This window comes from Candidatus Manganitrophus noduliformans, assembly GCF_012184425.1.
GTDB classification, from domain to species: Bacteria; Nitrospirota; Nitrospiria; order SBBL01; family Manganitrophaceae; genus Manganitrophus; species Manganitrophus noduliformans.
In genome coordinates, this window is sequence record NZ_VTOW01000007.1 from 56,054 (window position 1) to 106,188 (window position 50,135).

44 protein-coding genes (1 of these 44 cut by a window edge) are annotated in these 50,135 nt (G+C 54.2%); 4 read left to right on the forward strand and 40 right to left on the reverse strand.

The window, feature by feature from the left end:
* From MNODULE_RS22340 to MNODULE_RS22420, 17 genes are all read right to left on the reverse strand, one after another.
* Nucleotides 1–127, reverse strand: the beginning of a protein-coding gene (locus MNODULE_RS22340; protein ID WP_168063416.1) for a hypothetical protein. It extends 185 nt beyond the left edge of the window; only the first 127 of its 312 coding nucleotides appear in the window; its start codon is at nucleotides 125–127; its stop codon lies off the left edge, out of view.
* Nucleotides 124–2,607, reverse strand: a complete 2,484-nt coding sequence (locus tag MNODULE_RS22345) for a TraC family protein (RefSeq protein ID WP_168063417.1) — start codon at nucleotides 2,605–2,607, stop codon at nucleotides 124–126. Before MNODULE_RS22345 ends, MNODULE_RS22340 begins: the two co-directional genes overlap by 4 nt.
* 18 nt (nucleotides 2,608–2,625) lie before the next feature.
* Entirely contained in the window at nucleotides 2,626–3,003 is a 378-nt protein-coding gene (locus tag MNODULE_RS22350; RefSeq protein WP_168063418.1) for a TraV family lipoprotein, read from the reverse strand.
* On the reverse strand, nucleotides 3,000–3,206 hold the full coding sequence (locus MNODULE_RS22355) for a hypothetical protein (protein WP_168063419.1): 207 nt from the start codon (nucleotides 3,204–3,206) through the stop codon (nucleotides 3,000–3,002). Before MNODULE_RS22355 ends, MNODULE_RS22350 begins: the two co-directional genes overlap by 4 nt.
* Nucleotides 3,203–4,363, reverse strand: coding sequence for a TrbI/VirB10 family protein (locus tag MNODULE_RS22360; protein ID WP_168063420.1), 1,161 nt, complete (start codon nucleotides 4,361–4,363; stop codon nucleotides 3,203–3,205). Before MNODULE_RS22360 ends, MNODULE_RS22355 begins: the two co-directional genes overlap by 4 nt.
* A 4-nt stretch (nucleotides 4,364–4,367) precedes the next feature.
* Nucleotides 4,368–5,129 (reverse strand): TraK domain-containing protein, encoded by a 762-nt coding sequence (locus tag MNODULE_RS22365; protein ID WP_168063421.1) that lies wholly within the window; start codon nucleotides 5,127–5,129, stop codon nucleotides 4,368–4,370.
* 1 nt (nucleotide 5,130) lies between these two features.
* A complete protein-coding gene (locus MNODULE_RS22370) occupies nucleotides 5,131–5,682 on the reverse strand; it encodes a TraE/TraK family type IV conjugative transfer system protein (RefSeq protein WP_168063422.1) in 552 nt (183 codons plus the stop codon).
* Nucleotides 5,683–5,723: 41 nt separating this feature from the next.
* Entirely contained in the window at nucleotides 5,724–6,002 is a 279-nt protein-coding gene (traL, locus tag MNODULE_RS22375; RefSeq protein ID WP_168063423.1) for a type IV conjugative transfer system protein TraL, read from the reverse strand.
* Between the two features lie 11 nt (nucleotides 6,003–6,013).
* Nucleotides 6,014–7,090, reverse strand: coding sequence for a TrbC family F-type conjugative pilus assembly protein (locus tag MNODULE_RS25320; RefSeq protein WP_168063424.1), 1,077 nt, complete (start codon nucleotides 7,088–7,090; stop codon nucleotides 6,014–6,016).
* On the reverse strand, nucleotides 7,080–8,156 hold the full coding sequence (locus MNODULE_RS22385; RefSeq protein WP_168063425.1) for a TraU family protein: 1,077 nt from the start codon (nucleotides 8,154–8,156) through the stop codon (nucleotides 7,080–7,082). The genes MNODULE_RS25320 and MNODULE_RS22385 overlap by 11 nt, the downstream gene beginning before the upstream one ends.
* A complete protein-coding gene (locus MNODULE_RS22390; protein ID WP_168063426.1) occupies nucleotides 8,119–8,796 on the reverse strand; it encodes a hypothetical protein in 678 nt (225 codons plus the stop codon). Before MNODULE_RS22390 ends, MNODULE_RS22385 begins: the two co-directional genes overlap by 38 nt.
* The gene (gene traN / locus MNODULE_RS22395; protein WP_168063427.1) at nucleotides 8,768–10,312 is read right to left on the reverse strand and encodes a conjugal transfer protein TraN; all 1,545 of its coding nucleotides are present in this window, start codon (nucleotides 10,310–10,312) and stop codon (nucleotides 8,768–8,770) included. The genes MNODULE_RS22390 and traN overlap by 29 nt, the downstream gene beginning before the upstream one ends.
* Before the next feature lie 184 nt (nucleotides 10,313–10,496).
* On the reverse strand, nucleotides 10,497–12,287 hold the full coding sequence (locus tag MNODULE_RS22400; RefSeq protein WP_168063428.1) for a hypothetical protein: 1,791 nt from the start codon (nucleotides 12,285–12,287) through the stop codon (nucleotides 10,497–10,499).
* Nucleotides 12,288–12,395: 108 nt separating this feature from the next.
* Nucleotides 12,396–13,844, reverse strand: coding sequence for a conjugal transfer protein TraH (locus tag MNODULE_RS22405; protein ID WP_168063429.1), 1,449 nt, complete (start codon nucleotides 13,842–13,844; stop codon nucleotides 12,396–12,398).
* On the reverse strand, nucleotides 13,825–14,649 hold the full coding sequence (gene traF / locus MNODULE_RS22410; protein WP_168063430.1) for a conjugal transfer protein TraF: 825 nt from the start codon (nucleotides 14,647–14,649) through the stop codon (nucleotides 13,825–13,827). The genes MNODULE_RS22405 and traF overlap by 20 nt, the downstream gene beginning before the upstream one ends.
* Nucleotides 14,650–14,710: 61 nt before the next feature.
* Nucleotides 14,711–15,031, reverse strand: a complete 321-nt coding sequence (locus tag MNODULE_RS22415; RefSeq protein ID WP_168063431.1) for a hypothetical protein — start codon at nucleotides 15,029–15,031, stop codon at nucleotides 14,711–14,713.
* A gap of 77 nt (nucleotides 15,032–15,108) precedes the next feature.
* A complete protein-coding gene (locus MNODULE_RS22420) occupies nucleotides 15,109–15,858 on the reverse strand; it encodes a DsbC family protein (RefSeq protein ID WP_168063432.1) in 750 nt (249 codons plus the stop codon).
* 452 nt (nucleotides 15,859–16,310) lie between these two features.
* On the opposite strand from MNODULE_RS22420, the gene MNODULE_RS22425 reads away from it, so the two are divergent.
* From MNODULE_RS22425 to MNODULE_RS22435, 3 genes are read left to right on the forward strand one after another with little or no spacing between them, the layout of a single operon-like run.
* On the forward strand, nucleotides 16,311–18,095 hold the full coding sequence (locus MNODULE_RS22425) for a type IV secretory system conjugative DNA transfer family protein (RefSeq protein WP_168063433.1): 1,785 nt from the start codon (nucleotides 16,311–16,313) through the stop codon (nucleotides 18,093–18,095).
* Nucleotides 18,096–18,130: 35 nt separating this feature from the next.
* Nucleotides 18,131–19,891: a CHC2 zinc finger domain-containing protein gene (locus MNODULE_RS22430; protein ID WP_168063434.1), complete on the forward strand. Its 1,761-nt coding sequence runs from the start codon at nucleotides 18,131–18,133 to the stop codon at nucleotides 19,889–19,891.
* Nucleotides 19,854–20,690 (forward strand): replication-relaxation family protein, encoded by an 837-nt coding sequence (locus tag MNODULE_RS22435; protein ID WP_168063435.1) that lies wholly within the window; start codon nucleotides 19,854–19,856, stop codon nucleotides 20,688–20,690. The genes MNODULE_RS22430 and MNODULE_RS22435 overlap by 38 nt, the downstream gene beginning before the upstream one ends.
* Before the next feature lie 918 nt (nucleotides 20,691–21,608).
* Here MNODULE_RS22435 and MNODULE_RS22440 read toward each other — a convergent pair.
* On the reverse strand, nucleotides 21,609–22,358 hold the full coding sequence (locus tag MNODULE_RS22440) for a hypothetical protein (RefSeq protein WP_168063436.1): 750 nt from the start codon (nucleotides 22,356–22,358) through the stop codon (nucleotides 21,609–21,611).
* 239 nt (nucleotides 22,359–22,597) lie between these two features.
* Between MNODULE_RS22440 and MNODULE_RS22445 the strand changes: the two genes are divergently transcribed.
* Nucleotides 22,598–23,185 carry a DUF3800 domain-containing protein gene (locus tag MNODULE_RS22445; protein WP_168063437.1) on the forward strand — a complete coding sequence of 196 codons (588 nt, stop codon included), beginning with the start codon at nucleotides 22,598–22,600 and terminating at the stop codon, nucleotides 23,183–23,185.
* A gap of 1,172 nt (nucleotides 23,186–24,357) precedes the next feature.
* On the opposite strand, the gene MNODULE_RS22450 is transcribed toward MNODULE_RS22445, so the two are convergent.
* From MNODULE_RS22450 to MNODULE_RS22565, 22 genes are all read right to left on the reverse strand, one after another.
* A complete protein-coding gene (locus MNODULE_RS22450; RefSeq protein WP_168063438.1) occupies nucleotides 24,358–28,170 on the reverse strand; it encodes a hypothetical protein in 3,813 nt (1,270 codons plus the stop codon).
* A 518-nt stretch (nucleotides 28,171–28,688) separates the two neighbouring features.
* Nucleotides 28,689–29,000: a type II toxin-antitoxin system RelE/ParE family toxin gene (locus MNODULE_RS25560; RefSeq protein ID WP_168063440.1), complete on the reverse strand. Its 312-nt coding sequence runs from the start codon at nucleotides 28,998–29,000 to the stop codon at nucleotides 28,689–28,691.
* Nucleotides 28,978–29,265, reverse strand: a complete 288-nt coding sequence (locus MNODULE_RS22465; RefSeq protein ID WP_168063441.1) for a type II toxin-antitoxin system Phd/YefM family antitoxin — start codon at nucleotides 29,263–29,265, stop codon at nucleotides 28,978–28,980. Before MNODULE_RS22465 ends, MNODULE_RS25560 begins: the two co-directional genes overlap by 23 nt.
* A gap of 97 nt (nucleotides 29,266–29,362) precedes the next feature.
* A complete protein-coding gene (locus MNODULE_RS22470; RefSeq protein ID WP_168063442.1) occupies nucleotides 29,363–30,157 on the reverse strand; it encodes a PRTRC system ThiF family protein in 795 nt (264 codons plus the stop codon).
* The gene (locus MNODULE_RS22475; protein WP_168063443.1) at nucleotides 30,154–30,789 is read right to left on the reverse strand and encodes a PRTRC system protein A; all 636 of its coding nucleotides are present in this window, start codon (nucleotides 30,787–30,789) and stop codon (nucleotides 30,154–30,156) included. Before MNODULE_RS22475 ends, MNODULE_RS22470 begins: the two co-directional genes overlap by 4 nt.
* Nucleotides 30,786–31,508, reverse strand: coding sequence for a PRTRC system protein B (locus tag MNODULE_RS22480; protein WP_168063444.1), 723 nt, complete (start codon nucleotides 31,506–31,508; stop codon nucleotides 30,786–30,788). The genes MNODULE_RS22475 and MNODULE_RS22480 overlap by 4 nt, the downstream gene beginning before the upstream one ends.
* Nucleotides 31,505–32,323 carry a hypothetical protein gene (locus MNODULE_RS22485; RefSeq protein WP_168063445.1) on the reverse strand — a complete coding sequence of 273 codons (819 nt, stop codon included), beginning with the start codon at nucleotides 32,321–32,323 and terminating at the stop codon, nucleotides 31,505–31,507. The genes MNODULE_RS22480 and MNODULE_RS22485 overlap by 4 nt, the downstream gene beginning before the upstream one ends.
* 158 nt (nucleotides 32,324–32,481) lie before the next feature.
* Complete coding sequence (locus tag MNODULE_RS22490; protein WP_168063446.1) at nucleotides 32,482–32,880, reverse strand: PRTRC system protein C; 399 nt, start codon at nucleotides 32,878–32,880, stop codon at nucleotides 32,482–32,484.
* Between the two features lie 34 nt (nucleotides 32,881–32,914).
* Nucleotides 32,915–33,409 carry a hypothetical protein gene (locus tag MNODULE_RS22495; RefSeq protein ID WP_168063447.1) on the reverse strand — a complete coding sequence of 165 codons (495 nt, stop codon included), beginning with the start codon at nucleotides 33,407–33,409 and terminating at the stop codon, nucleotides 32,915–32,917.
* Nucleotides 33,410–33,452: 43 nt separating this feature from the next.
* A complete protein-coding gene (locus MNODULE_RS22500) occupies nucleotides 33,453–35,219 on the reverse strand; it encodes a ParB/RepB/Spo0J family partition protein (protein ID WP_168063448.1) in 1,767 nt (588 codons plus the stop codon).
* A gap of 232 nt (nucleotides 35,220–35,451) precedes the next feature.
* Nucleotides 35,452–36,624 (reverse strand): hypothetical protein, encoded by a 1,173-nt coding sequence (locus tag MNODULE_RS22505; RefSeq protein ID WP_168063449.1) that lies wholly within the window; start codon nucleotides 36,622–36,624, stop codon nucleotides 35,452–35,454.
* A 165-nt stretch (nucleotides 36,625–36,789) separates the two neighbouring features.
* Nucleotides 36,790–38,454: an HSP90 family protein gene (locus MNODULE_RS22510; RefSeq protein ID WP_168063450.1), complete on the reverse strand. Its 1,665-nt coding sequence runs from the start codon at nucleotides 38,452–38,454 to the stop codon at nucleotides 36,790–36,792.
* A 102-nt stretch (nucleotides 38,455–38,556) separates the two neighbouring features.
* Nucleotides 38,557–41,160 carry a hypothetical protein gene (locus MNODULE_RS22515; protein ID WP_168063451.1) on the reverse strand — a complete coding sequence of 868 codons (2,604 nt, stop codon included), beginning with the start codon at nucleotides 41,158–41,160 and terminating at the stop codon, nucleotides 38,557–38,559.
* 278 nt (nucleotides 41,161–41,438) lie between these two features.
* Entirely contained in the window at nucleotides 41,439–42,245 is an 807-nt protein-coding gene (locus tag MNODULE_RS22520; protein ID WP_168063452.1) for a Fic family protein, read from the reverse strand.
* A gap of 370 nt (nucleotides 42,246–42,615) precedes the next feature.
* Nucleotides 42,616–42,870 carry a hypothetical protein gene (locus tag MNODULE_RS22525; protein WP_168063453.1) on the reverse strand — a complete coding sequence of 85 codons (255 nt, stop codon included), beginning with the start codon at nucleotides 42,868–42,870 and terminating at the stop codon, nucleotides 42,616–42,618.
* Nucleotides 42,867–43,754, reverse strand: coding sequence for a DUF3150 domain-containing protein (locus tag MNODULE_RS22530; RefSeq protein ID WP_168063454.1), 888 nt, complete (start codon nucleotides 43,752–43,754; stop codon nucleotides 42,867–42,869). Before MNODULE_RS22530 ends, MNODULE_RS22525 begins: the two co-directional genes overlap by 4 nt.
* Before the next feature lie 39 nt (nucleotides 43,755–43,793).
* Nucleotides 43,794–43,982 (reverse strand): DUF2997 domain-containing protein, encoded by a 189-nt coding sequence (locus MNODULE_RS22535; RefSeq protein ID WP_168063455.1) that lies wholly within the window; start codon nucleotides 43,980–43,982, stop codon nucleotides 43,794–43,796.
* A gap of 2 nt (nucleotides 43,983–43,984) precedes the next feature.
* Entirely contained in the window at nucleotides 43,985–44,416 is a 432-nt protein-coding gene (locus MNODULE_RS22540) for a DUF1257 domain-containing protein (RefSeq protein WP_168063456.1), read from the reverse strand.
* Nucleotides 44,417–44,966: 550 nt separating this feature from the next.
* Nucleotides 44,967–46,655 (reverse strand): group II intron reverse transcriptase/maturase, encoded by a 1,689-nt coding sequence (gene ltrA / locus MNODULE_RS22550; protein WP_168063457.1) that lies wholly within the window; start codon nucleotides 46,653–46,655, stop codon nucleotides 44,967–44,969.
* Nucleotides 46,656–47,252: 597 nt separating this feature from the next.
* Entirely contained in the window at nucleotides 47,253–48,293 is a 1,041-nt protein-coding gene (locus MNODULE_RS22555) for an AAA family ATPase (RefSeq protein WP_168063458.1), read from the reverse strand.
* Between the two features lie 79 nt (nucleotides 48,294–48,372).
* The gene (locus MNODULE_RS22560) at nucleotides 48,373–48,795 is read right to left on the reverse strand and encodes a hypothetical protein (protein WP_168063459.1); all 423 of its coding nucleotides are present in this window, start codon (nucleotides 48,793–48,795) and stop codon (nucleotides 48,373–48,375) included.
* Between the two features lie 84 nt (nucleotides 48,796–48,879).
* The gene (locus MNODULE_RS22565) at nucleotides 48,880–49,305 is read right to left on the reverse strand and encodes a JAB domain-containing protein (protein ID WP_168063460.1); all 426 of its coding nucleotides are present in this window, start codon (nucleotides 49,303–49,305) and stop codon (nucleotides 48,880–48,882) included.
* Nucleotides 49,306–50,135: the final 830 nt, after the last annotated feature.

Here is a 50,135-nt window from a genome sequence, read left to right on the forward strand (position 1 = left end):
GATGATCGATCAGCGCCACGGTATCGACGACGCGGATCTTTATTAATGCGTGCTTCGTCACCCAGAGCGTCGCGATGTTCGAGAAGATGATCAGAACGACAATGAGGCTCCAGCCGTACCATTTCATTTGAGCGCCTCCTCGATTTCACGCACGGCTTCCGTGAAAGTTCGGCCCGCGGCGACAAGCTGTTTGATCTTGTGGCGCACCTCATCGTCGGTGAAGAACATCGCTTTCAAGAAGGAATCGAGAACCACCCTCCCTTTGGTCCGGATCCCCTCCGCGCAGATCAGAACCTCGCTGAACTCCCCTCGCACGAGTTTCACGCTGTCCATGAGGGATTCCTCATAAGGGGTGAAGGAGAACTGATTGCTCTTCTTTAAGGCTTGGCGCGAAGTGGCCTGCTGCAGGGTAAAGAGCTGCCAGGCGCTATTCTGGACCACCACGCGCCCCGCGCGGGAGAGACCATCGGCTCCTTGGAAGTCTTCATATCCCTGGGTGCCGAGCATGATCGCCGCCCCGTGTTTTCCGAACCGGCGGTAGGCCTGCTCGATGAAGAGGTCGATCCGGGGGGTGCCGAGGAATTTGTGGGCCTCATCGATGATCACGATGTCGCCGGCATATTTGTGCGACTCGACGCGATAGATCTCCCGAGAGATGTGAAACGTCATCAGCATCAGCGCCGGATCCCGAAGCTCCGGGATGTTCTCCAGCGTATCGTTCTCCATCACGACGAGCGGCGACGTGAAGCGTATCTTCGACTCCCGATTGAAGAAAGCGCCGTACTGACCCTTGGAGCGATAGGGCTTCAGCGTGGTGATGAAATCGCGGACCCGGTTGTCATGGCTGACCTTCTCGAGCATCTCGCAGGTGCTGTCGATGTCGCTCTCCTGCGCGTATTTCTGAAAGCTCTCCTGGATGGCGTCCGCCAGATGCGACGAAATCAGCTTCTCCAGCTGCTCGTTTAACACCCGCTCTTTCGGGGAGCCCATCAGAAAATAGAAATCGCAGAGGAATTTCAGATACTCGTTGAGCATCGCGGCATCAAGGATGGTGGTGAATGGGTTCATGCTCTTGGCGCGATCCAGGCGCTGCTCGAAGAACTCGCCGTCAAAGATGTGGGCGAGGCGCTCGTAGGAGCGTCCGATATCGACGATCCAGCAGCGATAATTCGCGAGGAGGTACTTGGCCGAGGTGAGCTGCAGCAACACGCTCTTTCCGGAGCGTGTGGTGCCGACGACGTAAGCGTTGAATCCCCCGCGGGGGCTTGAAAACAGATCCCATCCCATCAATCCGCCCCGGGGGGAGGTCAGTAGGACCTGGGGCTTTGTACCGCTCCAGTCGGCTGAGATCGGCGCTAATGTCGCGACGTTTTCCTCGAAAACGACACGACCTCGATTGAGAAATCCCGCCGTCGTGGCATCGTATCCGAACGGGAGATTCGAAAGCAGAACCGGCAGGTGAATGTAGAGGTCCTCTTCCAGTCGGAATCCCAGCCCCCTGAAATAGCTTGTGAACGATCCGGCGGCGGTGTTCAAGTGATTGGGATCTTTTGCGAAGATCATCAAGGAGAGGTTCACGCGGTAGCATCTTCCCCCCTTCTCGATCCTCTCTTTGGCGGGCTGCAGGTCCATATGTTTGAATTTCAGCCGGGGAAAGAGGGCGTACGGATATTTTTGGGAGAGCACCATCGACGCATTCGAGTCGATCCGCCGCATCTCGTTATCGGTGAGCTTGATGGCGTTCAGCACGATCAGAAAGGGGTGGTCGTGATTCTGGTCGGTGAATATATTCCCCGTATAATCGAGAACCTGGCCGAGCGACCACGCTTCCGGGTACTCCTTGACGTTGAGCGACTTGACGCAGATATCATCGACGCTGACATATTCCCTGTCGCGAACCACTTCCGTGTCGTTCGCGATGCACATGTCGGAGATGCGGGCGCCGTCCCACTTCGGCTTATGACGCATGTCGTGCCTCCCGTTCAGGAGGGGATAGACAAAACCGATCAAGCCGTTCGGATCAAGCGGCGCCGGATTGAGAAACGCGCCCTTCAACGCTCCGGTGAACTTATCCTTCAGATCGCAGGCCTCCTTATAGCGCGTCTCATCGGAGAGCGGAGTATGGCCGTTCGCGTGCTTCTTCCCGAAGATCGCTCTCAGAAATTGATCAAACAGGGTGTGTTCTTTCTCTTTGCCGCCGATCTTCACCGTGATGACCAGACGGAACGTTCGAAGCGGCGCGGTAAAGTGCTTGGAGATCTTCGACCAGGACGCTCTTTCCAGAAAGGATTTGTAATTCTCAACGACCTCCCCGCAGAGGCCGTCACGGCGTGTCTTCAGTTGCAACCAGCGGTCGATGATCGGAGTAGAGTCGGGCGAGGAGAAAAGAATGAACTGAACCGCGGCCCCTCCGGGGATACAGGCCAGCGTGGAGAGCAGTCCCTTGTAGACTTTGTCGTCAACCACCGGAAGCGGAGTGCATTCGACGGCGAATCCGAGCCCGCCGTCTGAGAGAATATACATCCCATGCCCCGTGTAATCTTGATACGGCAGAAAATCCGCGAGGTCCTTTCGGGCGAGTAAATGTTTATACTGTGTCGCGTTCATCGCACGCTTCCTATCGGTTCACTTCCCTAGCCGGGCCGGCTTCGCGCTCTCCAGTGGCTTGAGCTCTTTGATCTCGGGCCGGCGCTTCGAGAGCACCTGGTTATCCAATATCCAACGGCCCTCATCCTCTGTGATGAATTTGTACTTATCGCCGTTAAAGCCCCCGCCGCGATCGACATAAGGGAGAATATGAATGCGCAACACGGTCGGGGGCACCCGCAGCGGTGTCGGCGGCGCCTGCAGCAGCTTCGCCATCGCTTCCTCGCGCTCGCTGTCATATACACTTTTTGCAGCTGGTTTTTGGTCGGTCTCATGATCGAGCGTTTTTATTTTCGGCTTCGCGCTCGCGCAAGAAGCCAGTAAAAAGACGCTGACGACGATCGCTGTCATTTTCATTTTGCCTCTTTCTCCTTCGAGAGATGTTTCGGATGCCGCGCCGGACGCTCATCCAGGGTATATTCATAGACTTCCGACATCGAGGCGCAAACGCCTTCGTCGACCCCTTTCCGACAGTTCGCCTCCTCTTCGTACGGCAGCAGCACCTTGCTGCAGCCGCCGAAGAGAAAGCAGATCGATAAGACGAGCGCGGTTGTCTTCATTGGAGCACCTCCTGTTCGAAATCAAGTCCGCTGATAAACACCACATCGACCTCACGGCCCGCCGCGACTTCAATGACGGGAAAAGTGTCGTTGACGAGCTTCATGTAGAAGTCGGCGAGCTTCTCCGCGGCGCTGGCCGAGCCCGCGAAGAGGCCGGCCTGAAGCGCCTTGCCCGAATCGATGGTCGAGACGGTGCCGGTCGGCTGAATCGAGACGATCGTGGCTTGCTGTTCATAAATCCCCGCCAGTCCGTCGAGGAAGCCGGCCACCAAGGTCCGGGCCAGGAGCGCCCCCTGCTTGCTGTAGACCCGGCCTAAAAGACCGTCTTTTCCGTCCTCGCCCGCGACATAGCCATCGACCTCCTTTTCGATTCGCCTTCCGCTCGGCGTGAGGCAGGAGAGGACCTTGGTTTGGAAATACACCCTCTCCCCGGAGAGATCCGCTCTTGCAAAGCCTCCGACGAAGCACTCGCGCAGATCGGCGCTCCCCCTGTTCGGAAGGACCGTTTTCCCCGTCAACTTCAGCAGCGCGGGTCGCGGGTCTCCTTTTGCGTTCTGCTTGGTCGGCGCATCCACCCCTGAGATCAGAAGCGCTTTTGTGAAGGACCAGGCGGGAATGCCGACGCTCGCGGGCTTTTCCGGCTTTTTGTCATCCGTTTTCTTCTCTTCGAATTTCGGCCGCTCCGAAGCGATCAGTCCCGTGAGGAGCCGCTTGCTCGGTTTGCTGGGCGCCTGGATCCCCGCCGTGCGGGCCGGTGATGGAGGCGGCACCATCGGAGCACCCGTCACCGGCGGTCGCGGCGCCAACTGGTCCAGGGCCGGTAGAGGACCGGCCGCGGCGTCTTCCGGTTCAGGCGATTTAAAAGAGAACCGAGGCCCGCCTGAAGAGCGCGATACTTTCTCATTCGAGATCTCCTTCTGGAGATTCTTTACCGTCTGCTCCAGATCGGTGATCCGATCGCCCACCGTCTTGTTGAAGCTCTCCTCCGAGAGTTTTCTCTCATCGACCACTCTTACCGGCGGCCCGGCGGAGCGGCCCGGCTCCGCGGTTCCGGTAAAGATCATCGGAAGCAGAAAGAGGATTGCGACCAGAACGATCAGAACCATCCCCAAAACGATATATTTTCGGTTTTTTTCTTTTTGGGAGTTTTCGATCATCGCGCTACTCTTTTCTCGTGACCACGATCATCCGAGAGGATTCGTTCTCGGAGAGCCGAGGTTTCACGATGGTGATGGCGAGCGGATTTTTAAGATACGGCACGAAGAGCGCGTCACTGATCTCCTCGATCGCCCGATTTGTCTTGATGAGATAGACCGAGACGATAAATTCAGCGCCTTTATATTGTGTGGTGAGCAGCAGGTCGAGCTCCTCGAAGCGCATCGCCACCTCCTCGACCTTCACCGGCTGATATCCGTCCGGTGGCTCCTCACGATAGGCGGCCCGAATCAGCCGCTCCAGGGTTTCCTCATACTCATTTCCTTTTTCAAATTGCCGCGCTTTCTCCTGATCGACAAGCGGAACCCGCAGCACCACCGTGGTGGTCTGCATCTCCTCTTTTGGAAGCAGAATGAGGGAGAACACTCTTCCCCCGCACTCCAGATAAAGATCCCGGGGCATGCTCGAATACGACAGGCTCATCTCGCCATCCGGACGGGTGATCTCCGAGGGGAGAAATTTGATATAGGCGTTCTTCCCTTCAAGGGTGACCTCCATCTCCTTCTCGGCCGAGTATTTCTTGCTGGTAAAAGGCTCAGGGCAGACCACGCGAATGAGTCCTCTTAGGGCGACCCCGACGTAGTGATAGCCGTCTCCTTCCACCGTCTGGATGCTCTCTTCGGCCGAGGCCGCCCCGACCGCGATGAGAAAGCATGCGACCGCGGTCGCGATCGGAATTCCCAAGGAGCGAAGGATCGTTTGATTCATCTTAGTCCGCCTCGATTTTGGTTACGAGAAATCGTCCGTTTCGGACGATGAAATAAAATGCGATCCGCTTGGTTTCCTCCGGCGGCTTATAAATATTCCCGATGATCCGGCGCAATGCGCCTTCAACCACAATCGTGCCTTTTTGTTCGGAAATCATGTATTTCATCGGGTAGAAGATCTGATAGGTGTCGGTCTCCTCGATCACCTTCGCCTGCCGGTTGAGCTCTTCGCGGATGATCTTCACCAATCCGGGGTCGGTCGTAAGATACGGGAGAATCATGTCGAAGGACTGTCGTGCGTTCGCGGGACTGACCGATAAGAGCCGATCGGCCAAAAACGCGGATGTCTGCTCAAGATACGATCGGGAGACACGGTCCCCCGCGACCTGATATTCCCGCTCGAAGCTGGGCGGGGTCACCGTGACCGCTTTGTTCGTATACAGCCGGTAGAAGGCGAAGCTCATCACCGTCAAGGCAAGCGCCATCGCCAGGCTCATGACGCTGAGAATATAGTTCTCCTTCCCTAGTTTCGTCCATTCGTTATACCAAGACATTTTCCGCCCCTTCGATTGATGAACCGGCTCGTTTGTCCCGATCACCGGATGAACTGCACAATCCAAAACTCCGGAATCCGGGCCGGAATCCCATACAGCCCGTATGAGTAGAGCAGGTGCCAGACGAACCCCGGCTGCTTGTTTTCTTTGGCTCGGGTATAGGCTTTCAGGAAGAGAAAGCCGATGCCCGCTCCGATGATCGGGTGCTCCGTGAGAATGCCGACCAAGGGCCCCCCGGCGAGGAATAGCAGCTCATCCAGCTCCCACCAGAGTATCTGCGGCATCGCGTCCAGATATTTCGGGATATAATGCGGATCCATCGGGAATCTCCTTATTCTGCGATTCGCTCGCTCTGCAACGCCGTCGCGATCCGTCGCAGAGCGCCGCTTCCTGATTTCTCCTGAATCTGTCCGATCAAAAACTCAAAAGAAGCATCCCCATCGATGTGGTAATACGTCCCTACCTCCGCGTTTTCGATCAGGCCCTCTCCCCCGGAATCCTCCGAGACCCGAATGGATGGAACATAAACAAGGGCGGGAACCTGGTGGATGTTGTAGCGCCGGAACAGATTCGGATCGATCTCAAGGCGCACTGAAAACCGCTCGCACGCCGTTTTATGTGCGAGGCAGTCCGGATTTTTTAGCAGAATGCCCATGGCGAATTCCTGCAGCGGCTTGCTTCGCTTCATTCCTCCGACATAACCTCGCAACACCATCACGATATTCGGGTCATGCAGCCGAGCCAGCGCCGCGGCGTAGGTGCGAAGGGTTTCTTGCGGCAGACTCGATGAGATAAAAAGATAGATCCGCTCGGAGGAAGGGAGGATTCCGGCCGGGGGGCGCGCCGGGATCTCCCGGTTGAGGCTGTCGGAGGCGTCGGGGTGGAATCTCCGGCCGATCGCCTCCTGACCTCTTTTGATTCGGTCCTGCGTCTCGTCGGAGCGGAAGGAATCGACACTCCTCCCGGCGCGCTCCTCCATCTCCCGCGTCGTGAGATTCTCCGGCACGGTCAGGCGATTCGCGCCGATCTTCGCCTCGTTCATAGATTGCCTCAGTGATTCCGGATCGCTCGATCCGACATATTGCGCTCTCCAGAACTTTCCATTCACATAGATCCGGATCACCGCGACGGATGGATCGAGTCGCGCGGTCAATTTTCCCGCCGCCAGGTCGCATTCGAAAGAGGCCGACCGAAGATAAATCGACTCTCCTTCGATCGCTTCGATTTGGTCGCATCCGCTCTGCGGCTCGAATTCGATCGCGCGAGCCTCCCCCCCCGCCTCGGATCGCCAGCCGAAGATGAACACCGCCAGAAGCAGAAGAGAGAGGATCATGATCAGAAGACCGCGGCGGCTGAGGATCGAATGAGGGGTGCCTCGGCCCGCTTGCTCGAATATTCTAGAGCGCACAGCATTTTCTCCGATTGAAAATGACCCAAAGAAAATTGTCGTTCACGTTTCCTCCCGCCCGAAAGGGCGGGTTTTTCATGCTCCCCCAGATCAGGCTGCTTCGTCCGATCGGCTGGCAGGTGGAATCGCGCACCGGCTTCGCCATCTGAATCCGGTAATTGTGCTTCACCCAGATCGGTGTGGGGACACAGGCGCACAGATTGATTCCGGCATCACAAACCAGCAATTCCCGAGACAGTTTATAGATCATCCTGGCGGCGATCGCCGCGTTGGCCTGAATATAGGCATCCTCATTGACGTGTCCCGTGAGCGGATAGGCGGAACCCCACGACCCCATGCACCAGAACAGCGCGGAGAGAGGCAGCCCGCTGTTGGCCGCGACACTGTCCGCGATGCAAGAGAGCTGCGAGACGGGGTTGGCGAAGAGCAGCGCCTCCGGATTGATCATGAAGGCGAGCATGTCGTTGTTCCAAAGGGGGTCGATTTCCGTGATGTAGGCCAGATCGAATCCGGAGTGCTCCACACAGACGTAGTCGACGAGCAGCTCCAGGATGGCCCAGACCGGAAAGATATAGTAATGCGCCTGGGCGAAAGTGCTCACGCCGGCATGCTGCTGACTTCCGACCCGGCTGTTGGCCCCTCCGAAGAAGCCGTTCGAGGGATTCGCGAAGGAGGCCCCCAGCGCCGGAAAGTAGTAGGGATCCTTCACCGTTTCCACCAAGCGGCGGGGCTCCCAAAAGCTGATCGGGATTCCGGGCCGAAAGAAGACCGGCGGCGGGGCCGGACAGATGCAGGGGACGAATTCGGCGTCGGGTGGATCGGGCATATCGCCGGGGATGGCGGTAATCCCGCCGATCTTGATCGGAAAGATGCAATTCCAGCAGACCTCTTTGACCGGATTCATCGGTGTTCCGCTCGGAGCGGCCATGGCCGTATGCCCGGCGAGACACAGAGCCAGGGCGGCGGCAAAGAGGAGGATGTGATACCGCCGCGTTTTCATGAGATCGACGCTCCGGAAGCCGAAGCGCCTATCGTGGCTGTTTTTTTCCAGGCGGCTCAATTTCATGCACCTCGATCATTGATCCTTTTTGAATCGCCACGGCCGGAACAGCGGTCAGATTCATGCGCGAGAGGAGGCTGCCGTTCGCGTAGAAGACGGGCCGTTTAAATTTCTCCATCAGCTCGAAGTAATTCCCATCGGTGAGCAGCAGCATCGCGCGGGGCTCCTTCGCGTAAGAAGAAGCGCCATACCAATTGACCTGGTCCGGATCCGATCCGTCGATGAAAACCAAGATATTGGGAAGGGATACATATTGAAGCGGGTTGAACGTGAACCCGCTTGGATAAAGGACCCCTCCCCTCCCGTCCGGAATCTCCTGTGTCAGGGTATAGGTCATATCGACCGGATAGCTGCGAGCGACTCGGGCGCGCGGCACGGAGATCAGACCGCTCGGCCGATACGACTGAATCATTTTCTCCATCTTTTTCTTCTCAAGGAGCTTCTCCCAGTTCACCCGCTTCGCGGCTTCTTCGATTTCAATCAGCGCGTCCGGCTCCGCGATCGGATAGGTGGCGCCGACCGTGCCGAGGCGGACTCCCCTCCCGGAGGGTTTGATTTCCGGCGCCGCGAAGGTGTCGGAAACCGCGCCCGCGGATAGGAAGATCATTACGATGACCCTAAGGCTGCAGGTTGCGATAAAACGCATCGATTTTGTTTCCTATCTCTTGTTGGACCGCGATGTCGCCGCGGGGAACCACCCCATCCAAAGGAAGCGCGACCTGACTGAAATCGATGTATTGGAGCTCTTCCGGTGTAAGACCGATACAGTTGGGGGCCGCGGTGCTCCCCCATTGACCGTCGGGGGCGAAATTCGTCAGTTGTCCCCTTCCCTGCTCTTGGATCACCCGGGCCAGCTTCGAGTTAAAACAGCAGTAGACGTTGGCGCGCTGCACGCAGCCGACCAGCGGCCAGCGGGTTTTGCAGTAATCGCCGATGAAATGACAGCTCTCCGCATCGCGCAGTGTATTCGTCCGCCACTCGTTCTCGGTGCAATACTCCCGGAAGATCAGAAAATCTTCCCGCGCGTTGTCGCAGCAATCAAAGAACGATGTTCCCGCCCCCGCGGGCCGGCACTCCCCTGGCGTTCCGTTAAAGATGTAGAGAGGACCGAGACACATTCCGCTGCTTGGATCGACTTGCCCGTCGTTCTGGTAGGCGGTCATGTCCGGGGTCACGGTTTGGGGGGGATTCGCGGTCAGATCGATGCACCGGTTCGACGAGCACTGATAGGCGCCATTGTTGTTCATGCAGCTGTATTCTCCTCCGAGGGGACAGGTGGAGTCCCCCTCATAACATTCGTTTCGATTGCTGTCATAGGTTCCGACTGCGCACTGAGGCGGGGCTTGACAGACCCCGGCGGCGCTATCGAGGAGATACCCGCTCGGGCAGCCATCATAGGGCCGCTCCCATTGGGCTGAATAGCAGCGATCGTCCTGAAGATTGAAGCAGAATCCCTCCCCGAACCACTCGCTGCCGGGCTGGAGCCGAACCGCTGCCGGCGCAATTGCGTATGTAAGACGAACGTGTTCTTTGAGGTAACCTGCGGCGGCCTGTCGATTCGCTTGGGGTCCGGACTGGCTCGCACTCCACCAATTTCCTCCGGAAAAGTCCGAGGAGGAGCTCCAAGCACCTCCGGTCGTCAGGCTCCAATAGGTGGTCCTCGCCACGGTGCTGCTGGCAATCGCCAATCCGTTTTCCTCAAAGGATCGGATCATTTGAGGACCGCCCGGATTGGTCACCGTGAGGTCGTATAGACCGTCATCGGTCAAATCGATTTGTAATCGGAACGCCCAGAGGCCGGATTGTCCCACCAGTTCCATAAAGAGCCACGGCCTCCATACCTGCTGAATCGGCGCCTCGCATCGATCCGAATTTCCATTGATGCCGCCGCCGGGGGGGCAGATCGGCTGTCGATAGGTCGCAGTGCAGCCGACGGCGCCGACGGGACAGAGCGGACCCTCCGGTGTGTTCATGCACTGACCGCTCTCCGCACTTCCGGTGGTCGCGCCGTCCCCGTTGAGGTCCTGGCCGCAGACTAAGTTTTGAGCGGCAGCGGATGAGAGGGATGAAGCAAGAAACAAGAAAATCGACAGGATCGCCTCGGCCATCATCCCCGCCGATTTAGGTTGTACGCTCTCTTCGGAGTGCGGCGTCATCGTCATCGGGAATGCCCCCAGTGGCGATCCATTCTCTCTTTTAAAATGTTCTTCAGAACCACCGCGTCTCCGTATGCTTGAACAGAGTCTCTCTCCAGCGCTGTTTTGAGCGTGAGTTTCAGCCAGCTCGAAATCGTCGGATCTCTCATAATGTCTCTGATCTTTTTGTCGAATCCGTTCACATTGAACCCTACCGTCTCACGCCGCTGCTGCAGATCAAATCCTCACCCGCCCGTTCCAAGGCACTCATCAGAGCCGCCGCCTCCGCGAATTCATCGATGCACTGGCAGTCTTTGAGGAGCTCTTCCCCGGGCCCGGCCGGACACGAACCGCCGCCGCAGCTTCTGTAGAAAAACTCATAGCTCTGGGTCGAGGTCCGGAACTGGCCGGTGTGCCCCGCCGCGCCCGCGTCTGTATCCTGAATCGGACGCCTGGTTTTACACGCCATCTCGCATCCCGCAAACGTGGCTCGCGCCGGCGTTCCAATCGAGCCGCCGATGCTGACCCAGCTTCCATTCTCATCCTGCCTGAAATCCTGAAAGCGGACGGAGGCGCTCTGATCGGTCACGCTCTGCGTCACGGAGGACATTCTCCGGCGCGCGTCATCGAAATTGAAACCATCGCCGATCCGACATTGATAGGAGCGCGTTTTCTCCCACCAGGCGCGGCAGATGTGGTAACTCGACGCCGATCCGTTTAACGTCACGCAGGATTCGATCGGAGAGAGCCCTGTCGGATTGAAAATGCGAAAAGTCGCGACGCCATCGACGATTTCCTCCCGAAGGGAGCATTCGGGGTCTGAATCGAGCGCGCTGCAGCTGTCGGTGGTCGCCTCTGAGAGGACGTCCGACCGTCGTGTACAGAGCCGGTAGTAGTCGTAGCTGTCATAGGTACACCGATCGAGCCCATCGCGTTGGCTTCGATTTCGGAAAGACTCCGCCGAGGTGCCCAGGAATACCGCGCCTTCCGGAACGGAAGCATGCGGGGCGGCGGCCGGCGGGTTGCAATAATCCGAGACGCGGGAGCATCGGCAGTCGTTGTTGCCGCGAAACGTTCCGCTGAGGACCTTTAAGATCACCGTCTGCTCATTCGACTGCAGCGCCCCGGCCGGGGGAGGAAACTGACAGAGAGTGTTGACCGAAGCGACGTTCACCGACCGCTCCAGGCGACACCGGCGTATTTCCGCGGTCTGATCCCGCGCGGCCGGGGAAGTCGTCAGCAGCGGATAGGCGCTCCCCGGATCGGCCGACTGCGCGGCGAGTTCCGCATCGAGCGCGCCGGCGATCGCGACCGGGTCATTGAATAGGAGCTCGCGCGCGACGGTCGCCGGCGCCGGCGTGCAGGACCCGGCGTTTTGACCGAAATAGGTGATTGCGCTCCCATCAATGCGGACATCGCTGATAGCGTAGTTCGGATTGCTTTTCTGAAGAGCGCCGACAACACCCCCGCCCAACGTGGTGAGAATCGATCCGAGATTCGAAAAGGCAAGGTTGTTTCCACAGCTGGCATTGATACAGAAGCAGCCGCCCAGCGCGGTCGGAGTCGCGTTTTGCAATCCAGCCCGCCCATCGCTTCCGGCGGTCCAGCGATAATACCGGCAGTTGTTCCAGGTGCCTGGATCGCAGGAGATGATTCCGTTTCCGCAGATTCCCGATACACCGAACGGAACCTGGTAGGAGGCGTCTCCGGTCCCATCCAGGTCGGTGTCCTGGCCGATGATCACCTGGGAGAGATCTCCTGTCGCGGAGGGGACGGCCAGAAGATTCAGGAATTCCGTCGAAGCGGGGCAGGAGAGCCGGGAGGTAAAATTCTGCCTGCCATCGAGCGTGGTCATCGGAGTGTTTCCGAGGAGCGGATTCGTGAATTCTTGCAGCCCTTGGAGGGTGCCGAGGCGATCCAGCGCGAGGCGGCCGGCCGCATCGCCCGACGCCGCGGGGTTTTGTGCGAAGGTCCAGGAAGCGGCGAGCAGCAGCGTCATCATCGCGCTCAGGAAGGCTTCTGAAAAACAACCCTTCCGATTGCGAGCCGCCGAAGCTATCGGGTTTCTATTTTCCTCACACGATTCGAGCCGGATCATCTTTGTCCTCTGCTATTGCATGTTCACAAGACCTTTGGAGAAGTGATAGGCGCCGAGGATCGGATGCTGGGCCATCTGCCCCACCAATCGCTTCTCCAACTCCACGGTCTTCTGCCACGTCTCCAACTGTTTATGGAAATTGTCATACCGGCTGATCGTCAACTCGTAGCCGGCGCGGGTGACGCCGCCCATTCTCTGGCGCATCATTCGGGCGTCCTCCCCATTCAGCGGATCCCGATCGGAGCGCCCGGCGGTCTCAAGACGCGCCACCCCTCGGTAGAATTCGGTGGCGATCGCCGAGAGCGTCTCATAGGCGAGCTGGGTCGAGAGAATGTTGATTAATTCAACGCGCAAGGTGCTGATATGCAGCGGCTGAATGGAGAGGAGGTTGATTAATTTATACAGCGGCATTCGAAATGCGTTCAGAAATTGGAGGTCATCGGACACCAGCGCCTGACGATTGACCAATTTGTCAAAGATGCTGTCCATCCGGACGCCGACCCGGCTGCAGAGGGTCTGGAGCGTAACCGTCACCGGCGTCGGAACGCTTGCGATAATCTGATAGCCGGGTAGATCCACACTGACTTGGGTGCACTCCCCGGGATTGCTCCCCCAAATCCATTGACTGATTAATGCGCTAAAATCCCCGCCCAGGGCCGATTCCGAAAGGACCATCGGGGTGATCCCCCGGCTTTGGGAGAGATCGGTCGGGAATATCGGAATGACATCTCCGATCAGGTATCGGAGGAAATACTCGGTCGGTCCGTCATTGAAGTAGGTATCGGCCAGGGCGCGCGTCAGCAGCGGCTGTCTGAAGTTATAGTGAACGCAGGCCGGATTCGCCGGATCACAGCCGGCGGCGGTCAAGGTTTGCTCAAAATCCTGGACGAATCGGCTCGCCGAGGAGAGCGACTCGTTGACCCCCCGCAGCCAGCTGCTCTCCTGCCCGCCGATAATGCGCTCGTTGATCGTATTTCCGACCAGCTGTCCGGTGGCGCCGCCGAGCGCCTGTGCCGCCTGGCAGCTGGTCATGTTCAGGCCGTTTATGGAATTGGCCAGCGACGTCAGCGTGGTCGCGGCGGTCTCGCACTGCTCGCAGACGGTCGCCAAAGCGACATTGAAGGCGAAGGCCGGGGCCGCGGCGATCACCTGCTCGAGGAAGTCGACCAGGTGTTCCTGATTGAAGTAGCTAAATCCCCCGAACGTAATATCGATTCCCCCACATCCCGCTTTCAGCCGTGGGGGGGTCACCTGAAAGGGCTGGAAGACCATATTGGGGGTGCGAAGATGAAGGCCGCCTCCCCAGAGAAAATTCCGCTCCTGGGATTGCACGGCCGTCGGATTCTCCACCTCGATGACCGCGTTATCGAGAAATTCCTGCATCGATCCGGCATAAGCCGCCGCGGCGCCGAGGTCGAGGAGCAGGCAGATCGCCACGATGTTAATGAATAAGCGATTCATCTTTGATCTCTCCTAAAAGATAAAGGCCGAATAAGACCGATCGCTTTAACTCGTCGAGCGTGTGGAGTCCGATTCCGATTCGCTGCCAGAGCGCCTGGTCGTTGCGATTGAGCACGATAAACAGGTCCGGCACCGGGCGCACATCGAGCTTCTGAGCGAGCGAAGGTTTCTGCTGAATATCGATGTATTGGACATCCCACCCGTAGGTCCTCGCGAAGAGCTCGATCACCGGCACCTGATCCTTACAATAAATGCATCCTTCTTGAACCATCACCACCAAGCCGGTTTTCTGACCGGATCCTCTGAAGATTTCCTCCGAGGCGTCCTGTTTGAATCGGGTCTGCGCTTCTTTTGCATAGGCCGAGGTGGGAATACCGGCAATCCGGGAGGCGAGCTCCGGATCGGTCTTCGCCAGCAGCTTCGTCGTGTCGGTGAAGCGCTGGGCCTTGTCCACGAGCCAGTTTTTGTACCTCATATATTCCCGTACATTTTTCTCGGACGGGCGCATCACCGCGATTTTACGACTCTCTCTCTCCAGCCGGTTGATTTCGTCCGGATCGAGCCGATCGAGAATCTCCCATGGGATTTCAACCTCCTCTTTTTTGAGCAACCGGTGCTGATTCCCGCCTTCCGAAAGGGGGGTGTCTTCTTCATTTTTCTTCTCTTCCATGTCGGGACAGAGCCGCTTCCAATACCAGCCCTGAGGATTGCTTTCATAGAAATAGCTCTTATCCCCGCAGGTGGATGCCGCCGCCTCGGCACCGATCAAACCGAAAATGAGGGAGATTAGCAGTAAGATCGACATTCGCGCCTCCCCTGTAGCAGGCCGCATGCAGACGGCCTGCTACAGGCATACTCGTTCTTGATTACATCGTCAGCGTGTATCGCGCGTTGACCACGGCAGGCCAAACGCCGACCGTCAATGCCAGGACGAACGCCACGATACCGGGAACGATATAGGCGTTCACAAAGGAGACCAACGCGACCACGATCAAGAGCACGCCCGCCAGTTTGCCCCATCCTCCCTCCAGCCCGTCCGTGATCATGGTCCAGAGCGAGTCGACTTCGGTTCCCCCCGTTCCGGCCCAGGCATGGTTGAGGAGCGGATCGAATAAAAGTCCAACCGCCACCACCGCAAGCAGGGCCAAAACACTCATTCTCATAAAAGATTCTTCACGCGATTTCATCGAATGTCCTCCTTGTTTTTCTGTTTTTAAGGAGGGGGATCTCCCCTCCGTTCTCTGCAGGCCGAGCCGATCCACCTTCAGGAAGGGCCGTTCTGCAGTAGCGTTTCGATCTGCGGGATGTTTGCGCCGTCGACCCGATGTTTGTTGATAAAGAAGACCGGGGTGCCCCGCACCCCCATCTCTTCGGCGATCGCTTTGTGGTCGTCGAGGATCTCCGTGATCATCGGATCGTTGCAGACCTCATATTTCCGGTCATCCAGATCCCCCGAGAAGACCTCGTCGTACGCCGCTTTTTTGTCTGCGGCGCAGAGGATGTATTTCGACTTACGCTCCGCGTCGGGATGAATTTCCTTGATGGGGATTAAAAAGATGTACCGGGTCAGATCGCCCTGTTTTTTAAGAAACCGGGAGCTTTTTCGGCAGTAGGGGCAGTCCGGATCGAGGAACTCGATGACGATATTCTTTCCCGTTCCGATGCGGATGGCCTTGTCGATCGGGAGGCGATCGAGCTTCGCCGCGGCCAATTCCGCCCTGCGCGCGGCCGAGAGGTTTCGGCCCTCCTTTGTGATCATCTCGCCGAAGAAGCGATGATCGGTTTTCGGATCATAATAGAAGACGCGGCCTTCCTCGGTGACCACTTCATAAAGCCCCTTCATGGGCGCCTCCTGAACGCTTGCGACCTTCACCCCCGGAAAGCGTTCTTTGAGTAACTGCTCGGGCGCGCTTGTTTTGTTTGCATAGGCGACATTGACCGTCCCTCCCAGGAACGCCACGGATATCACCCAGCCCGACATCATCGAATAAAACACAAACGGCATCTTCGTCATCGGAACCTCCCTTCTTAAGATTTCCCCTATTCGGAATTTCCCATCTCGGGTACCGCGTTGTCCATCTCTGTATCGTGTGATCACGACCCTATCAAATCGAAGGGGGTCAGTTTCCTGTCATTTTGGACCCCCCTTCTTTTTCCATTAAGAAATGCATTGCAGCCGCTCTGTGCCTAGCGAATCTGCTTTTTTGAGGGGGGGGTCCAAAATGACAGTGAAGCGACCCTCCCCGATTTAATAGAATACGGGCCAGGTCTCTTGGCGCGAGATGAACTCCCCGCCGCTGCTTTGAAATGCGGACCAAGAGGCGATTTTGAATCCAGGGGCTGACGGTAAAGCGCGTGGCCATACGCTGCCTCGTCACCGAGATACGGCGGAGAGGCGCGAATCTGATCTGGAAGGGACGATCGATCTTTGGGATCTCTCTCCCGACGACTCAATGAGAAGGAGCGATGGAGCGGATGATCTCCGAAGAGGCGCTAAAGGATATCGATCCATTTTTCTTGGTTTTATTCGGAGTCGGGTTTCTGCTTCTGCTTTTGATCCCCTTTCTCAAGAAGAGATCGAAACGGGGCACAGGCCGTTTTGCAACGATTCTCGAAATAATGCGCCCCTTCGGCAATTGGACAAAGTGGCCTTTAAACGCGCTGGGATCTATCCTTGTTTATCTTTTGCTGCTTCTAATGAGCGCGGCGGCTTTGTTCATCCATCAAGGCGTTGCTCCATTCAAGCAAGGAGTTAAACTGGCCGCGGTCGCGATCGCGCTGTGGGTCGTGGCGGCTGTTTTTTACCGATTCCTGAGCACCGCTTTTTTCATTCGAGTCAATTCATGGCCTTTCGGTGAAAGAGGACTTTTGGGAATGCGGGTGGAACTCACCCTTTCAGAAAAAGACAGATATGAGCACATCTTGGTGGAAGGAAGAGCGGGCGCCGGTAAGACATCCGGTTTCATGATCCCTGGATTGCTAAAAGATGCAGAGGGGAAATGTTCCGTCGTGGCCCTCGATGTCAAAGCCCCCGAGATCTATGACACCGTCGCCGGATACTGGAATAAACATGGGAAAAAGGTGATTCTCATCGACCCCTATCATAAGGAGGGGATCGGGTTTGAACCGCTGGCCGCTTCCATCGGAGGCGTCGCCCTGGCGAGACTCGAGCAGATGGTCTATGGAAAACCGAATACGCGCGCGGACGAGCAGAGCAAATATTTTGACGATCAGGAAAGGCGCCTCTTCCGGCTTTACTGTACGCTGGTGCAGACCTTTACCGATCCGACGCAGGTGAATCTTCCCATTCTCTATCAGCTAGGCGTCAGGGGAATCAAGGTTCTGGAAGAAGCGGTGCAGTACTGCAGAAATGAGAAGGTGCAGGAGGAGTTTCAGCTTTTCTCCGAGAGCAAACATCGGCTGCCGGAGCTTCTCGCCGGCATGTTGAACAAATTGGATTTCCTCAGCGATCCCGAGATCTCCGCGGCATTCTCGAGATCCGATCTTGATTTGGAGATACTTTTTCGTGAGCCGACCCTCCTGATCATCGCCAGTCCGCAAAGCAATCCGAAAGCCCGCTTGGCCGCGGCCGTCGTCCTCAGAGCCCTGATGCTGAAGGTCTATGAGCGTCCCAATCGAAAAGAGGGAGAGGGCCTCCCGCTCTTTCTCTACCTCGATGAGTTCTACAATATCTATCTTCCGGACATGCCCGATTTCGTCGTCACGGCACGCTCGGCTCGCGTCGGGGTCGCGACCTTTTATCAGACGGATGAGCAACTCGATCAATACGAGCGCCACGAAAAGGCTTCGCTCCAGGCCAATCGTAAATTCGAAGTCTATTTTCAGGGGCTACCGATAAAGAAATGCAAGGAGCTCTCTGAACGTATCGGGAAGACATTAATCAAGGTGAAAGAGCGATCGCGATCCTTTCTCCGGGGCAATCAGGTCCGGATCACCGAACGAGAGGCGGACTTATTGAGTCCGGACGATATCCAGAATCTGGCTGATCACAAAGCGCTCTGCTTCGTCGCCGGGGTTCGTCCGTTCCTTGTCAACCGTCTGATGGCGCACAAAACGCGCCGCTACAAGAAAAAGCTGAATTTTCCTCCCGCGCCCTATCGTCCTACCCCGGAGCCGTTGATCGCACCGGCATTTCGGGACCTTCCGGAGCCTCCGGCCTCCGGGCCCGGTGCTCCGCCGGCCGGCTGGCCGAAGCCGCCGGAGGAGACCGGTCAGCTCTATCAGTTCTAGATCAGCTCGCCAACTTCTTTTGAATGGGGGTGATCATGCCACAGCCTGTCAATGCATTCTCGGAGGTGAAAGAACGCGCCGACATCCTTGAGATCGTACAGTCCGAAACAGGCCGGATCGTGAAGGGGAGAGGAAACCGCCGCTTTTTAGAGGAGTGTCCCTTCTGCCACGGGCACGGCTGTTTTAAGATCGATCTTCAAAAGCAGCTGTTTAACTGCTTTCAATGCGCGGATGGAAAGACCGGAGGCGATGTATTTGACTTTGTGTGCAAGCTGAAAGGATGGGACAAGGCCATCGCCTTAAAGGAGCTCGCAACCAGGGTGGGCTATCAGCTCCCGGAGCGGCGCGCGAACCGAAAGCGGGATCTGCGGGAGGTGATCATGGCCCAAGCGAAGGCCGACTGGGCGCTGCCCGAAGCGAAAGAGGCTTGGGACTATTTGATCATCGAACGACAGCTTTCCCCCGAGGTCTTGCAGAAACACGATATCGGATACATCAGGGACCGGACCGATTTGATCCGGCTTCTGGTGAAGGAAGGCTTCAGCATCGATGAGATCAAAGCGACCGGCATCCTGACGCGGGACTATGGTGATTTCTATCGAATCCTCATTGGATGGCGGAGTTTACAGGGGCGGGTGATGGGATTCGTAGCGGCGGCGACATCGGCGCGGCTTCAATCCGTTCCACCTGAGCAGATGGATGACTTCCCTAAATACAAGAATTGCGTCGATTTTAAGGTGGATGCCCCCTTCAACCTCTACTACGCCAAACATTGGGTTCCGGAGGACGGGACCTTGAATATCGTCGAGGGACTGATCGATGCCTTCCAGATGGTATCGAAGGGGTTTCGAAATACGGCCGGCCTCGGAACGAACCGCTTCGGGGAGGGATATGGGGATGCGATTTCAAAGACGCGCTTTGAGCGATTGATCGTGTTGCTCGATGCCGATCCAGCCGGACGCAAAGGGACTTTTGAAGTCGTCAAGGAGTGTTTGACGGTCTATCGGCAGTTAAAGCTCTATGTCGCGGAGATCGCCGCCTTCGATCCCGTCGATTCCAAAAAGCCGATCAAGGATCCGGACGAGCTGATACGAAAGCTCGGCGCCGAGGCACTCCGCGCTCTTTTGTGCGAGCCGCTGAAGGCCGGCCCGTGGCTTGCGCTTTATCTGCGGAATAAATACGACGTTCACAGCAATCTGCGCCGGGATCAATTCTTTCAAGAGATGGCGGAGTTCTGGCCGTTGATTCTAGACGAGGTGGAGAAGAAGGAAACCCTTCGCTATCTTGCGAGCTTGTCCGGGCTCCCCCAGGACGATATCCGAAAAACGATCGATCGTATTGTCGACGCGGCAAGACAGATCAAAGAGAACCGCAACCCGAAAGAAGCGCCTCTTCTCTCCAGTGCGGCTTCAAACCCGGATCTTCAGGTAAAACTCGACCGGATGCGGACCAAGCTCAGCGCGTTGAAGGAGAAACATCATCAATTGATCGAGGAAAGGAGGATGCTCCTAAAAGCGTATGCGAGTTCCGTCTATCATATCAACGCGCTCTCGAAGGGAGGATACCGCTGGCATATCATCCAGCTGACGAAGGGTCACTCTCTTATCGCCAAACGTTTCCGAAAGGACCCAAAGGGAGCCTATCGGATTCTCGAGCGACTTGAAGCGGTTTTTGCCGAAGCCAAGATAAGCGATCTGGGACTGATCACAAGCGAGATTGAAGCGCTCTGTCGATTCGAGAGCGCAACGGAGGAGCTGGATGCAGAAGGGATTGTTGCTGACCGATCGGGACATTGATTTGCTGAAATATCTCGCCTACGGCCCGGCATTTTCAGCAGATTTGCATGAACGGTTCTTTATCAAAGGAGGCAAGTTGATCGCTTCTCGTACCTTTCGTGCAAGAATGCACAGATTACTTGAGGGGAAGTGTGTCTCCGTCTTTCGTCCGCAACGAAGATCATTTCAGGCCAAGCAGAAGCAGAGTCCGCTCTATGGCATTACTCAAAGAGGAGCGGAGATTCTTGCCGGCGAGGACCGTCTGCCGATCGATCGGATCCGGATCGTCCGACCGGATGTCCGCCCGATCGAGCATGAAATCATAGTAACGCGCTTTATCCGGAAAATTTATGAGTATGACACTTTAAAGTACACCGTCATCCGGCTCTACGATGATGCGATGCTCTTGAAACTCAGAAACCGGATGGATCGGATTCCAGACCTCTACTTCACAATTAAGTTAAGAAACGAGGCATATTATAATTTCATGGTCGAGGTCGACGCCGGTACCACCCATGCGCCCGAATTCATCCGAAAACTGCTCACATTCACGCAATCCAAGCAAAGCCCCATCCGACTTCATGAGAGAGAGCCTTTTGGAATATTGATCGTCTGTAACACGGAATTTCGCATGAATTATCTGCAGCGGATCGTGATGGAGAGTTCTCTCACCGCTAAACTCAGATCCCTTTTTGCATTTAATACCATTCAAGGCGTTGATAATAGCCTCGGCCTATTTAATCCGTGGTGGAAGACAGATGGCAGTAGGATCGATCATATCTTTAAGGGGGCCGGTCGCCGGGATTCCGCACAGAAGTGATAACACCTGCCTGTCTGATAGAATTTCCGAGGGGCTCCGTGTGGCCAAAAGGAGTTGGCTGCAATAACATCGAAATGGAATAAGTGTATTCCCGGAGAACGCCTAGAGATTGGAGGACGAGATTTCGATCCCACTCTATTTTCTTAATCGCAATTAGAAACTGTCCTCCTAATTGCTCCTGTTTTCTTTAGGGTAGCGGTCCGGGGATGCCAATTTAATATTGCAGAAGATGACTATATTGTTGGTCCTATTCCAACATATTCAGATCATAGGAGCGAAAACCGCAATGAATTAGATCGTGTAGAATCGATTATTTACCCGGTGTTCTAAATGAAAACAGTAAATTGGATTGATCGCCACCGAGCCATGAATATGCAGATCTTCGGAGGTGCGCTTGATTGAAAAAGGGAAATCAATTGGAATCACTGAAGATCCCAGTGGGTGAAAGCCGTAGATGCTATCCGAATGCGGAAAGGATCTCAAATATTGCCTCTGAATCCCTCCAGAAAATTTCTTTTCTGAAAGTACAGTCTTCGTCGAGCGGCTGATGGAACACGAAGTGGGACGACCGTTCTTCGATGCGGTGGTCCGACAAGCACCAGTGAATTACCTGAATTCGCTGAAGCCAAACATTGCGTCAAGAATACGGTCGATTTCATCCTTCCACATAGAATACTTTTGGGAAAAGAACGATTTGCAGATGCGCAGCATTATCTCCCTTGAGTGGGGACGATTCCGCTCTAACCCTAAGTCGATTGATCGGAGTTCGAAAGCTTCCAGAAGTCCGAGTGAGATCGATCACGACCACTCCGGGACCGACTTTGAGAAGTTCACGAGGTATGTCGTTCTTGCATCATAACCAAAATACCAATACAGGAGGAACCTGCTCGGTCAAGTATCGTTCAGGACACCCACTTTTTATGGAATTTTATCGAACAGTTGGGCGCTTCCTTTCTTGAATTGTATTCTGGGAATATCTATAGTCTTTCCTAACATCTCTATTCCTTCAATTGAAACAGAAAACTCCGTCTCTGGAGGGGGAGGAGCTACATCATAACTAAGCCATACGCACGCCATCTCTCCTTGTACTACCCAGACCGGTTCAATCGGTCTAAGTTGTTCCTTTAGCGGCTCGTTATCTTTCCTAAAACAGAGCTCAATACCTTGTGAATAATGACCGCCAAAACTTCTAAGAGGGCGGAACTCCGATGGAGGAATCATTCGGTTAGGTTTATAAGTCTGCCCATTATGGTGGAGTGTAACTTCCGCAGGATCAAATCGCAGGTCCGAGTCCTTGGGATTGAAGGCTACCTCAATGAGGAAAGGTGGGCTAGCAGTCTGATCGTCAAATGCAAATCGCTCGGCTTCCGGATAAACTCGGGTGAAAGGAATCGGTATAAAAAGAAATCGAGCGTTTAATTTAGAGATCAATCTGGCATTCATCGGCTTGATAGATAGCTGTAGCCCATTTAGATCAATAATATGTTGCTCTCTTTGCATACGACTCTCCGCTAGGGAGAGCCCTGCTCCTTGCACATCGGGAACACTGGCCACATATTTTTGGGAATAGCTACATCCAAACACAAGGCCGACAAACAGAAACACAGTGCTCGGAATCAGCGACTTTATACATGTCAGTGGACATTGTGTTAAAATCCATTTCTTCATTTGCTTCCTAATTTAAGCATATTTGATAAGCCAGCCTCAATCCTACTTTGTGTGATCCAGATTTAGCACGGCCGATGGAAACTCATGCATAGCGGCCCCAACAGTCAATATGCCCATCTGAGCCATGGAAGTGTAAGAGGTGGGCTCAGATCGTTTTGACAATCATTCCGGTTTTTCGTAAGATGACCATAATTGCTCCCCGCCCGACATGCCGGCAACGGCCAGGGCGGGGTTATTTTATGCCTCCCCACCCCCAACCAAATAAGAAACTCTACTGCTACGTCGATGAGAGCGGACAGGACACCAAAGGCACCTTGTTTGTGGTGGTTACTGTGATCGTTGCCGAGGCACGTGAGGAGCACCGCGAATTTCTCCGCAGTATCGAAAAGCTTTCAAGGCGAGGGTCGCACAAATGGACAAAATCCACGCGAGCCCAGCGGTACGCTTATGTCGAGGAGCTTGTAAAGGGAACCAGGTTGAGAAGATCGGTTTTCTTTTCGCGTTTTTTCAATACGACCAATTATCAGGACTGCATTGTTAAAGCTCTTTCAGACGCCGTCTCCTCTGTCGCCGGCAAGGAGGTTTGTGAGCTCCACGTCATTATCGATGGAATATCGAAACGAGAGTGTCACCAGATTGGACCGGCACTTCGTCGACGCGGAAAATTCCTCATCCGAAAAGTACGCGGAATGCGGGATGAAAGTGATGAATTTATTCGGTTGGCTGACTCGATCGCAGGGTTAATTCGGGACGATTTGGATGGAATTGAACCGATGCAGGGGATTTATAAAGAGGCAGTACGGAAGAGGTTAATTGAAGAAATTTGAGCAAAAAAAACCCCCGTGGTTAGGGGGCAGAGCCTAGACCGCTTAAGCGGCCACCAACCCATAAAGGGAAGTATTCAGCTACATTTTTCATGCTCATTGTAGCGGTTCCTGCTAAGCCTGTCAAGACGCTTTTTAAGTACCTTTTTAATGAGTTTTAGCATTCTCGAAATAACCACCTACCAACAAAGATCATTTTTACCTGCTTAAATACTGTTCAGATTCAGAAGGTTATAGGTCACAATAATTCTGTTTAGGTATATCCGCTGTGGAATATTTTTTTGTGGACTTCACATGAAAAGTGGGATACAAATGAGTATCAGATGTAACATCTGATACATCATTGGATATATCACATATTTATAGTCTTACACTATAGTATACAGATATATTGTTATAGTAGAATTAAAAGGAACAGAAGCAGGGCAGGTGTTTTAAGGTAACCAGGGTAGGCCTCCCCTTTCGTATTATACTATCCGGTCTGGCTGACTCGAACGATAATACGGAAGGCTTTTAAGCCGTAACTGGAAGCGAAAATAATCTTCCCGTTCCGGAGTCGTATACGAGTGGTGTAAACCACTTTGTATCCTTCTGGCACTTCATTCATTTGACGTCTCCTTCTCTAATGGTGGACGTTTTATCCACCGGCGGCGTGATGGAATCACGTCCCCAAGAGATCGGAGTAGCGCCATATGAAAAGGAGACCCCTAAATCGGAGGCCTCCCTGGTTACAAACCCCATTCTCTCATTTTAAATCTCGATGCGCAAGGAAAAGTTTAAAACTTTTCTGCAAGAGATTTTTATATGGTATAACTCCTCTCTAAGTATCTGATTTTTAACTTTTTTTTCAGGTTTTAATCACCTTCTGATTTAATCCCGCATATGAATAGATTCGCCTTCGATCCTATCAACATTAATTTATCTTCGATCACTTTGCTCTATACTTTAATCCGTCTCGGTAAACTTCTTTTTGAGATCGGTATGGACATTGTTCACTATATAAAAAAATCTTTTTGTGTTCCAATTGGAACACCCTCCCTCGCCTCACAGTAAATCCTTAAAAAAGGCAAAAAAAAAAGCACCTCCCCCCCGATGGAAGTCACTTTTAGGTGGAAGATCATTCAGCCGTTTGGCGGGAAGCCGCTTTTTGAGAGCGGCCTCCCGCCACAGCACGATCAAACAGCCGGACGACTCCCTTCTAAAATCTGGTAGTAACTCGAAACACGAACATTCTCCGCTGCGCGCAGGTTGATTTCCTCTTCGATCAGGCTGATGAGGTCTACCAGGCTGATTTCTTCTTGTCCTCGCACCTTCCCCACATACCACACCAATGATTCCTCGATCGCCTTGCTGCAATACTGTTCCACGGTCTTGGCATTGAAGGTCGGACGACTGTCGATATAATGAAGGACGGCTTCATCATCAAAGACTTCTTTGAACGACTTCTGATGGGCCTGCTGAAATAAAAAGGTGTTGAGCATCAGCCCCTTCCCAGCCTGTATGTCCGGGAAACCTCCTAACATTTCCGGTGCGATTACATCAAAGATTTTGACTTGCTCTTGTAAGCGCCTCAGATGCATCAACACCGGAGACGCTTGACTATTTTCCTCAAGGATCCGGATCCATTCATCGATTTTTTCCAAGTGCTGGCTAAAGAGAGGCCTTAGCCTCCCGGCCATTTGGACCCGCACCTCCGCATTATTCATTCCTTCTGTCATGAAACCATATTGCGCGTTGAAGATATTGAAGCCTTTTAATATCGATTTGGTTGTGGCTACGAGCGTTCTTCCCATTCTCTCGCCCAATCGATCGAACGCATCGAGAATCTTATATCGCTCCTCCTTGGTGATTTCTCCGTTGATTGCATGCTCGGCCCCAGTCGCTCCGATCAGGCTTTGCTGGGACGCGCGATAATGGCAGCCGATCAGGAGAGGTACTTCATGGCGACGGGTGAGTCCGCTGAGGGAGCGCGCGAAATTCTCCACACTTGCAGCGTGTGCGATCACCCTTCGGATCCGTTCGGTATCCTGCGGATCGATCCGAACATTAATCTTATTCTGTCCGAAGAGAGCCGACAGGCGAAACAGTATCGAGCCTGCAAATCTCAATACCATCGGAAGATTCAGGCTTTCACTCATCTTGAAGATGACCGAGTATTCCGAAAGACGCTGAGCGAGGTCGATTCGCTCCGAACCAAGATCGCTCATCAAATAGTTCAGCTCTCTGCTCTCGTATTCCGATCTGCTATTCATCGCCGAAGAAAGGGTTTGGTGGATCTCCTCCAGAAAGCCGGGATACCGAAACAGGATCGAGGGCCGGAAATGAAGAAGACCGTCCTCTTCAGACCGATGGTTTCGAAGATCCTCTTTAAGAATACGGGTCAGATCGACGCATTTTTCCAGCCGCCCGGAGATGCCGAGCCCGCCAATGAGAGTTTCTAGAATTCCGCTCCGTTTCTTCTCAATCTCTTCCCGATGCTGATCGCGCTCTCGGTGCGTCATCTCTTTTGTGGGGTGTTCGAGAAGGTCACTCAGCTCAAAGAAGCGAACCGGCGAGAAATACTGCGCTAAATCATCGATGATTTTCGCGCCGAGAACGCCCTCGCCCGAATCGGCCGTGAGTGTTTCAATCAGTGCGGCCCTGTCCTTCGGATCGATTGCCAGGTAAGGATAGCGCTCCGTCTTGTCCGTGATATTAAACCCTTGATGCACCTTCCTGCTTACGACCTCCTCCTTATGAACAACCGTCAGTCCCCGGGCGGCCGCGTATGTCACGGCAAACTCCAGCCGCAGCCTGAGAAATTCCCGCTCGATGTCAGACCGAAGCAGCCGCCAGCCGATCTGCGATGCGCGAATTTTCCGAACCGAATTCGCAAACATGATTAGATTGAGGAACTGCCTGATTTTTTCGAGAATCTCGAGATGGGTAATCGATTCTATCAAATTCGGCCGCAGCTGCTTCGCATTAATCTGAAATTGAATTTCCTCGTCCGCATTAAGCGCCCGGTCGTACGTCAGGGCTGAAGTCGTCTCCTTCACCAACAGAAGACATGGAATCAGGCAGGCGAGCAATCTGGACCCTGGATGGGCGATCGGGTTCTCCAGACCGGTGATCATTTCAATCGGGTCAGTGGCCGGTTGCGTGATGCGTTGGTACCCGACACCCAAGTGCTGAAGAATTTCAAGGAAGGTGATCTTCTTCCGATTCCCGTCCTCCCGCTCCGGGTCCAGTTTGATCGGAAACATCCCCAATGAGTACACCGCATAATAATAGAGCGCCAACACGGCGCCAGGACAATCGGTGTAGTACACAGCGCGACAGCGCTGGCTCTGCTCTTTTTGCGACAGATTATCCTCTTTTTTCTCTTCAACGATTTCATGAAATATCAACACGCCGGTAAGAGATCCGCTCTTCTTGAGGAGCGTGAGGAGCAGATCAAGCGTGAATTCGGACGTCCCGGGGGTCTCCTCCATTATTTTACGAAGAACACGCCGCATTTGCGCCGCGATTTCCGGATACCGATGCAGGAAAGAGGCGATATTGATCGTATTCGTGCTCAGAAGGTAGATGAAATCCCCGCTGTCATTATTCACCGGCGTTGCAGAGAGTCGGTAGTCGACCCGGAGCGCGTGTCGTTTCCTCAGATGGATGTAGAGGTATTCCATCGCCATTGAAATGCCACTCTCCGAATTCTTTAAAAAGCTCGCTTCATCGGCAACAATTGCGAACGAAAACCCGCGCCGGATGAGAATTTCAAGGGGATAGATAATCTGTTCTCTCTCTTTAAGACCGAACTCATGCCGGCTGATGATGATGCAGTCGCCTTCCTTCAAGGAAAGCGAAGGGAGGGTTTTAAGATGGCCGATGTGGACCGACTCCTTTGGCACTCCGATGTCAACCATCGAATCCAGGACATTTTGGCAGAGATTCGCCTCCGTAAAGTAGAGGGTGATCAGCTTCGCGTTCGGATATGCCTTCTTCCCGAGCACGCTCGCGAAGAGCCGAAGAAAGATCGGCGTTGTATAGGTCTTCCCGGCGCCGACCTGGCTGAAGTTATTTAGTCGGAAAGGGTCCTTCGGGTGGCGTTCATCGGATATAAATTCATTCAGCGCAAGATAGGCGTAGAAGAGCGCTTTTGTCTGCATGAGAGTCGGAGCGCCCGTCAGTCCGCTGGTGAGAGAGGCGAGCAGTGATTGGAAGGCTCTGAATTCCGGCCGGTAGATCGAGGAATCCGCCGCGGTGAGCTTCTCCCGCTCAATCGCCTTCACCACCATTGAGACATAATTCGAAAGGGTCGCCCAGGAGGCGATCGAGCAGAGATAAATATTGTCGCAGAGGCTCTTCATTCGCCCGTATTGGGTCAGGCTCTCTGCGAGTAAAGCGCTGATCCGGTCCTCTCGGGACGCGAGCGCCGCGACAACCCTCCCTGGTGGAACCGCGTTCGCGGAGGTAATTTCCCCGATCTCGGAGAGCAGCGCTCCCAGGCGATTGTTGTCGGGGGTCTGGGCCATCAGCAGCTTGAAGAAATTGTAGTCTTCTTTAAATGGGTTTTCTTTCTCACTGACCTCGGCACCTTCCTTTGCCTCGGGTTCCGGTAATTTCTCGATCTCGTGGAAGCGCTGTTCCACCTGTCTTAGTAATTTCATTAACGAATTGAGGGAACGAAGCCGCTCCCGGAGGCGAGCGATAAAATCCGCTCTGAATTCGTCTGTATAGGGGAGGAGAAATAAGCCGGATTCGTGGGCCGCCGGCGTAACGACGACTGTTTTCTCTTGTTTCTTTCGGCCCGGCAGCAGGGCATCGATCTCGGGGCTTCTTGGAATTTCTGCCCGGAGGGTCGGATCCAGAATTTCACGGAATTTGGGGCTCTCCTCACAAACCAATTCCTCGATCGCTTCAGGCTCATCCCGATAAATCTTTACTTTATTTAGGAATCCCTTCAGCTCGGCAACTCTTTTTTGAACCGATTGACGTTTTCTTTCAAGCATGAAGTCTCTCCAAAAAAGCGAAGGAGGCCTCTGCAGCGATTTCATCAGCAGAGGCCTCCTTCGTTTATGCCTATTATTTATGACTGTTCTGTTATGGTTTTTCTCGAAAGACCCACATCATCATCGAATCCAGGTTAGATCGTTCTGTCGGGGCGGATCACCTCAGTGCACCGGCTCGGATCTCATTGAGATCGTCGATGAGGGCCTGTGCTTCTCCCTCGATGATGATCTGCTTGGGAGTCCTGCCCGCAAAATCAGGATGCGACGAGTTGAGCCAGCGCGGCATTTCCCTTCGCGTTATCCGTCACCTCACGCATCAGCGTGAGCAGGGCGACGATCTGACCCAATCGATCGTCTCTGGCCGACCGCACCGATCAGCTGCTCGCTCGTCAATCCGAGCGTTTTCCTTACCTGCTCAATATTGCTCAAGTCCATTTCCTCGCAGAACTCCCCCGCTCTATATGATGAAAGACCGGAACCCTCGCCAGCAGAATGCAATACGGACCTTCTTAAAACCGTCACTCCAGGACGCTTAAGTCCAGAAGCCGAGCCCCATGAATCACCCGGAGGATATAAACCGTGCTACCCTGAATTCGCAAAATGGTCCGATATTCACCATTTAAGAGATGTCTATACTGAATGCCAAGCTCCGAAGCTTCCGGAATAATGGGACAGCGGAGCGGAAACCGCTCCACTGAAGAGATCTGGCGTTCAAGCTCAGATATGAAATCGATGGCCGCTTGGGGACTCTTTCCATGGATATAGGCGAAAATCGATTCAATGTCGCTCTCGGCGTGCCGCGTGATCTTAACCCGATATTTTTTTGGCATGCTGCTTTAGAGACTTCAGGAAGGATCGGACGGGCCGAACCTTTCCGGAGAGAACATCGGCTTCGCCTTCCGCCAATAAATGAGAGAGATTGAGGGTTTTTAGCTTATTTTCAAACACCGCCGCATCCAGCAGGACGACGTCCGGCCGCCCATTAACTGTAACGACGACCGGACGGCCCGTCTTGTGCAAATGTTCGAAAACTTCCCTCATATGCTTCTTCAATTCCGATGCGGACTTAATGTCTTCCGTGATGCTGACTGCCATTGGATCACCTCCCAAGGTACTACATTAGGTACTAAAAAGAATACCATTTCTCGTAACACCTGTCAATAAATCTATATGGATCCTTGATTTACACTTCTCAGCGGGCGTGGAGGCACTTTGAGTCCATTCGGTATCCGAATCGCTCCCACGCTTTCGGATCGATCGGCAGGGTTCGAGTGTTTCTCGGCGTCAAACTGACGTAGACCGCCGAGTACTCAAGACATCCTTTCTGGAAGAGCCGCCAGAGAATCTGGGATGCTTCGAGCGCCACGTGTTCGTTAATAAAGAGGTCTTGTTGCGAGAGAGCCGCTTCCAAGGAGCAGGAGGGTCCCTGATCTTTCTCTTTTTCCGGATCCGCGATATCCGGATAGAGATCCAAGACGGTCGGAAGGCGGCCGATCACATCTTCTTTCTCAGGCTGTGGAACGGGGTGGACGGTTCCGATGACCACCTGACCATGATACTGGCTGTTGCCGCAGTCCACCCAATAAGTTGCGTCGTCATTATTCTTAATCGCCCGGCCGATCTCCTCGCGCGCCCGCCCGGTATCCACCGCAGTGATCAAGATCGGTGCCGCTTGTTGTTCTCCTGGATCGTACTCCGTCGGAACCGCTCTCCAGGAAAAGCCGGTGCTCTGATTGATCCGAGTCGCTAATATCGACGCTTTCGGACGGCCGACATCAGGCTCAAAATAAATGGTGCGCCCGACATTCGCCTCGGAAACGGTGTCAGGATCAAAGATCGAAACGTCAATCCCCGGGTGGCCCAACGCTTTTAAGGCGAGATTGAGTTTGCAGAGTCGAACCGCAAGAACGCTCCCGGTGCCTCCCGCCCCCACTAAATGAATAGGGACCTCCTGATTACGGGCCGCCAATCGAACATAATGTTTCACAGTCCTCTCTCTTTCTCCCTCTTCCAGGGAAGCTCCTCCTCGAAATAGTAGCCGCAGAGGCATAACCGAAGGGAATGGTCTATTTCCTCCAACCCGCGTCCCGGTTTGCAGTGTCCAAGTACAACCGAAAAGTGAGGAAACCCGACATCCGACTCGTCATCGTCCCGAGAGAACCTGGCGGGCAGCGATCCGTGGCTGTGCAGATCTACAACCAACGACCAATCATCGCGCAGATCGGGCCAGCGGTAATCGACTCTGACGGCCGTTTGCAGTAGAATTTCAGGAACCAGATATTTCCATCCCTTGCTCGGACTCCACAGTATCCATGCGATTGTCTCAACGCTGCGCTCGGCGGCGTGATTGGCTTGGTGCAGGAACCGCTCGATGAAGGCCATCGGGATGCTTTTACAATAGAGGGTTTCAACCTGCGTCAGCGCGCCATATGGAAGGACGCGTTTGCTTCTCCAAAGAGGTCTGACGAAGTGGCCCCACGCCGTTTTTGATTCAATCCATAAGCCGTCCCTTGCCATGAGTAGCCTTGAATAACCCTCCAACAGCGGGGGAAGCGGTTCATGGTGAGGCACCATCAATGTCGGCAGCTGTTTCTTTAAAATCTCATCTTTTGCATTCATCGTCTGTTCTTATCCTTTTGAAGACCGGCGCGCCTCAATAAATCACGGATGGTTAAACCCGCGCCCTTCAGCTGTTTGTAGGGAAATCCGTTTGTTTTTGCCGCCGGACGCGAGCGCCAGAACGCCGCCAGAGACCCCCTCTTAAGGAAAAGCCGATCCTTCGCCCCCGCCTGGGTGAACTCGCTTTTATAAAAGGCTTCCCCCCAGCGCTGCGTCTCATCCGGCCAGCATGTCGCCGGCGCCCGCGTCGTACCAAGGCACACCCGGCAGTCCTCGTAAATGTTAAAGAAGGGGGGCATGAGCAGGGGTGTATCCAGCTCCGGCCGCTGATCGGCGTTCACCGCAAATACGTGAAGCTCCTTCGGACGCGCGAGAAAGACCAATGCCGGCCAGGTCACGATTCCGCTTTCAAGGTTGAGCGTCCGGCCGAAGTAGATCGATCTTCGGATCGAAGGACGCCAGAAGAGAAGCGGTCCCTCGCTTCCCGCTCCATATGCGAGTAAGCCGGGATCGATCCAGCCGAAATTCTGATATAAGGATGGAAGAATCTCCTTGCAGAGCTCTGCCAACGTCCGTCTCTCAACGGGGATCCCTTCTCTGAGCACCGGGACGCCGGCTTTATCCTTTTCAACGGAATGAATTTGCCAGTAATCTCCGGCGGCGCTCGGAGCGCCACGGTAATAAAGCAGCGCCGCTTTCAGATCCAGCTGCTGAATCATTTCTCTCCTTTCTTCCCGGGCCGGAGAAGTGTCGACGCCTGCATATGAAGGTCAAACGCCTCTCCCATGACACGAATGCCCTCCAGCGCCCTTCGAAGCTCCGGCTTATTCCTAAAACAGAAGTCCTGAATTGCTTCGCCGCCATTGGCGAATTCATTGTTGATGATCTCATCTACGTGATCGCAGATCGGATCCCCGGGAGACCAAAGGAGGGGATAGAAGTAACCTGGATCGATAAGATCGCAGTAATAGCCGCCGTCATGGAGGTTATAGGGAACAGGACGCTTCCAACCCGAGCCGGCTTTCATGACCGCCGCCGCCCACGACCACCAGGAATACCGCCACGATCGTTTCGGCGGAGCGGGAGGCAGTTTTGGGATCGGCGGTTTTCTCTTCTTTCTGCTTCGGAATAGAAACCGATATTGTGCCGGAATGGAGGTCTGCATCCATTTGATCTTCTCGATCACCTCTTTGTTCTCCTCATTCTCTGGAGGATCCGCCAGCCACCCGTCCGCCCAATCGATGTACTGCTCGATGGCATCGTCGTAATCGAAATAGGGGCGAACCCAATTCAGAATCCTCAAGGCGGCGAGGACGGCCTCCTCCAATGACCGATCTTCTTCGCGCAGCGTGATGAGACTGTCGCAGAAGATCGCTGCGCAATTGAGTGGATATTCCAGAACGAGGCTACACTCCCCCGCTTCGGCGCTGTCGTACTTTTTAAACTCAAGTCCGAACTTCCACTTTTTTAAATGTTTCGTCTTGATCCGGCCGAGAAAACGCTCAATCCATTTCGCGAGGTCCGCTTTGATCACTTCAGGCCGGCATCTCTCCGGCCATGGACCAGGAAGCTTTTTCCCTTTCTTTGCTACGGAGGAGAACAGGAGCGCCGCCTCGGCCAGGCTCGCATTCGATATGTCGGTCTCGGCCAGCGTGATTGTCGCGAACCGCTTTGCAATTCTCGGAAGGGGGATTAGAGCAGCAGGGGGAGTAGCTCGGATGGGAGCGGGGTTGAGGGGGCGCTCCCCGACGGCCGATGAAGGACATGCACGGTTAGAATCCGCTGTGCGCATCGGATCTCTTCCTCCTTCTCACGTTGTTGCGTCTCTTCTTTTCCGCTGCGGGCGAGTTCTTTGATTGTGATGAGTCGAGGGGGCGATTTCTCGCCCCCCTTTCTTCCGACGGCCCGTTCCATTCGATAGATTTCCCGGGTCCCCTGCAATTCCGGTCCCTCAACGGTGGCTTTCACCAGCTCGGGATAGACCCCGGAATAAAACTCGACGACCTGCTCCGGGGAGAGTTCCCGGCCGGGATCCGCAAGCTCCAGCTGCTGGTACTTAAAGATTCGGACAATCTGTTTTATCTCGATCATGGATGCTCCTTATGACGATAGGCCTGTTGGCAGGTTAAGCGAACAGATTGAATGTCGCTTGGGGCTTCTCGGCGGTCTCCGTTGAACCGGACGGAGGGGACTCTTTTTGCGACGATGCGGCCGATGAAGTGTCGTCGGCCTCCCCCCGGCCCGAAGCCGGCTTCTCTTCAATCGGTTTGACCTCCCCCTTTTTCTTCGCTTCGTTTTTCTCCTTTTGAAGCTTCTCGATGAGCTGGTTCCCCGCTTCCCGTTTTTCGGAGAGAGCCCGATGGAGCCGTCCGTCGTCCTCATGGGTCTCTTCAAGCAGTCCGAAGAATTTCTCATTGAGCTCCGCGGGGGTCGCTTTGATCGACAACGGCTGCCGGGCTTTCTCGTAGAGCTCTTTTTCTTTTCCGGAGAGGTTTTTGATCTCCGGAAAGAGCGGATGAAGGAGGATCAGGAGGTGATCGGAGTCCGCTTTCCGAATCGTAAATGTAATCTGGCCTTGCACCGGAATGAAGTCAGCCAATTTCACAAAATTAAGCATCATTCTCTCCTGTTTTTTAAATGATATCCGCTGATCTTTATCGGTTTTAGGGTTCGAGGTGTGTTTCGCGTTGCAGCCAGGCCGGCATCCGCTCGGGGACAAAGCCCTGTGCGAGGAGTCCTTTGATGAATTCCTTTTTCGGTTTTCCGGCCAGTTTTGAGAGGGACTGGTTCTTCATCTGCAGAAACTGATCGAGTCCCATTTCTTTCGCGGTCGCCTCGATTTCCGACTTCGTGAGAAGCTCATAATATGTTCCGTCGACGGCGAAAATCTGCTCGGGGGTGGCACCGAGATGGGAGAAGACCATCTCTTCGATGAGCTGGAGGGGGAGATCCGCGAGCACTTTCAGCGCCAGCGACCCGCCCTGCACGATCAGCGCTTCCGGAGTCAATCGACGGAGACTCTGAAAGAAGGCGGTCACGTCTCCCTCGGGAGGACTCACAACGATCCCATATTCCTTCAGCGCAGGATCGTTCTTCCAGTATCGGATCCATTTCGCCTGATACATCCCAAGGAGAACGAGGAGCAGCGCGTTTTGCGGGCTCTTTTGCATTTGTTCAGCCAGGTACCGTCGATAGATCTGCTTCTTAAACTGCCTGACCCGGAGGGGGGCATTCATTGGGCTCATCCGGTGCCCGGCGGAGGATCTCGAAGAGGGCGCCGATTGGCGCCTCGACCCTTTGGGACCGCGGCCCTTCGAGCCGCCCGATTGGGTTCGATTCTTCTGCTGCGTTTTATTATCCTGGTGGAATTCTCTTCGCTTCTCCTCGTAGCAGCGCTTCATCGAGCAGATCTTCTCCTTGAGAATCTCACCTCCTCTTTTCGATACGAAGGCGACGAGGAACTTGCAGGATGCGCACTCCTGGAGCTGCGCCTCGCCGATTTCTTCCTTCTGGTGAAAGACCGCCTCCCTCTGATCGATGTCGGGAGGAAGGTCCGCAAGATCAATCTTTATTTTATCGGTGAGCATGGCGCGCGGCCCGTTCTCTTCGATCCGCCGAACCAGGCGCGCGGCGGCCGCCTCCTCCTTATTTCGCCAGCAAGGCGCATTCAGACAACTTCCCAATCCGGATTGCTCCCGCTCGAAGAGATCAGGCTGGCCGGCGCTGTTATGAGGGCAGCGGCGGCATTCCGTAACATCGAACGGCGCCCGCTCAAGGCTGAGGTCGCCCTCCGCGAGATAATTGGCGAGCTTGCGGGCGTTCAACCCGTCCGCTTCGACCCGCTCGAGCATCAGCAGCTGCCGGTCGGCCGAGAGGCAGGAGAGGATTTTCGCGATGTCGAGGCCGATCTTTCCGGTTCTGAGCGCCGCTTTCGCCTTCTCGATGAGGTTTAAGAGCGCCAGCCGATCGCGAACATACCGCGCCGAATGGTGAATGTGACCGGCGAGCGCTTCAATCGACTTCGTTTCAAGCGCCCGCGCGAAATCCTCCGCCTCATCGATCGGAGAGATGTTTTCATGCTGCAGATTCTCCGATCGGCGAAGATTTCGGACCTGTTCCAGAGTTAAGTCTGTCCTGATAAATGCGGGAATCACCTCGGCGCCGTTCAATCGATGGGCACGATATCGCCTCTCCCCGTACACAAGCGAGTAGCCTCCATCGGAGTCGGCCACCACTGTAATCGGCTGCTGAAGTCCGTTCTTTTTAATATCGGCGGCCAGATCGGCCAACCGATCCGGATCGATATATTTTCTCGTGTTCTCAACCACCCGGATCAGCGCCACCGGAAGAAGGACGGTGATATGATCGCCGCTTCTGGTGAATGCCGGATCGATTCGATGGCTCGTTTCCTCTGACATTTCAGCCGTCATATTTTCTCCGTTAATTGATTTCTCTCGAGATTCTGTTCGGACTCCGCCCATTTTCACCGGACGGTGTCTTCATCCCCTTGAAATACCTCTCCGAGCCGTTGTCTCTCGTCACCGCCATTGTCCGCGCTCCCATTTTTCGGAGGAATCTGCAATCGAATTGCGGAAGGAGGGAAGGTAGCGGAAGGACTGCGCCTCCCTTAAGAGAGGTGCCGGGTTGTAGAAAAAATCGATTCTATCGTTCCTCTGGGTAGCAGACCGTCACGACCCATCCCTCCGGATGCCGCTCGGGAATGCCCCAGATCTCTCCGCTTGGGTCTTTCTCAGAGATGATCCCGGACGCTCCCCGAGTGAATTTCTCCGCAATCGATTGGAGGATGGCCTCTCGATTGGGGAGTGCCGCCACCCGGTTTGTCGTCACAAACAGCGCCTTTCGGGCCTCAGGTTGGTAGTTCTTGTATCTGTCCGGAATAGGACAGCGCTTCAGCCGCAAAAACCGCAGCATGAACCCGACGCTCCAGTCACCACACTGGCCGCAGTAGGCCATGCCGGAAACCTCGTCGCATGAGGCGAGATATTCTTCGGCCTGCTCGACCGTCGACGGATCTATCGAGTAACAATTGGCGCAGAAGGGACAAATCGGATAGCCGCATGCGGGACAGCCGATGATCTCGGCTCTCGGTATCGGCTTATCAAACGGAACGGTCCCGCCATGAACGGTGCAGTCAAAACCGCTGATCAGGATGAGGCCGAGCATCGTGTTCTGATCCAGCAGCCGGGCCCGATGGCGTAAAACGGAAATTTTGTCCTGGATGACATGATGAAGATCTTCGTGAGGAGGGCCGTTCGCTCCACGACGAAGCGCCGTCTCCAGAGCGTCCGCCTCCTCGTGGAGGGCTTTGATTTCGTTCGCGATCTCGCTCGGAAATGGATACCGCCGATCGGAGTCGATGTGTCGGCCTGCCGCGTCGGTCGGCGGATCGCTGATCAGGCCGAAGAAGCGTGCGGCCTCCGCGTCATTCTCGACGTCCAGGTGAGCCCAAAGCGAAGGAAGATATTTTCCGCTCTCGCTTTTAATGAGCCCCGCCGAGGCGAATTCAACCTCCTCCCTCGCATACCTTTCCCGATAGCTCTCCTCGATCCCTTCTGCCGGATGGCTCATCAGCCAAGCGGCGAGTTCCTCTCCCCCCGATCTCTCTTCGAATTCCTCTCGATCGGAATCTGAGAGCTCCTGCAACAGCCAATCGATAAAGGCCTCCCGCGACTCCCCTCCCACGCTCGCTTGCGTGAGATAGTACTCATACTCCCGTTCGATCACTTCGTCGAAATCTTCCTCCCGAAGCGCTTCATACAGCTGCGCACCCATTCGGTCTGTAAGCTCGTAGAGATAGCGTACCGGTTTCCCCATTGACGCTCCCTTCCGAATAAAAAGAGGCCCCTCTGCTGACAAGCGTCAAAGGGGCCTCTCTGACTGAAGACATGGATTTTATTCAGCGACGGCGTGAAGCAGTGATTGGAAGTACGGATTGTCCGTATTCTGATTCATTTGGAGAACTTATCCCTTCAGGCGCCGCTACCGACCGTCCGCGACCTCCCGCGCGACGATTCCGCTCTCTTCCGCGTCAACGATGAATTTCAGGCCCCTGAGCGGTCGGGCGTATTTCTCCAGCGCCCATTCGATCAGCCGGCCATAATCCTTCAGAAGAATCGCGAGTTGTGATCGGAATTCGGAAACCGCCAGCTCATACCCGCAGTGGTCGAAATCTTCCGTCTCGGTCTCAAACGATTCCGCATGATCGATCGGATAATAATCACGGTAGGGGCCGTCGATGATGTAGAAGGTGCCGTTCAGATAGCCGTTCTCCTTGATTCTTTTTCTGCCGTATCCTTCGACCTGCAGATCGTACGCTTTGCAGATGACGATCGGATGACCCCGCCACTCCCCTTCCGTGATTTTATCTTCGCGCCGAACGACCGCCTTCAGCCGTCGTGTCAGAAAATGCTCAAAGGTCTCCGCGCCCGGATAAGACCAAATCCAGTGCTCGGGATCCTGCCAAGCGTGAAGCATCGGAAGCCCCAAGGCGTACGCCGCGAAATAGTGACCGATGTTCTCCTCGCCGGGGTAGAAACAGAAACTGTCCGCGAGAAGAAACCGGCCGCCGCTTTCTCTCGTCGGGATCTCGCGCGGCGGAAGCCTCGATATACATTCCTCTTGGTGATCGCCTTCGTAGTGCGGCAGATGCAGCGGCGCCTCGATCCGAGCCCAACGACCGGGCGGAATCGGATACTCCCGGATGAGGTCGGAGCAGCCCCACTCGATGAGCTGATCGAAGCGCTCCTCCCCTCCGCCGATACGGAGGACATGTTCTCCGACCGCGCGTTTGATCGCGCGATGCAGGTTGCTCACTTTGTCGGAAACCTCCCGGCTGTCATAAAGGCAGATCCGATCGGGCGCTTTAATTCTCCAGCCGCTTCCGATCAGATGCAGATACACGGTGATTCCGGCGGCGCGAACACTGGGCCATGCGCCCTGTCGATAGCCGTCGTTTCCGAGGGGCAGGCCCTGGTAGTAAGTCATATCCAATCGCCCGGCATCGACATCCCGTCCGAAGTGAACCAGAGCGATCCCCTCGGGGAACGCGCACTTCAAACCATCCCAGACGTCAATAGCGTATGGCCGCGCGACCGGCTGCCCATTGAGATAGACCGGAACCGGAAACCCGCAAACCTGCTCTTCGAGGAGCCTCTGAAACCGAATTCGCGCGTCGAGATGGGCAAAACCTGCCAGCGGCTTTTTCAGATGCACCGTGACGGTGGTACCCGGCTCCTCCTCGCACCGCTCGAATGAGACCGGCTCGCCCGCCAGAATCCGGTCCTTCCGAAAAATCCCGCGCCATCCCTTCGAGCGGACCTCTACTCTTCTTGCAACGTCGATCACCGACCAGAAACCGACGCCGAAAGGAAGATCGTGTTGTAGGACCTCTTCCGTCCAGTTGGAATGACCCGGATCCAAGAGGATCTGAAAGTTCTCGATCCCGCCGCCATTGTCTTCGATTCGAAAGTATTCCCGGTCCGATGGGTCGGTCAGGATAGAAATCCGGCTCGCGCCGGCCCGCCTGGCATTCTGTAACAATTCACGCAGCCAGATTCGCTCGCCGGCAAACGCGTCGCCAAAACGGGTCATCAGGGGGATATATTTTTCATCAAGACGAACCACCGGGGTTTCACACGTATTCATGTTGTTCTCTCCATTTTTTAATCGCTAAAACAAAGCGGCCCTTGCCGGGAGACGCCTCCTTCGCAAGGACCGCTTCATCCGAAAACGTCGGCGATGATCTCTTCAGGATGCGGGGCTGAGGCGGATTTTCCGTTTTGCCGCCGGCTCCGAACCCGAAAGGACCTCCTCGGTTCGCTCGAGGGTCTTAATCAGTCCCTCCGTTTTTTCGATCAGATTTTTAATCCGCCGATCAGAGATCCTCACCGAAGCGAATTGCCGCAGATAATCATCGTAGCGCTCTTGAGCGGCACAGGGATCGATCGGGGCGAGGGCATCATTTACATTCTTGAGCCGCGCCGGATTCTGCCGAGCCAGGTGATGCAGCAACCGCCCGATTTCCCGAGCTAAGAGATTTGACGATTTCGTCACGGCCTGGGTTTTTCTCACCGGCGGAATCACCCCTTCGAGGAGATCCTGCCGCCATGGCGCGCCCAACTGCTCTGCCAATTGAATTTCCGCGACCTGAGACAATTCATTGAAAAGCGGGACCGATCGCTTGAGTCGCCGCCGACGTTGACCGATTTTCGAAATGACCGCCTTCTGTTCTTCTTCGGGAAAACGATGCAGCAGAGCGATGAGCTCCCGCTCGGTGAGCAGATAGAGCGAGAAAGGGTATGGAACAGAGCGAAGCGCCGGATGCCGGGCATCGAACGCCGAACCGTTAAAGGAGCCGTAGAGCATGATCAATTCAGACTGCGCGGTCGTGGGGAGGATCGCGGAGAGAAGATAGAAGCGGGAGTAGAATCGGTCCGAGACCGCGAGGATGGCATCGAAGGCCCGCCTCATCACCTCTTCGGTCTCCGAAACAGTGCTCCGGACGCGCCGTCGCGCGGAAAAAAGATCTCGCAGCGGATTCTTCCGAAGCTGCACATTGATTTCTTCCTGAAGCGGAATGTCCCATTTGCTCTCAAGCTCCGACACCCAGGCGTGAAGATCGCCGATCGAGCCGATTTGCTGGAAGCGTTTCGCGCTCGCCTCCTCTCGCATTTTTCGGAAACGCTCCGCATCGACGACGCGAAACGATCGCTTCGCCTTTTGGTGTCGGAGATCCAGCCGTTGGAGAATGTTCTCCCGGATCTGCGTATAGAGGCGAAGCAGGTTGGCGAGCCGGATCATCCGGACAGAGGGAGCGAAGAGCTGCCGCTCCACCGGGGTCCATCGATCGGGACCGAGAACCAGATCGACGAATTGCGGGAGGCTCCTGAAATCGAGCGCGACGATTTCGCTCTCCGACCAGGCCGCGTGTTTACCGTGCGCTTCCCGGGCGGGAAGATAGACACTGAGCGTGATAAAGCATTGCGCTTCCGTATGCTCTTTCCCGGTGATTCTCTCCCCATCGAAGCGGTAGGCCGAAAGAGAGACCGGCGCAAGATCGGCATCCTGTTCGGCAAAGGGCTGGCCGGAGACCCCAAGAATCAGAATCGGATGACTCACCTGGCCCGTGGCATGGCGGGTTCTCTTAAAGCTGCGCGCGCGGGCCGAAGTGATCAGAAGCGAGAGTCCCCCCTCCCGAAGTTTCAACGGCAGGATCTGACGGGTAAAGGCGGTTAATGAGATGCCCTCGGGTAGCTTTGAGAGGCCAAGGCCACGGAACGTCTTCTCTACTCCCTTCTTGGGGATGTCGTGAACATAGGGAGGATTTGCGATCAGCAAATCGAAGAGACCGTTTGGAACCAGATCGAGCAGATCGAAGGCGTGACCTCGGAGAACTCCGCACCGCCGTCCAAGGGGGATGGGGCTTCCCTCCAGGCAGGCTTGCGCCGCCGCGTCGGGGTCGACCAAAGAGGTCAGCTCCGCCACTTCCGCCGAAAGTGGATTGAGGTCGAGGCCTAACGTTAAGAACCCAGGATGGTATGCGATCGGACGGATTAATGATCCCTTCCCGATGTTCGGTTCGAGAACATTAACTTCCCTGCCGTTGATCGCGCTGATTTGAAGAAGACGGAGCAGGTGCTGGAAGACTTCGGGGGAGTAGTATGCTCCGTGTCCCTCTTCGGAATTGAGCTTTCGCCCTTTTCGGGAAATCAGCCCTCCTTCCGCGTTTTTCTCCAAGGTGCTGAGCCGATCCAAGAAGTGCTCCACTTGAGCGGCACTGAGATCGGTGGAGCAGAGCCGGTCGAGGTCGCATCTAAGGCTCTCCGCTAAAGTCTCCACATTCGGACTTGCGGGAGCGGAGAGCACCGCGCGGATGCCGGAGAGAATCAGCCGGCGCTGAGCCACCGGGGGAAGCCGCTCCCGCACAAAATTGAGCTGTGCCCGCACCAGATCGACAGATAGGCGAATGCCGCCTTCTCCGGAGTAGTTGCAGTAGAGTGCTTTGAGCTGATCTCCGATTTGCCGCCAGGCCTCCGCAAGAGGGGGTCTCGGCCGTTCGCGGGACTCCTTAATTAAATCATCCATCCTTTTTCTGATGGATTGAAGACTCAAGACGGCGTCCGTGTATCGCGCCGCCCGCTCCTCGGGTCCCGAAAACCGGGTGGTCCAGCTACAAGGAGAGATCGGATAGGAAAGATAGTGCAATTCAACGCGTTTTCCCTCCCGTGGCGATTCTTCCTCATTTTTTGGGCTCGCAAGGATCTGCGCAGGAGGGGATTCCTCCAATGTCACTGCCTCCGTAATCAAAGAGAAGATATCGAGTTGCAGAGGTGCTTCTTTTGTTTTTGGCATAGCCTCCCTTCGTTGTGAGCTGCGAGATCGGCCGAGAAGAATTGCGTTCAGAAAAGAGAACCGGGATGTCCGGCGACGTCGTTTTTTGGAAATCTGACCGCTTTGTCATACAGGACATAGCCTTTCGTTCTAGACAAAAAAAAAGCCCTCAGGAGAATCGCTCCTCCAAAGGGCTTTCATGACCGGCCAGGTTTCGGCCGAATTAGACCGCGCGGATACTTTTCGGCGCGCGATGATCTGAGCGCAACGATATTGAAAAAGCGCGGGGCGTTCTTATGTCATTTTGGTTCTCCTCTTTTTTCCTGCTCTCGGCGACCCCGTTCGACAAGCAGCTTCGTCGCTCCCCATGCATTCGCGCAAAAGGATTTAAACGCCATCAATTTACCCGGCTCCGGGAGGAGCGGCGCCCCGCGCTTCGCCGGACCGACCTGAAAGTCATATTCGGAAAGAAACCGGATATATTCGATTCGGTTTTCATTGGGAATGATGATCGGAGGATAACCTGAATTTAATACCGGCAAATTCGCAAGAAGCCGAGCCATCCTTCCGTTCCCATCGAAGAACGGGTGAATTCGGACAAACGAAACATGAAGATCGACATAAGCGGAAAGCGCGGCCATCTCTGATAAGTGTTCCGTCATTCGGAGATTGAGGAGGCCGATCCAATCTTTCATGAGGTAGGGTACATCTTCAGGGGAAGCGAAATTAATAAAAACCTGCCTATCATCGATGATCGCATTGGTCCCGTTCGGCTCCTTCTTCCACGCGCCGACAGGTTTGAAAATATCGACGACCACGTTTGTCTGAACCGCTTTATGCAGCAGAAAGATGTCTTGATCGCCGATCACCGCGTGATTCCGAAGCAGGTCATAGAGAAGATCGATCGCCTTTGCATGTCCGATGACCTCTTGGTGATCCTTAACCGGCTTTCCTTTAATCGTCAAGCCTTCCCCGATCACAAAAGCGGTCTCTCCAAGCGTCAGCGAATTGCCCTCCAGAGCCGTGGTCGAATGCGTCCAGAGATTCCGTAACTGCACCATGAGCGCCTTGCGGATATCCGGATCGAAGCCGTCAAGAAAGGTCATTTTACCCTCTATTAAAATCCACCCGCTTGGAGTGATTCTCCATCGCCCGCTCCGGCCGGTTCAGTCCCGTGCGCGGGCGGAACGAATGCCTCAACGAGGCCGTGGCAATCGATCTTAGATCACCCCTGCGCAGCAGGCCAAGTGTGAAAATATAAGGAAGAGCGCGGCAAACCCGGGTACGCCTATTCCGTCTCCGAGACGGTCGAACCCCGTTGAAATCTCTCGAAATAGTCTTTGGACCTCCCACTCTCCATCCGATTCGATAGTAATGTACAATCCACTCGTTTGCAATAGCATAACTGATCTCCAGAAAAGGGAGGCCGTCGGTATTCTCCGAGCAGCCCCCCTTTTCTTTTGAGCTGCCGTTTTCTTATTTTATCCGTTCCGCGATCTCTTCGAGGCGCTGGCTTAGCCAGGCGGTCTCTTCCGCGAGAGCATCCGAGCGCCGTGCAAAGGGTCCAAGCGTAGGACCTCCCACCGGTGAGAGATCCACCATCCATTCTCCCGTGACGGTCGGTTCCACTTGCGAGGCGCGCCGATGGCCGGCACGACCACAGCGGGAGAGATCGATAACCTCCTGATATAGTGAGATGATCTTTCCATCCGGGCAGATGACGATCTTCACGCCACCGCCTCCTGAGCCTCCGGAAGAATCCGGATCTTCCGCTTCGGCCGCTGGATCATCATCGCATCGAGCTGCCCCTGGACGGCGGTCATCTTTTGAGCGATCTCCCGGCGGAAGCCATCGTCCGAGCGAAGGGTCGAGGGATCGACGCCATCGAGGATGAGTTTGCAGCGGGTGACCTGCTCCTCGAGCGCCCGATCATTTCGGATGTTTAATTGTCTGAAATCGTCCAGAAACTGCCGAATATTGCCGATGAGCGTATCCCGGAAGACCTTCTTTTCACCGGAGAGGCGTTCTACGGCGTGGTCGATCATTTCGGAAAAGCGGGTGCGAAGCGTGACCATGGCCAGCTCGTTGAACTCATCAATCGTCCTCTGAAACTTCTCTTGCTCGCGCGCATAAATCTCCGGCGTGAGAATGCCGCTTCGCCCGGGGGAGTCGACCACCAGAAACCGCCATGAGAAGGAGAACTTCGATCGTATATCGGTCGGGTATTCGGAGGGATCGAACAATTGATTGAGCCGCAGCTGCGCCGACTGGATGAAAATCTCGAAATTGTTCACAAAATAGGAGACCTTCTCGTTGAATCTCGCCTGAAACTCCGGCAACGTCTGATCCACAGGCCGGATCAAATCTTTCGGGATGAAATGGACGCCGGGAATCGGAAAGGGCAGCGTCTTCCCATAAACGTAGCTCCGCGCCGCATTCCGTTCCTTTTCCATCGGTTTAAGACAATCCCGGTCGATCAGATATTTGATCGCCTTGATGAGGGCTGGATCCGCATCGACGTTCAGTCTGGCTGAGGGAAGCTTGATCCTCCCTCCCCAAATACTGACGTTCAATTGGATTAGACATCCTTGCTCGAAAATATTCTCTTGCGCCATGTGGGTGTGCTCCTGATGAACGGTTAAGAAGCCCGCTTCCTATTGTCCCTGTTGCAGACGGCCTTCGTTACTTGTTTGGTAGTAGTCGGTCGTCAGGGACTGCGCGTCGACTCTGCCGAGCGCTTCTTCCAGAAACCGCGTCGCCTCAAGGCAGTCCGACCCTGTGAATCCGGCTGCCTCGATTCTGATCTCGCCATCCGGTCCGAACGTTGCGAGGATCTGCTTCATGATCAACCTCCGACTGAAATCTGAAGTGTGATGGCTCCGTTCTGCTGTGGAATCTCGCATACCGAGTAGCCTTTCGAGATCGCCGCTTCTCTGGCCGCTTCCAGCGCGTAGGCTTGCTTCAGAAGCCCCGCCCCTGGGCCGAGGCGCTCCTCCAACCCTCCCTTCTGCCAGCTATCCCAGAGCAGCCGATAGCCACCTTTCTTGTCCGCGACCACGCCGACCTCATAGGTCGCTCCCGGAACGACGATGGCATGCTCACAATGGCCCAACGCCTCGATCGTCACGCCCTCGGGTAGGGGGGCGTCTCCGACAGACCGGCCATACCAGGCGTACGTGGTCTGTCCTTCCGCAAACGTGAAACCCAGCCGCTCGCAGGCGGCTTTGAGAATGTTCAGATCTTTGATCTCGACTCCGATTTGCGTTACATGTGACATGGCGATCTCCTCCCTTTGTTTGGTTTCGCTCTAATTCTGGCTTCCGCCGGATACTCCACCGCGCAAGCGTCGTTGGCTCTTCTCCCCCTCCTCCGCGGCAAGTGATGCGGGGATGGTCCGGTTTCTCGCCCAATCCCGGATCGTGGACAGTTTCTCCCCCATGCTCTTCGAGAGCGGAATAATATATTTCATCGCTTCTTTCAGAGAGCTCGTCGTAATGGATGCGATTCTACAGAGCGATTTGATTTCGGCCCCACTCCAGGCATGAAGCTCCGGGATTTCCGCATCGGTGATTCCGTACTGCTCGGTGTAGATCCTCAGAATGGCTTCTCTTTCCGTCGGCGTCGGAAGATCGACAAAGAAGATCGCATCCCAGCGCTCCGCTCTTAACAGCTCGGGAGGAAACTGATCGATCTTGTTTGACGTCGCGATGACAAAGACCCTGCTGGTTCGGTCGGGTAAGAGAGGAGCATTGCTGCTCCTCTCTCCCCTAAGAACCGGACATGAGAGTTTCCCCTCATACGGCTCAAGCCTTTCTTAAATTTCCGTTTTATGGCACGGAAACCGGTTTCGCAACTTTCAATCTTTGGTTGTGAATCTGCCTATGACAATTTGGATGCACCATGACCAAATTGGATTTTCGATCATCTCCGCCTTGAGATTTCCAAAGGATATGGTGGACGTGCCACCGGGTTTCCTCTCTTATCATCTCTAGACAAATCGGACAGATTCCTTTTTGGTCCATCCAAAGCTTTTGTAGCCTTTTGTTTTCCTGAAATGAGTCCAACATTTTGAGTAGTTTACGGTGTTCAAAATACTGTTCCCATTTTGGATCAAAAGGATTCGCATCTGCCTGGATTTTGATGTGACGCTTGATCGGTGTATCGCTGGCCTTTACAAGCGTTACCATCTCTGGTGTTCCGTCGGACAACGCGTTGCCTGTTTCGGATCTAAACACCCAGTTTCTGGTTTCCACCTTCTTAAAGTATTTCTCTTTAATCCAGCGTCTTCCTTTGCTTGGATGTCTGCGCTTTGCCCATTGCCATAATACTTGCCAAATCCTGTGATCTACTGACGAAAAGGTTTCTTTGGCAACTTGGCTTTTATGATAGTTCGCCCAACCTCGAATGACTGGATTAAGCACATTAATCAGTCCAACCTGGGTTGCCGTTTTATTCCCCTTTGTTATTTTCCGGACTTTATCTAAGAATGTTTTTACATTCTTTTTAGACGGCTTAATTAAGAGTTTGCCGTTGTACTTACGTACATTCCATCCAAGAAAATCAAATCCTTCTTCAATATGCGTTACTTTGGTTTTCTCCCGAGAGATTTCCAACCCCCTGGTTTTTAAAAATTCTTCAACCAGTGGTTTGATTTCATTTTCAAGTAATTCTTTCGAATTTCCCGTGATAATGAAATCATCAGCATATCGAATCATATTCACTTTTGGTTTGGTCCGGGTCCATCTGGGAAACTTTTTCATCAGAACCTTTTCCAAACCATCGAGTGTGATATTGGCCAACGTGGGCGAAATAATTCCACCTTGGGGCGTACCCGCCTCCGTTGGATAAAGGATTTGTTTGTCAATAAATCCAGCCTTAAGCCATGATTGGAGAATAACCTTATCTAATGGAGCATTGGTTAATAACCATTCATGACTGATATTGTCAAAACAACCTTTGATATCGCCTTCTAAGATCCATTGTGGGGATACCGCTTTACCCAAGGTAATGAAACATTGTGCGACGGCGTCCGTTGTGCATCTTTCAGGCCGAAATCCATAAGAGTTCATATCGCCTGTAGTTTCCGCCACTGGTTCCAGAGTTAGCAGATAGAGGGCTTGCATGGCTCTGTCCTTTATCGTTGGAATCCCAAGCGGTCTTCTCTTACCGTTGTTTTTGGGAATGTATACCCGTCTTAATGGAAGCGGTTTGTATCCGCGTCTTTTAAGTGACAATACGGCTTGCGATTTGGCGTCCGGTGTTGACCATGTTTCTTGGTCAATACCAGGTGTATTCTTTCCTCGATTTTCAGTCACTCGTTTAACAGCCAATGCTTTGGCTGAAAATGAATGGGAGAGCAACCATTGCAAGGATTTTACTTTGCCATGCCTGCCTTCCTGCGTCGCCTTTACAATACGGGCTTGCAGCCTCTTCACTTGTTGGTGACATTGTCGCCAGTTAATTTGATGCCAATGTACCTCCTTGTGGGAGGATGCACACGTTGTTTTAACGTTCATTTGCTTTTCCTCCTTTGTGAGGTTCTACAAACGATCTTGTAAAGAAAGACCTAGTGGAAGTCTGCCCGTTTTCACGTGGGATAATGTTATCTCTTCGATTCAATCCCTATCCGTTCTATTACCAAACGGCTTTTGCTTTTTCCACATTCCTCTACCCGCATCTCTATCGGTAGACCTTGCGGTTTACTTTCCCTTGGAGGGAGAAATACGGGCTTACCATGTTCTATCTAAATAACAGGGACGGGTTAGACTCTGCCTCTTCACCGATAGCATGGCGTTCGTGGAACCTTAAATGACACAAGGTTCTCCTGCTATGTGCCTTTTTGGCAAAGCCTGTCAGCATTTTTGGCTTATTCTGGCTCACGGTGTTTATTGGCAGTTCACATCTGTTAGTCATACCATCCAGCCTGGCATCCCAACCGCATAATGCTTGCAGTAATCATTTTCACCTCACGGCGAAAAAGATGTCTTCTGACAGGATTACGTTGTCCTGACAGCTTCATACCAAAGCGTTGCCACTTTCGCATGTGTCAGTAGGCTACTGTTGACGAAACAACAGGTTTTGTCATCACAAGATCTGTGAAGCAAAACAATTATTTAGACAGCTTCATGTCGCACGTCATTCAGCCAGGTCAGAAACGTCCCGAGAAGATGTTTGCTGACCCCGCCGTCGAGAACCGCTCCGTCGGCGCCCGCGAGTCCTTTATCTAATTCATCGATAAAGAGCACGCAGGGAGCCATGGCATCCGCGACCGCAAGGGCTCGGCGCATCCGCTCCTCGGACTCTCCGACCAGGGAGGTAAAAACCTTCCCGAAATCGAGCGCCAAGGTCGGAATCCCAAGCTGCGCACCGAGCGCTTTCGCGAAATGGCTCTTCCCGCATCCTTGCAGACCGAGCAGGAGAATGCCGCGCGCCAGCGGAGAGAGGCCGATTTTGAGGGAAAACGCTTTGAGATTCTCCAGCCCCCCGATCGTGTCGAATCCCTCCTTGCCGTAAAAGATCTCGATACAGGCGTTTTTCTTGACCATCTGCGCTTTCTGGGAGCTGACCACCTCCCAGGAAAACGGCTGAGGGTGGATCGCGGAGAGGGCGAATGCGTTCTCCGCCTCAAAATTTGTAAGGCCGGAGGCCGCATCCAAGAGTGCCCCGGTGTCGTTTGGCATCGGCAGTTTCGCGGATTCGGCGACGTCGGAGAGGATCGAAGAGAGCCGTTCGCGGTCGGGCAGATCAAAATCCAAAACCGTAAAGGTTCGATCCAGCTCCAGGGGGATCTGCAGACGCGAGGAGAGCGACACGAGTGTCTTCCCACCCGATTTCCAGTTGTCCAAATTGTTTTGTATCGCCTGGATCACGTTCATGACGGCAAGGGATTGATGGAAATTCCAGGCGAAGAGAACTTTATTTTCATTGCCTCTTGCCAGCCACTCTAACGTGGAGACCGCGTCGCGCGGGACCTGCTCATTCAACTCGGCGCCATTCAACGGGCGAACGCCTCGGATCAGGTCCCAGGAGTAGCATCTGCAATCGACCTCTTTCGCCTCAGCGGCCAACTCCTTCTCCGCGCGATCCGGCTCCAGGGTGTGAACGTATAGCGCCGGGTAGCCGGCCTGTAGGTACTGTTTGAATTTAATCTTCATCAGATCTCCTCTTCGGTTAAAAAAAGAGGCCCTGTGAATAATCCACAGGGCCTCGATCAGGAAAGTCGATGACTTCCAGCTACTTTAGAATGGATCCTCCAAAGAACTTCTTCACTTGGTGTATCTTCCGGATGGTCTCAGCGGACCAATTGGCCTGTTTGATCTTGTAGATCTCCTCCGGGAGATACGCCACCTGATTTTGGGGAAGGCGCTTCAGCACCGTCTCGGATCCGACGATCCAGACGGATTCTCCTAAGACTTTGCTTTCGATTTTTACCTGGACGCTCTCCAGACTCTGAAGATAGGCCCACACCTCCTCTTTATTTTGATCAATTCTTCGGCCGAGATCGTCCGCCTCACGCTGTCTGACCGCGCTTCCCTCGGCACCCGGGCCGACCAGGTCTCTCACGACAATTTTGTCCTCGTCGATGAAGATCCGAAATCCTTTCGTCCAGGCTTCCTCAACGAGCGGATGAATCCGGTTTAAGATTTCAAGTTTCATATTTCAATCTCCGACAAATTTCTCAATATGAGGGCGCCAATCGTAAGAGCGGCCATGGGCCCTGAAGATGGTTGTCCTTTCCGGTCATGGCCTTCCCGTCTTGAGGATCGACCGAACCTCTCCCTCCCCGATGATCAGAGAGTCGAGAAGACCGACACCCATTATCTCTCCAGCCCTCCGGAGTCGTTCCGTTATGTCCCAGTCTTCCTTGGAAGGAGTGGGATCTCCGGAAGGATGGTTGTGGACCAAGATCATCTGAGCGGCGTTCGATAAGAGCGCGACCTTAAACACTTCCCTCGGATGAATAATGCATAGGCTGATGCTACCCACCGCCAGAGAATGAATATGCGTCGGAACATTCTTCATATCGAGGCAGATGATCAATGCCTCTTCGCGGTCATGAAAACGATAATATCTTTTGAGCATCGCATAGATCTCTTCTTTAGAAGCCACCGGCTTTGCCCAGCGGGGGCGCCTTGTTTTGATCTGTTTCAACTTGACCCAGTGCATTCAACCTCCAAATAATCCGGTTTTATCGGAGAAACGTTCAGATTCTCATCATTTCTCTTGCCCCTGAGGGCTTCCGCCTCCGATGGGACCATCGCAGGAAGTTTCCTCTCATCATGATGAGGCATGAATCGGCTCCTATTTTGTTTTGCTCTGAGCGATTCGTTTCGGACAAAAAGAAAGAGGCCCTGGGATCTCCTCCTCAGGGCCTCACATTCATGAGCGGTAATCACGCCTTTTTTTAGAATTTACTTAACCCGAACGAAAATAAACGTGCGAAGGGAGAGTTTCGAGGGTTTTCATGTCGCTAGAAAAATTGGTAGAATCGATTCTTCTGATAGACCCTCTTGATACCGAGGATTTAATTTGGAAGGAATTGTTTATATGAAAAAGAGAATATGTGATTAAGGTTGGGGTTTGGAGAACTGAAAAACAAGATAAAGATGCTTCGCTGATTAGGAAAGAAGGAGATTGAAAATTAATAAGACCTTTCGCGCCTCGTTGACTACGATTATCATTTTTGCTTGCACAAGATATTCATTTATATAATCTTCGATAGCTGTGGAAGAGTGCGCTGATAATACCCATCAACGTGCAGAGTGGGATAACCAAATTACGTTGTGTTGCGGAGAGATCGGGTAGTAATAGGAAGACCAGGTAGGTAAAGATTCCTCCGATTGCCCCTACAATGGCTCCAAGAATTAGGTGTAAAAACCAAGATTTGATCTGACATTTTATGTTGGGGTTCCTGGATGTTTGGTTTCTCCTGATTGTCAGATCGTCTTATGCGACGAGCATCTTCTCCTTGGCCAGAGGCAGACTGTCGATGAATG

Coding starts and splice junctions, on each gene's coding strand:
- MNODULE_RS22345 (WP_168063417.1), bottom strand. CDS start 2,607: ATGAACGCGACACAGTATAAACATTTACTCGCCCGAAAGGACCTCGCG.
- MNODULE_RS22350 (WP_168063418.1), bottom strand. CDS start 3,003: ATGAAAATGACAGCGATCGTCGTCAGCGTCTTTTTACTGGCTTCTTGC.
- MNODULE_RS22355 (WP_168063419.1), bottom strand. CDS start 3,206: ATGAAGACAACCGCGCTCGTCTTATCGATCTGCTTTCTCTTCGGCGGC.
- MNODULE_RS22360 (WP_168063420.1), bottom strand. CDS start 4,363: ATGATCGAAAACTCCCAAAAAGAAAAAAACCGAAAATATATCGTTTTG.
- MNODULE_RS22365 (WP_168063421.1), bottom strand. CDS start 5,129: ATGAATCAAACGATCCTTCGCTCCTTGGGAATTCCGATCGCGACCGCG.
- MNODULE_RS22370 (WP_168063422.1), bottom strand. CDS start 5,682: ATGTCTTGGTATAACGAATGGACGAAACTAGGGAAGGAGAACTATATT.
- traL (WP_168063423.1), bottom strand. CDS start 6,002: ATGGATCCGCATTATATCCCGAAATATCTGGACGCGATGCCGCAGATA.
- MNODULE_RS22385 (WP_168063425.1), bottom strand. CDS start 8,156: ATGAAATTGAGCCGCCTGGAAAAAAACAGCCACGATAGGCGCTTCGGC.
- MNODULE_RS22390 (WP_168063426.1), bottom strand. CDS start 8,796: ATGCGTTTTATCGCAACCTGCAGCCTTAGGGTCATCGTAATGATCTTC.
- traN (WP_168063427.1), bottom strand. CDS start 10,312: ATGACGATGACGCCGCACTCCGAAGAGAGCGTACAACCTAAATCGGCG.
- MNODULE_RS22400 (WP_168063428.1), bottom strand. CDS start 12,287: ATGATGACGCTGCTGCTCGCCGCTTCCTGGACCTTCGCACAAAACCCC.
- MNODULE_RS22405 (WP_168063429.1), bottom strand. CDS start 13,844: ATGAATCGCTTATTCATTAACATCGTGGCGATCTGCCTGCTCCTCGAC.
- traF (WP_168063430.1), bottom strand. CDS start 14,649: ATGTCGATCTTACTGCTAATCTCCCTCATTTTCGGTTTGATCGGTGCC.
- MNODULE_RS22415 (WP_168063431.1), bottom strand. CDS start 15,031: ATGAAATCGCGTGAAGAATCTTTTATGAGAATGAGTGTTTTGGCCCTG.
- MNODULE_RS22420 (WP_168063432.1), bottom strand. CDS start 15,858: ATGACGAAGATGCCGTTTGTGTTTTATTCGATGATGTCGGGCTGGGTG.
- MNODULE_RS22425 (WP_168063433.1), top strand. CDS start 16,311: ATGGAGCGGATGATCTCCGAAGAGGCGCTAAAGGATATCGATCCATTT.
- MNODULE_RS22430 (WP_168063434.1), top strand. CDS start 18,131: ATGCCACAGCCTGTCAATGCATTCTCGGAGGTGAAAGAACGCGCCGAC.
- MNODULE_RS22435 (WP_168063435.1), top strand. CDS start 19,854: ATGCAGAAGGGATTGTTGCTGACCGATCGGGACATTGATTTGCTGAAA.
- MNODULE_RS22440 (WP_168063436.1), bottom strand. CDS start 22,358: ATGAAGAAATGGATTTTAACACAATGTCCACTGACATGTATAAAGTCG.
- MNODULE_RS22445 (WP_168063437.1), top strand. CDS start 22,598: ATGCCTCCCCACCCCCAACCAAATAAGAAACTCTACTGCTACGTCGAT.
- MNODULE_RS22450 (WP_168063438.1), bottom strand. CDS start 28,170: ATGCTTGAAAGAAAACGTCAATCGGTTCAAAAAAGAGTTGCCGAGCTG.
- MNODULE_RS25560 (WP_168063440.1), bottom strand. CDS start 29,000: ATGCCAAAAAAATATCGGGTTAAGATCACGCGGCACGCCGAGAGCGAC.
- MNODULE_RS22465 (WP_168063441.1), bottom strand. CDS start 29,265: ATGGCAGTCAGCATCACGGAAGACATTAAGTCCGCATCGGAATTGAAG.
- MNODULE_RS22475 (WP_168063443.1), bottom strand. CDS start 30,789: ATGAATGCAAAAGATGAGATTTTAAAGAAACAGCTGCCGACATTGATG.
- MNODULE_RS22480 (WP_168063444.1), bottom strand. CDS start 31,508: ATGATTCAGCAGCTGGATCTGAAAGCGGCGCTGCTTTATTACCGTGGC.
- MNODULE_RS22490 (WP_168063446.1), bottom strand. CDS start 32,880: ATGATCGAGATAAAACAGATTGTCCGAATCTTTAAGTACCAGCAGCTG.
- MNODULE_RS22495 (WP_168063447.1), bottom strand. CDS start 33,409: ATGATGCTTAATTTTGTGAAATTGGCTGACTTCATTCCGGTGCAAGGC.
- MNODULE_RS22500 (WP_168063448.1), bottom strand. CDS start 35,219: ATGACGGCTGAAATGTCAGAGGAAACGAGCCATCGAATCGATCCGGCA.
- MNODULE_RS22505 (WP_168063449.1), bottom strand. CDS start 36,624: ATGGGGAAACCGGTACGCTATCTCTACGAGCTTACAGACCGAATGGGT.
- MNODULE_RS22510 (WP_168063450.1), bottom strand. CDS start 38,454: ATGAATACGTGTGAAACCCCGGTGGTTCGTCTTGATGAAAAATATATC.
- MNODULE_RS22515 (WP_168063451.1), bottom strand. CDS start 41,160: ATGCCAAAAACAAAAGAAGCACCTCTGCAACTCGATATCTTCTCTTTG.
- MNODULE_RS22520 (WP_168063452.1), bottom strand. CDS start 42,245: ATGACCTTTCTTGACGGCTTCGATCCGGATATCCGCAAGGCGCTCATG.
- MNODULE_RS22530 (WP_168063454.1), bottom strand. CDS start 43,754: ATGGCGCAAGAGAATATTTTCGAGCAAGGATGTCTAATCCAATTGAAC.
- MNODULE_RS22535 (WP_168063455.1), bottom strand. CDS start 43,982: ATGAAGCAGATCCTCGCAACGTTCGGACCGGATGGCGAGATCAGAATC.
- MNODULE_RS22540 (WP_168063456.1), bottom strand. CDS start 44,416: ATGTCACATGTAACGCAAATCGGAGTCGAGATCAAAGATCTGAACATT.
- ltrA (WP_168063457.1), bottom strand. CDS start 46,655: ATGAACGTTAAAACAACGTGTGCATCCTCCCACAAGGAGGTACATTGG.
- MNODULE_RS22555 (WP_168063458.1), bottom strand. CDS start 48,293: ATGAAGATTAAATTCAAACAGTACCTACAGGCCGGCTACCCGGCGCTA.
- MNODULE_RS22560 (WP_168063459.1), bottom strand. CDS start 48,795: ATGAAACTTGAAATCTTAAACCGGATTCATCCGCTCGTTGAGGAAGCC.
- MNODULE_RS22565 (WP_168063460.1), bottom strand. CDS start 49,305: ATGCACTGGGTCAAGTTGAAACAGATCAAAACAAGGCGCCCCCGCTGG.